Below are 57,671 nucleotides of genomic sequence, written 5' to 3'. Positions count from 1 at the left end.
GCTCAAATCGTTCAATAATTGTTTGGCAATTGGTTAGCGTGTCGTCTTGCATGCTTATCATAACAAAATCGTCCCCACCAATATGGCCAACAAAACAATGTTCATTTTGATAAGGCAGCAACAAGTTTGCTACTAACTGAATGACTTCATCCCCCCGCCAAAATCCATAAATATCGTTGTAAGGTTTAAAATGGCTTAAATCTAAATAGGCAAGATAGTAAGATTTTTTTTGTAGCCTTAAGCGTTTTAGCTCTTCTTGTATTGGCACATTTCCCGGCAAGTTGGTGAGAGGGTTTGCGTGTCGCGCCATTTTTATTCTATGTTCAGTAATACGTTGTAATAAATCTTTAGTATGGCCAATGCCAATCAACTGCTGATTTCGCAAAATAATGAACTGTTGCGCTACCGTGTTGACTGAATCTGAGGTAAGTAATTGACTGACATAGGTAAGCGGTTCGTTGGCGTCAATGTGTAACACGTTGGTGTCCATTGCCATTTTCGCAGGGCGGTTTTCGTGTAATGCACGGCCATAAGGTGTACTGAATAGCTCGAGTAATGTGCTGCGATTGACGATACCTAATGGCTTGTTATTTTCGGTTACCACAATGGCTTGTAATGCTGGTTGTTCAGCAAAAGTCTGACTGATTTTTTTAAGTTGTGTACCAGGAGATGCTTTTATGGCGTTGGTGCATAAACTTTCAGCTGTTTCACAATAACGAGAATTAGGTTGAGCCATGGGAGTGCTCAGTTCACTGCTAAATTGCTGGTTTGGATGGAGAGCTGGTCGTCCAAGAAAGTAGCCTTGGCAATAGGTTACCCCTAATTGTTTTAGAGTGGTGAGTTCCTCATTGGTTTCAATGCCTTCTGCGATCACTTTACAGGTTAAGTTTTGGCATAAATCGACAATAGAGCGGACAAACTCTTGTTTTACCGCGGTGGTATCTATTTGATGAATAAAATGGCGGTCGATTTTGACATAATCTGGTGCTAATTCAGACCACAAGCGTAATCCAGAATAACCGGCGCCTAAATCATCAATAGCGGTTAAAAACCCTTGATTGCGATAATGGTTTAAACAGGACTTTAGCAAGTCGATATCGTCGGCAGGATATTGTTCGGATAATTCAATAACCACATCCGACGGGTTGATCCCCAACTGTTTAATAAGCTGTAGTGTCATGCCTTTTGGATGATTGGGATCGAGCAATGCTTTTGGTGAAATATTAATAAATAGCTTGCCATTAAGCTGGCGTGAGTGAAATGCATTAATTGAAATGCTGCGACATAAGGTTTCAAGTTCGCTTAATAAGTTTTGTTTTTCGGCGGTAGTAAATAGAGCGAAAGGCGTGTGTAACGGGCTATTTTTAGGGCCACGACTGAGCGCTTCATAACCGTGCAATTGATTTGTTGAAACATTGAAAATCGGCTGGAATACAGCGTCGATAGATTGCTGTTCTATGATGTGATCAAGTTCGCTTACTAGCTGTAAAGCCGTCATCTTTGCGTCTCATTATATTAATTACCTAACGGCATTGCGTTTGGTATTGTTACCAATGAGAGACAAGTCTATTGCGAAAATATGACAAGATTATGTCATATGATGGAAAGCTCCTAATAAGAAAGTATTAGGGTCTGTTGATCTTTGTTAGTTAAATTTTGTTCGAGATAAAAATGTGTTAATCGAGGTGATTGGTGCCTAGCAATCTAAGCAACAATCTCTCAATAAGAGGCACTCAACAAAGAGTAAAACGTTTTTAGTCGAACCCTTCGGGCTGTGTTTGTTAGTCATTTCTACTGCGTTATCGGCTCTTTGTGTAGAATAACTACACGACAAAGCCTCTGCCTTGTTTAAATGACTAACAATTAGCTGCAAAAACAACTTTGAAAGATCAACAGACCCTACGAGCATACCGATTATTTGGCGAGTTTAAATACTTGTAGTGTTTGCAGTAAGGCCGCAAGCTTTTTGACAAAGGCTTCAAGTGTTTCTGGTGCAACATGAGTGCTGCTCTGCATCGCATCAAATTCAGCAACCAATTCTTGTACATAAGGTAAGAAACGATTACTACTAGTTGTAAAACCTTGCTCTTCGGTAAAAATCGCCACAAACTTGCCGTGGCCTTCTTTACGTAATTCATCTAGGCGAGCATCTGAATCAATGGCTTGTCTATAGGCTATTTGCAGGTTTTCTTTTATCTGTAGAAAAACATTGGTGTACGGCATAATTGCCTCATAGTGCATGTGCAAAGAATAAAGTTAATTATAAGGAGCTAGTATGCAGGCAACAAGAGAAAGTCGGCTTATTTTCAATATCAATTTGATTTATGGTCGCTTACAGCGAAATTGCTACGGTTTAGTCGCATTACTACTGTGTTTTACATCCACATCGGCAGCTGCGTTGGATTCTCCGGTATTCTACAAAATTGAGTATCAGCAACAGCAAGCGTATTTATTGGGCTCCATTCATGTTGGTCGTCAAGACTTCTACCCACTAGCACAGCATATAGAATCAGCATTTAAACAATCGGATGCACTGGTTGTTGAAGCAGATATTAGCCAAGGCGATACTGGAGCGTTATTACAACGGTATGGTGGTTTGTCGGCAGATATTGCCGCAGACGTTAATGCGACTCGGCAAGAGTATTGCCAAAGTCATCAAACCTTGTGCCAAGCACTGGCACCGTATGCACCTTGGTTGCAGTCTGCGCAAATTAGCATGGGCCGTTTTGGGCAATTAGGTTACAGCGCAGAGCAGGGTGTCGACGCTTATTTTATGGCAAATCGCAGTGGTAAAAATGTAGTTGAGCTGGAGAGTATTCAGTTTCAATTTGAATTAATTTCATCATTTTCAACCGCGACTCAACTGCAAATGCTTGATGATTCGATTAACGCTAGCGATGCTGAAATGCTTGATTTAATCTACGCTTGGCGCCAAGGTGATGGTAATGCTCTAGCAAAAATTATGGAATCGCAAGCGGGCGATGCAGATGAACTACTCGAAAAACTGTTGTGGCAACGTAATCACACGATGGCGCAAAAAATCATCCAGTTGTTACAAAGTAAAACCCACAAACAATTATTTATCGTGGTGGGCGCTGGCCATATTGTCGGACAGCAAGCCATTCCTGACCTACTAAAACAGCAAGGTGCAACGATTACTCGTTGTAGCTTTTTACAGTGCTAATGTCGATGTAGCGCGAGCTATTCAAAAGGCAAGCTATTGAAAGTAAAATGCTAAAACAATGGGTTTATTATGGAGTCGATCGGCCTACAAAGTGAATGTAGCGCCCAAGCGACAAATAAGGTTCTTGTTGCGAGTAGGCCAACTCCATTTCAATCAGCTGATGTTTGTCGAAGTTAGGTGGCAGATTATTTTTCAAGTAATCATTGATAACTCTTACCCCCGATTGACTCACCATCGACAGTTGCCATTGGCTAAACCAACTGCGGACATCTTCAATATGCAGCGGGTGAGTCGGCGTTAATCCGACCTTCTTTTTGACCTTAAAGTCACGGTTAACATAGTCAAAATTACCAGATATTAAGCTATGAAACCGTAAGGCTTCTTTATTAAAAAACATCAGAGAAAATAAACCATGAGGCTTTAACAAACTCAATAAACCTTGCAAGGTGCTACGGGCATCAATTAGCCATTCCGCAACAGCATGACAGAGAATGACATCAAATTGACCATACTCTTCAACGGTTAATGCTTGTATTGGGCTGTGGATTAACTGTATCGATAATGCGGTATTTGAGGCTTCAATCTGTTGCCGTGCTAGAGAAAGCATTTGTTCTGAAATATCACACAGCACAACATCATGACCTAAAGCCGCTAGTTTTTGACTCAAATAACCAAAACCGCCACCGGCATCTAAAATACGTAATCGTGGTTTGCCAAGGCTGGCTAGGGCAGGTGCTAAGTCGCGCCATAATACTGCAGCACGGATTTCACCTTTAGTGGTACCGTAAATATTTTGGGCAAACTTTTGGCTAAGTTTATCGAAGTTTTTATCTTGCACTGTATCGGCTACGTTAAGTCATTTAAGTCGGGTAATTGTCGCATTTTGGGTTTAAAAAGGTAAAGGTAAATTAGCTGTAGTAAGTGAGTTGTCACAACAATTGTGTCGAGTATTTTTTGTGTTGATGGCATCAATATATGTTGTCTCGACATGCTGTTTTAAACGCATTAAGTAATTAGCGGTTTAGCAACTGCAAGAGTCTAAGGTATAATCATCTATTAATCGTTTTGCAGCACAGCTTTTTTGCTGCCTACTTTAGGGTACAACATTGTGAGTCACGACTACGCTATCGAATTAAAAGCGATGCCTTCGCTTTTGTCTTTGTATCGCAAAATCCTGTTTGGACGTAAACCGGGATGGAACCAACAACCGCTTCCGAATATTTATGTACAAGCGTCGAATGTGGTGTTGTCCCAAGATAAAATTAGCCAATATGCTGCGGTATGCAGTTTTGAATATGACGGTATGACGTTACCGCCAACGTATCTGTATGTCTGGGCATTTCGTTTGCATGCGATGATTTTTACCCATAAAGCGGTGACATTTCCGTTACTTGGCATGCTTCATTTAAAAAATAGTATTAGTGTATTACGCCCAGTACGAGCGGATGAAACCCTAATAGTACAGTGTGAGTTAACCACAAGCCGTACTACCGATGCGGGGCTTGAGTTTGATTTGGTGTCTAAGGTGTTTGTCGGTGAAGAGTTAGTTTGGCAAGCGCTATCAACTTACTTATATCGTATCGAGTCTGCTGGGCGTCGTGCTCGTCCGCCTAAAGCGTCAGAAATGGTATGGAAAAACGTTCAGCAATGGCGCTTAACCGATGATCTCGGCCGTCGGTATGCTAAAGCTTCTGGCGATTATAACTTGATCCATTTACATCCATTGTTGTCAAAACGCTTTGGGTTTGAGCGAGTATTAGCGCATGGAATGTGGTCTAAAGCGCGGGTGATGTCTCAGTTAATGACGTTTGTTGGCGATCGACCATTTCAAGTTGATGTTGAATTTAAACTGCCAGTATTTATGCCGTCTGAAGTGACGTTTGCGTTTGAAAGTATTGAAAATGGTAAACGTTTTGAAATGCGTGATGTTAAAGGCCGCCGACCTCATTTACAGGGCAGCATCACTTATTTATAAGCCCTTTGGTTAGCTAACATTATCTATTAATAAAAAGGCTCAAGTCGATGACTTGAGCCTTTTTATTGCTAACTGCAAAGCTTATTTTTGATATATGTGTACATCGCGTTGCGGGAACGGAATACTAATGCCTTCCGCATCAAAGCGTATTTTCACTGCGCGAGTAATGTCCCAGTATACTTCCCAGTAATCATCGGGTTTAACCCAAGGCCTTACAATAAAGTCGACTGACGATTCGCCCAATGTGTGGAGTTTTACTATCGGTTCTGGATGCGCTTGCACCTTAGGATGTTGTTCTACAATACTTTTTAATATGGTTTCTGCATGTTCAACATTATCGCTGTAGCTAATGCCAAAGGTCATGTCTACCCGGCGCTGATGCTCTGCGGTGATGTTGTTAATGGTATCGCCCCAGATTTTATTGTTTGGCACAATAAGGCGTTGGTTATCTAGCGTTTTGATTGTTGTTGATACTAGGCTCATGTGGCTGACGCGACCGGTAACATTAGCTGCATTGATTAAGTCGCCGACATCAAATGGACGATAGATTAAGATCATCATGCCAGAAGCGAAGTTAGACAGGGTATCTTGCAGTGCAAAACCAATAATGACTCCCGCAATACCAAAACCAGCGAGTAACGGCCCAAGCTCAAACCCGAGCTGTGATAAGGCAATCAATAATCCTAGCGCAAACACTATTTTACTCGACAACGAGATAAAGAAGTCTTGCAACAGTTGGCTAAATTGTAATTTCGATGCACGTACTGTTTTAGAGATAATTTGTGTAACAATTTTGGCGACTAAACTTGCCGCAAATAATATGAATAGAAACACTAAAATCTTAAAGGTTAAACTGGGTCCATTATTAATCGTCTGATCTTTAATGACTTTACCCCAACCTTGTAGCAGATTAGACGCGACGCTAAAATTTAATACATCTTGGGTGATATCACCAGACACACTAAACAATGTTTGTTTAAATGGTGCCACGTTCTGGCCTAATGTTTCGAGTATGCCCGCTGAAACCGCTAAGCTAGAGCTGCTTTGCTCCAAGCGTTCTTTTAGTGCCACCACATCAGCTTTTTGTTCGGTGGTGATATCTGCACCTGCATCAGCGGCTTCTGCAACGGCTTTTTGTAATTCATCTTGTGTGTAATGCACTAAACTATCGAACTGATCCGCTCTAGTGAGCATAAACTCAGTCAATTTTTGCTTTTGGACACTCACATCTATATTCAGTGTTTCTGCCCACTGAAGAGTTGTTAATTGTGCCTTGAGGTAATGGTCGCGTTCAAATTCTCGTTGTGAAATGGCTAAGATGTTTTTACTGTCATCACCTTGGCTTACTCCAAGGCGCATGGCCATAACTTGGGCGTCTAAGTACGCACTGACATTCTCTAAAAAGGCCAATTGGCTTTGCACTAAGGTGACTAAATATTGTTGGTCTGCGTCCGGTGTGGCAATAAGTTGACCAATTTGGTCGCGTAATTCAGACGATTTGTTTTTAATTCGATATTCAGTAAATGTACGTAGTTCACCTTTTGCCTTAAATAGTAACTTGGTATCTTGCTCGATCGTTTGTTGTAAACGGCTGATTTGATTTTGAGTATCAGTTAGCTGACTAGTGGCAACAATCGGTATCACAGCATCTTGTTCTGCACGAAGAGATTGTGTCGTAAACACTGCCGATGTGAATAATAATAACGTTAGTAAAATCCGTAGCATGTAAAGTTGTCCTAGGGCTCTGAGTTGCGCCTATGATAATGGAAAAATCCTATAGGAGCCAAATACAGTAATTGGTAGGTTAATTTGTTACACTTGCCGCCATTATTGAACTGAGGAAATTATCATGTCGCTGCAATGTGCTCATTGCTATAAATCTTTTTCAATTGCGAAGGTGAATGACAGTCGCGGGAAAGGTTTGTCAGTAGAAGTTCAATGCCCCCATTGTGCTGCATGGCTTGGGCATAATAAATATTTGTCAGTTGTTAAAATAGTAGGTTTCTATGGTGGGGTTATTGCTGCCGCAGTAGGTTATTTTGTTGAGGGTGTAACCGTTATCACTACACCATTGATTATTTTGGCTGTTATTATGGTGGGTTTATCTCATATTATGGACCACTTGCAGCTGATTGAAGCGCCTGAAAATGATCCTAATGCAGAGACGCACGCGAAATAAGTTTGTTATTTAACTTCAATAACTTGGCTTTCTAGTGATTCTTCAACATAGTAAATCCCGCCTAGCACGACAACCCCAACAATGATCATGACTAAAATGATGCCAATATTTTCTTTAATAAATTGTACCATGGTGTTTGTCCTGTAATGATGATGTTTTACACATCCATTATGGTATGGGTAATAGCTTAAGCCTATCTTAAAAATAACGTTTTAGTTACCCATTAGTTGTTAAGGTTAATTGTTAATGCACGCGATTGTGAACGGGTTGTCATGAATTGTCACAATCTAAGTGTTGCTTTTCAGCTGCGGTCTTTTACACTAATGCTCACTTTTATTTACCTGGTGGAGTTGTTCTGGTGAGTTCCCGCATCAAAATAAGACAAACTATCGCAATCTGGCTAAGTGCCATTTTGATTGTGTTGTCTATTGCTGCGTCTGCACACTCAGTTAAACATCTCGATGACGGGGTACAAAATCATTGTACTTTGTGTTTTCACCAGCATCAGCTTAATAAAACGCTTCACTCTTCCAATTTAGTTTTTGCCGTTTCTAAGCAAACGTTCGAACGCCAACAATATACGCTGCCTTTTTTACTTAGCGTATTCCAAGCCTACTACCAAAGTCGTGCCCCACCTGTATCTCGTTAGTCCAACATTGTAATGATTTATTTTCCGTTATCTGCCGGTTTATTCTAAACCCAGGTAGGCGGCTACTTGTTGTATTTTGGAGATATTATGTCTGCGTTAAACACACGTGTTTCGTTATTGGCACTGGCTTGTGCTGTGAGTTCGTATTCTGCAATGGCAGAAGATTCTAGTTTAACTAATCCTAGTATTAGTGCTGTGCTCGATGGTTATTATCAAACGGGCGACCGACCATTAGCTGAGCGTGCTGAAGGTTTTGGTTTAGGCGAAACTGAGTTGGCATTAAGTGCCAATATTGATGAAATGTTTTACGGTAAAGTGACCGCAGTTGTTGAGTCTCATGACGGTGAAACAGAGCTTAATTTAGAAGAAGCCTTTATCCAAACGTTAGCGATGCCGTACGGTTTATCGGTTCGTGCGGGTCGATTTTTATCGGATATTGGTTATTTAAATAATCAACATTTACATACCGATGCATTTACGGATCGTCCAGCGGCCTATCGTGCATTTTTAGGTGGTCATTATTTTGATGATGGTATTCGTTTAAATTATGTGGCCCCAACAGATCTCTACTGGACCATGGGTGTTGAAGCATTTAAAGGCGAAAGCTTACGCGCTGCAGATGAGCACGGTGAGCGTGATTTTGATGATGTTGGTGTGTATACCGCATTAACCAAAATCGGTGGTGACATTGGTATCGAGAGTTCTTGGCAACTAGGATTGAGCTATTTGCGTAATCAGAATGGCCAAGCTTATGCCGAAGATGAGCACGAAGACGAAGCGGCTGATGAAGAAGGACATGCTGAGCATAGTCATAGTGCATCTTACACAGGCGAAAATACCTACATTGCTGACTTTGTTTATAAGTGGGCACCGAATGGTAATTACAAATATCAAAACTTAACCGTCAGTGGCGAATATTTTAGAGTCACTGACATTTTTGGTATGGAGCCTGGACATATTCTTGAGGCAGATCATGAGGACGTTAGTACCGATGACTATCATCAAGGTTGGTACGTGAGTAGTGTGTATCAATTTTCACCAAGTTGGTCTGCTGGGATTCGTTACGGTCAAATTGATACTGATGAAATCCATGAAGATCACCTCGACCCACAGAAATTAAAAGAGTCAGAAGTCAGTCTTGCTTGGCATAGCAGTCATTTTTCGACCGTGCGTTTGCAATACACTCATCAGACTGGAACTAATTTCGATGGTTTTGAAGATGATAATATCTTTACTTTACAATATGTCATGTCATTAGGAGCTCACGGTGCGCATCAATTCTAAATTGCTTTTAGCAGTGACTTCAATGTCGCTGCTGTTTACCGCGACAGCTAAAGCGGAACTGAACGTGTTTGCATGTGAACCTGAATATGCCGCATTAGCGCAAACTTTAGCGCCCGATGCTAGGGTGTATTCGGCCACCACAGCGATGCAAGATCCACATCAAGTACAAGCAAGACCAAGCTTGATTGCTAAAATGCGCCAAGCTGATTTGGTAGTGTGTGCCGGGGCCGATTTAGAAATTGGTTGGTTGCCAATGTTACAAATGAAGTCTGCTAATCCTAAGGTTCGATCAACGGATAAAGGCTTGTTTTTTGCCGCAGATCAAATTGATACCTTAGATAAGTTAACCCAAGTAGATCGTTCAATGGGCGATGTGCATGCAAAGGGAAATCCTCATTTGCATTTAGATCCCACGCGGATGTTGACCGTTGCGCAGACCTTGAGCGCTAAGCTTACTGAAGTTGATCCAGAAAATGCCAGTCGTTATGCCCAGTCGTTGAGCGACTTTAGCCAACGTTGGCAGGCTAAAATACCGCAGTGGCAAGAGCAAGCTAAAAACTTAGCCGGCAAAAAGGTCATCGCTTATCATTCGAGCTTCCGTTATTTATTTAATTGGACTGGAATAGAGCAAGTGGCAGATCTTGAGCCTAAACCTGGCTTAGCACCAACCAGCAGCCATCTAGCCTCATTACTTACTCGTGCTGAAAAAGGCGATGTAATGGCGGTAATAGTGGCTTCATACCAAGATGAACGAGGGGCTAAATGGTTAGGTGAACGCGCAAATCTGCCGGTATTGGTGTTACCGATGTCAGTAGGTGGTAACGATGAAAGTAAAGACTTGATCAGTCTATATGATAGTCTGCTGACATTATTAAATGGAGTGAAATAACACTATGTTTGATGTCGAGCTGCTGTCTATCTTGTTGCCTGCGTTAGTGGCAGGGCTATTAGTGTTATCAACTCATGTGTTGTTAGGTCAACAAGTGCTAAAGCGTGGCATTATCTTCATTGATTTGGCTATCGCTCAGGTTGCTGCATTGGGGGCAATCGTATCGCACATAGATCATCGAGTAGAAGAGTTACCGTTTGCTCATGTATGGATGCCTGCGTTATTTGCATTAGCTGGTGCGGGTGTGATCGCTTGGATGGCAAAACGGTTAGTCGGTGAACTCGAGGCATTTATTGGTTGTTTTTATGTGCTCAGTGCGGTGGCGGCAATGTTATTGTTAGCCAATGATCCTCATGGCGCTGAATTATTAAAGCAGTTAATGTCTGGTCAAATATTGTGGGTGAGTTGGTCTCAATTAGCATTACCTGCAGTGGTCTCTGCAGGTATTCTTGGGGTGATCATCGCTAAACCACGGATATTAGATGGTGCAGGTTTTTACTTTTTATTTGCATTAGTGATTACTTTGTCGGTGGAGTTAGTAGGCGTGTACTTAGTGTTTAGCACGCTTATTTTACCGGCATTGGCATTAAATAAGTATCAAGGTAAAACCAAGTTAGTGTGGGCTTATTGTGTCGGCATAGTGGGCTATATTGCTGGGCTACTGTTGTCTGCTAGCTACGACTTGCCCAGTGGTGCCGCTATTGTTGCAACGTTAGCATTAAGTGCATTGTTATTTAGAATGCTACTTAAGCTACGTTCACCAACATCAGCACATCAACCTGCTAAATAATTATCTGCCATCTAGCTGTCATATAAGCTAAGTTATTCTGCCCCAGATCACAGGGGCAGAGTATTTCAGCGTACATATGTAAACAAAACGTTGAGTCCCTAGACTAGCATCGTTATACTGACGCCAATTTTATTGCAGGAGTATGCTGTGCTGCTTATCGCTCGTTCAATCATTCTCGCCGTACTTTTATTTTTACTCTTTGTATTTTCGATTGTTTTTTGCCTTGTGCGGCCAATGCATCGTAATAATGTACATGTAATTGCCAGTATCTTTGGTTCTGTTGCACCAATATTAGGCATTAAGGTCATTAAACGTGTTCATCCTGTAAGTGCTACATCGGAACCTTGCATTTATCTTGCGAATCATCAAAATAATTTTGATTTGTTTACTCATACGTCAGTGGTACCAAAAGCGACGGTTAGCTTAGGTAAAAAGAGCCTGGCGTGGATGCCGCTATTTGGTCAAATTTATTGGTTATCAGGCAATATTCTTATTGATCGTAAAAATCGTCACAGTGCTTTTGATACTATGGCTAAAACCGTAGAAAGAATGAAGAATAAAGGACTGTCGGTATGGATATTTCCTGAAGGAACTCGTTCTCGCGGTCGTGGATTGTTACCGTTTAAAGTGGGAGCATTTCATACAGCAATAGCCGCTCAAGCGCCGATAGTACCAGTATTAGCTTCGTGTCAGAGCCACATTAACCTTAATCGTTGGAACAACGGTGTGGTGATTGTGGAGATGATGGAACCTATCCCAACGGCTGGCTTAGATAAAAATGATGTTAAAGCCTTAAACACTAAGGTACATCAATTGATGTCAGCGCGTTTGGTTGAGTTAAATAAAGAAGCTGAAGCGTTAACCTTGAAAGCTCGAACATAACCACTGATCACCAAACATCTCTAGCAAGCTCGCAACTTGTGTCAGTTTGGGTATAATTGATTAAATTTTTACGAGTCCTATTTACGGAGTAATCCATGTCTGTTGAGCGTCAGTTAAAAGAGCAATTTGCTGAGAATCTTGAAATTGTTGATGCCTTACTTGCTGATGGTTCAGAGCCTGATGCGGAATATACGATTGAACATCATTTTTCGGCGACTAATTTTGATCGTTTAGAAAAAGCCGCTGTTGATGCATTTAAGCTTGGTTTTGAAGTGAATGATGCAGAAGAAATGGAACTTGAAGATGGCTCGATTATTTTCTGTTTTGACGCCATTGCTAAGCATAAGCTAGAAGTGCCTTTACTGGATAAAGCATGTGAACAGTTGATTCTCGTGGCAGGCAAGCAAAAAGTAGACTATGACGGTTGGGGTACTTTTTTTGTCGGTGATGAAGTTGAAGGCGATGAAGAAGACGAAGACGAAGACTATGAAGATGAGTCTGATGGTGCATTCCACTAATAAGTCGGCAATCTAATTCCATAAAAAACGCTCATCGATGATGGGCGTTTTTTTATGGATAACAAAAAGATTTTATAGGCGCTTATTTATGGATAACGCTTTTGTTACGGCCTTCTTGCTTAGCGACATATAGGGCTTTATCTGCACCCGATAACCAGGTTGAGCTATTATCTATTTCGGAATCTAAATCGTTAATACCCAAGCTTACGGTGACTCTTATAAGGCGGTTTTCGAATGCGACTTCCGATGCTTCAATGCGTTTTCTTAACCGTTCGGTAAAGTTGAGAGCTTCTTCTGCAGAGGTTTTAGATAACACCACCCCAAATTCTTCTCCGCCATAACGGCCAGCACAGTCAGTGTCACGCAACGCTTGCTTTAACAAATAGGCAATATGTTGGATCACTTTATCACCGGCAGGGTGACCATATTCATCGTTAATACGCTTGAAATTATCAATATCAATCATCACCAATGATGCAGCATCGCCATAGCGAGAATAACGATCGAACTCTTTTTCCATGCAATTTTGCCAATGACGACGGTTATGCAAAAGGGTTAAACCATCGGTTTGACTAAGTTGTTCAAGTTGCTCATTAGCTGCTTTAAGTTGCAGTTTATTAACCGCAATATCAGTCACATCATAGACAATAATGCTGATGTGAGTTATTTGCCCGGTTAATGACGCTAATGGCAGTAAGGTAATGTTTTGATACATAAAATCGGCTCGGCCAGTCACCGGGCGATAGTTTTTAAACTGGAATACGTATGGGCGCTGTTCCCAACTAATAAAGGTGCGGTTTTTAAGTAAAAAAACCGACTCCATTTTATGTTTTAACCACGAGGCTGGTAAGTCGGGAAACTTTTCAAATAGATTACTACCTTTAATGGAATTGGGTGAGACACCACTGTGGTTTTCCATAAAACCGTTCCAAAGTTGGATATTATAGTCGCGATCGAGCACTACTAAACCAACCTCAATGGTTTGTACCATATCGATTAGCCAGTGGAGTTCGTTCATCGCACTTTGATCATTTGACATAAAAAGTATCCAACATTAGTCGAGTAAATAGCCAAGTTTGTAGTTCAGCGTAGGAATTGAGTCTTCAGTAAATAGCAGCAGAAGATCACATTCAATATTGTAATCTTCTATTCGATAGTTAATTTCCATCGCGAGAGTGCGCTGCCATTTGTCAGAGTTGTCGTGAATGAGCTCGTTGACACTGCAATGTCTGCCTAGTACCACCGGATGTGTCTGACTGAATTTCATGTCAAGTTGTTCTGAAATACCATTTAAAAATGCTCCAATGAGCACATTACCTGTGTCCATCATCACTTCTATTTCAGTACTAACGTCATTTGGGTTTTCTAATCCCATCAACTTCGCCATATCTTCAAAGCTAGAATCATGGAACAGTAATAACGCCTCACCCGCGATACCTGCACCAATAAATCCTTGGCAAAGCCCTGAGACTGTTGAATTTCGTTCGGTTGCTTTTAAGGCCATCGTTAATTCGCTGACTTCAAGCACATTAACGTTAGGGATAGGCAATAGTACAAATACATCCAGAAGCTTAGCGAGTAAGTCTGCGGCTCTGCCCATCGCGACGTTGGCTATTTCTTGACATGCATCGCGCATATCAACTTTCATCATTGGTGTTTCTTCAGCTTTATTACCCTGAGTAAGGGTCAAAATACCGTACTCTTGCAAAATATGGCTGATAGCCTCTGCACTAACGGGTTTTTGAATAAAGTCGAGGGCGCCTAATGCTTTGACTCGTTCATGAGCCTTAATTTGAATATCACCAGACACCACAATAATCAATGCGGGCAAATCTTGTTGTTGTACCGCTTGGAGTACTTCGTAACCATCCATGACAGGCATGTTGAGATCGAGAAACACAATCTCACCTTTACCCGCGCGAATGACATCAAGGCCCTCAGCGCCATTGGTGGCGTAACTAATTTCAACGTCCCAATCTTTGGGGAGAGTTCTTGCCATTTGCTTTCTGGCGAGTGCAGAATCGTCGCATATTAATATTGGAATGGTCATTGTTGCTGGTCTTCCTTATTTCGCCTTTAGGAAAAAAACACTCATTAATGCAACCGCGAGTGGAGCGAGGCGGATAGTTATTATTATAAGACTATTTACAGCGATTTTTTGTTCGTTAGCGCATTATACTTATTTGCTTACAATATTGATAACTTAGTTTTAACATTTCATTAAGTTGGTAACATTTGTCTAGCTGTTATCATATTGTCATCAATGTCATATCGATCTGGCATTACATTTAACACACAAGCATGAAGATTGGATGGTTATGCCTATATCGATAATATATTAGGCTAACACTCAATGAATTTTGTTCAAAATAAAATGTGGCAATATTTTGACCAACGCCGATTATTTGTCATGTTATTACTATTCGCCAGATAGTCCAGATATGTTAGCCTGTAAACTGGACTGACCAGCAGCAGGGTGTTTCATGGAAAGAGAGTTAATTAAGTTAACAGTAGATAATGGCATTGCCCATGTTTGCTTAAATAGACCCAGTAAAATTAATGCACTTAATGTTGAAATGTTTACTGCGATTGATAAGGTGATTAAACAACTCCGTGGTGATAAACGAATTAATGCGGTTATTTTATCTGGCGCAGAAGGTAACTTTTGTTCTGGCTTAGATGTGAAGAGTGTCGCGAGTTCACCCACAAGTGCATTAAAGCTTTTATTCAAGTGGTTGCCTGGCAATGCAAATTTAGCCCAACGTGTGTCTTTGGGATGGCAGCGTTTGCCTGTTCCTGTCATTGCGGTTTTAGAAGGTTGTTGCTATGGCGGTGGGACTCAAATTGCATTGGGTGCTGACATTCGTATTGCTACGCCAAGCTGTAAGCTGTCGATCATGGAAGCAAAGTGGGGGCTTGTGCCAGATATGGGTGGTTTGGTGGCATTAAGACAAATTATGCCGAAAGACAAAGCGTTGATGTTGACCTATACCGCGGATATTTTAACTGCCGAGCAAGCGCTTGAGCTAGGTTTGGTAACTCAAATAAGTGATAACGCTTATGAGTGCGCCACGGCACTAGCCCAAAAAATAATCCGCACTTCCCCGGATGCTAATGCAGCCATTAAACGCAGCATCAATCAAAGTTGGACCGCCTCAGTGCGCAGCCTATTAGCCCGAGAATCACTAAGCCAAATAAGATTGTTGCTGGGTAAAAACCGCGTGATTGCAGCAATTAGACAAACTAAAAATCCTGATAAAGCCTATCGTTCTCGTCAATCTTGGTGGTAATGATCTGTTTTCGCTAATGCTCTATTTTTAGTCATGGCTACGCTGAATATACTATCTTCCGATAACTGTTCTGGAAAAGCCTTCTATTTGATCGAGGGCTTCTTCCCAGCCACTAGGGCTGCTTAAGTCCAAGCTCATTTGGTATTGGCGATAATACTTAGCAGGTTTCACTTGATTGTAGTTGAGGCGGGTAGGTGCTTGTTCAATTGAATTCGGATGTGCATCAGCTGATTGAATATCTAGGATCGGGATCGACATGGTGACTAATTGCTCGGCGATCGATTTACGCTGACTTTGCGGATCAATTAAGTACTCAAACTCGCGATAAGCATTGACGATGACTAGCACATCAGGGGTAGGGATTTTTTTGTCATAAAGCAGATTCGTGACCATTCCGGCTGTGTCATCAATAACAATTAGAATCTTGCCCCCAGGAAATAAACTGGTGGTTGAGGTTAATTGGTTTAGGGCCTCATTGAGATTACTTTGCTGAAAGTTGCGTAGCTCAAGCAACTGAGATGACTCATACTTTGGAATGCTTTTATTGCTGGTTAATTGCAGTTGTTCGGTGCCTGCTTTAGTGACTTCTTCAGGTTTTGTTGCATAGTTAGGCCGATATAGCCCTTTTGCTGGCGTTAAGCTAATACTTGCCCAACCACGAGCATTAATATTGGTTCGTAAGTAACTGGCTAAGCCGGCAGCATCAGCATCGGTGTCAGAGGCTGCAATAATCATCGCCGAACCAAAGTGTTTTTTACTCTGCCAAGACCTTACAAGCACTTCAGTTTGTTTACCGTCAATAGTGATAAATTTGATTTCATCGGCAGGTAAGTGACCGTAGGGTTGCTGTGCCTTTGCGCTAGGCGCTGCCAGCAATATGCTTATCGTTACGATTAGTAACTGACTAAATTGTCCTAGTTGCACCATAACCTCGAGCGAATGAAACCATAATGCGGTTAGCTTAATGTATAACGGCGAATAAAAACAATGCCCTGATATACAGGGCATTGGTTACACGACATGATTACTACAATATTGTTTAATGCTTGTTAGCCGTTATACGTGGCTGACAAGTACCATACGTATTGCATCAAGCTGTAATTGACTATTATCCATGTAGCCCGTTATCTCGGTCATTTGATTACGAATATATTCTAGCTCGTCTTCACGAATGTTCGGATTTACTGCTTTTAAGGCTTCAAGTCGTTCCAATTCGCCTGTAAGTTGCTGAGTCATTTTAGCGCGGGCTTCCACGACTAGCTGCGTAAGCGACTCTTTTGCATACTCTTCACCTTTGGCCAATAGCGGGTGCAAAATAGGCTGTGAGGCATTGACGAGCTTGCTAGCGATGTGACGATTTACCGCACTTAGCTGTTTATCGAAACTGGCGTAGTCCACTTTGTCTGCCATGTTAAGACCATTTTTATCCAGTAACACACGGATAGGTGTCGGTGGTAAATAACGGTATAACTGAGTCGATTTTGGTGCTGAGGCATCGGCCATGTAAATCAATTCTAAAAACAGAGTACCTGCTGGAAGCGCTTTATTCTTTAGAATTGCCACACTGGTGGTGCCCGTTTCTGAGCCAGTGATTAAATCTAAACCGGTTTGTACCAAAGGATGTTCTTGGGTGATAAATGCAATGTCATCACGAGACAAAGCGGTTTCACGATCAAACGTCACTGTAATACCGTCTTCATTTAACCCAGGATAAGTAGGGAACATCATGTGTTCACTCGGGCGTAAGATGATTGAGTTTTCACCGCGATCTTCTTGATCGACACCAATAATATCCCACAAGCGAATGACCGAACCGATGAGATGAGTATCGTTATCGCTGTCTGATAAGCGCTTAATTAATGCATTAGCACGCTCGCCGCCATGAGAGTTGATCTCAAGTAGTTTATCGCGACCTTGCTCCATTGCCTGCTTAAGTTCTTTATAACGATGCTGGGTGTGATTCAGCAATTGAGTCATCAGATCTTCATCTTCGTTGCAAAGTACGTTAATCAGTTCATCGGCAAATTCGTTAAACAACACATGACCGCTTGGGCAGGTGAGTTCGAATGCATTGAGTCCTTGATGATACCAACGCATCAATCTTTCTTGAGCGGTATCGCGCAAGTAAGGCAAATGAATTTGGATATCGTTTTGTTGTCCAATACGATCTAAGCGGCCAATACGCTGCTCTAATAAATCAGGGTTGAGCGGTAAATCGAACAAAATTAAATGGCTAGCAAACTGGAAGTTACGTCCTTCAGAACCAATTTCAGAACAAATTAATGCTTGAGCGCCACCTTCTTCTTGAGCAAAGTAAGCGCCGGCTTTATCGCGTTCGATAATCGACATATCTTCATGGAATACCGTAGCTTGAATACCTTCGCGGGTTCGCAGGGCTTCTTCAAGGCTTAATGCGGTTTCTGCTTGGCTAGCAATAATCAGTACTTTTTTACTGCGATGCGATTTTAGAAACTCAATTAACCAGTCTACCCGTGGATCAAACTTCCACCAGCTGGCACTGTCGTTTTCAAATGCCTGGTAAAGCTTCTCAGGGCTTAATGCTTGTGCTGCTTTGGCCTGTGGCTGCTTGGCACTGCCCATCATGGCGTTAACGCGTTCAGCGGTAACGTACTGCGCAGGCATGTCATGTGGGTAAGCATTAAATAAACGCTTCGGAAAGCCTTTAACTGATGCGCGGCTGTTACGATACAGTACGCGGCCAGTGCCATGGCGGTCGAGTAATTCTTGGAGCAATTCTTGACGTGCCGCTTGCTGTGATTCTGCATCAACATCTTTTGACTGGATCAAACGAATGCTTGGCTCGATGTCTTTCTCGCTAAGCAACTCAGTTAAGCTATTAATTGCGCTGTCGGGTAATTTTTTATCCTGACTTAATGCTTCAGCCGCTTCTGCCACATCTTTGTAGCTTGCTTCTTCAGCTAAAAAAGCATCGTAATCATAAAAACGATCAGGATCGAGCAAACGTAAACGAGCAAAGTGGCTTTGATGACCGAGTTGATCAGGGGTCGCGGTAAGGAGCAATACGCCTGGGACCACTTCACTTAACGCTTCGACGATTTTATAGGCGCGACTTGGTGCGTCTTCTGACCATTCTAAATGGTGAGCTTCATCGACAACCATTAAGTCCCAATCAGCATCTACAGCTTGTTCAAGACGTTTTTTCTTACGCAGTAAATCAAGTGAGCAAATGATCAATTGTTCGGTGTAAAACGGGTTGTCATTGTCGGCATACGCTTCTACACAACGATCTTCATCAAACACTGAAAAGCGCAAATTAAAGCGGCGCAACATTTCAACTAACCATTGGTGACGTAGTGTGTCCGGCACAATGACTAAAATACGTTCAGCACGACCAGTAAGTAATTGCTGATGAATAATTAAGCCAGCTTCAATGGTTTTACCTAGACCGACTTCATCAGCCAGTAATACGCGTGGAGCGTAACGGCTACCCACTTCATGAGCGATCCACTGCTGATGTGCAATTAAGCCTACGCGTGGGCCTTGCTGGCCGAGTAAATCTGAGGTGGCTAATTTGTGGCGCAATAACTGACATTGATAACGCACCCCAAAACGTTCGAGGCGGTCAATTTGTCCGGCGAATAAACGATCTTGTGGTTTATTAAAGCGAATATTGTGGCTTAGCATGGTCTCACGAAGACTGACTTTTTCTTGCGTCTCGCTATGAATACCATGATAAATCACCAATTGGTTTTTTTCTTCAAGCTCTTCAATGGTGATACTCCAACCTTCACCGCTTTCGACAGTGTCACCTGGGTTAAAAATAACTCGGGTTAAGGGAGCTTCACTGCGAGAAAACATCCGGTTTTCTCCAGTGGCAGGGAATAGCAGCGTAACCATGCGGCCTTCAACTTGAACGACTGTTCCTAATCCGAGTTCTGACTCGGTATCACTTATCCAGCGTTGACCTAAGGCAAACGGCATCTTTTACTCTCATTTATTGCGTGAAACAAAAAAGGGGGCGTATGTTAAACCAAACCCATCCAGATTGAAATTCTAGCATTGATTTATCGTTTATATGTTCATTTTTACATCATCTTGACATGTTAGCGTCACATTGACGTCATAGTGTGAAACAAAGGCGATGATGATGACATTGAGTTCTAACCAGACAAATGGCATATTTTATTAAGGCAGCATTGCTCATTGCAATGGCCTGTTTTCAATAGAGACTTTAATTATCCCTTTAATGTTATACGTTTAGTTAAATGATACTGATATCTACTTATTGAGAGCACTCTGGAGGCACCATGCAACAAAACGACAAAAAGTTGTTTGTACTGGATACCAACGTGTTACTGCATGAACCTTTAGCGATATATTCGTTTAAGGAACATGATGTAATTATTCCCATGACAGTGTTAGAAGAGCTCGACAATATTAAGGACCGCAAGCGAGATGTGAGTCGTGATGCACGGGTTGCCATACGTGCATTAGAAGATATTCTTGGTGGTCCCACGACTCCCGAGCAGATATTAAAAGGCGTTGCATTGCCTACTCGCGAAGAACATTCTCAAGTTTCTGGTCACTTATCGATTTTCCCAGATCATCAAATAGAGTTTATTAGCGGCTCGTTGCCTAGTGACAATAACGACAACCGCATTATCAACACCGCCCTGCATTTACAAAAAATCCATTTTCCCCGCACCGTCGTGTTAGTCACCAAAGACATTAACATGCGCTTAAAAGCGAAAGGTGCAGGTATTGAGCGTGTAGAAGATTACCGCAGCGATCAGTTAATTGATGATGTGCGCTTTCTCGCGAAAGGCTTTTATCAATTTTCTGGGGATTTTTGGCAAAATGTCGATAAAGTCTCCACTGAACGTAGAGGGTTACATACGGTTCACCAAGTGCCATTGGAACATCTTGGTAGTGAAAACTTTTATCTTAACCAGTATTTAATCGATGACAGTTCAGATTTTTGTGGTCGAGTGGTCAGTAAAACCGATAAAAATTTAGAGATGATCGATCGCGGTCGAGATCGCTTATTACATCATGAAGCGTGGGGCATTAACCCAAAGAATATTTACCAAGGTATGGCACTTGATGCCTTGTTAGATCCTGATATTGAACTGATTATTTTGACGGGGCCAGCAGGTTGCGGCAAGACGCTATTGGCTATGGCCGCGGCATTAGAATTGGTAGTTGAACGTAAGTTATATGACAAAATTATCGTCACCCGTAATACCCCCGAAATTGCTGAATCGATAGGTTTTTTACCTGGCAGCGAAGAAGAGAAAATGACCCCTTGGCTTGCTGCAATTACCGATACGCTTGAAGTGCTCCATAAAAATGATGTAAACCCAGCTGGTAGCGTTAATTACATAATGGAAAAAGCCAACATTCAGTTTAAATCGATTAACTTTATGCGCGGCCGCTCTATTCAAAACTCGGTGGTTATTTTAGATGAATGTCAAAACCTAACTGCGTCACAAATTAAAACCATGATCACTCGTATGGGTGAGGGGACTAAGCTGATTTGTAGTGGTAATTTAGCCCAAATAGACTCAACGTATTTAACTGCGGTTACATCAGGGTTAACTTATATGGTTGAACGTTTTAAAGACTTTGAAGGCAGCGCCAATATTTATCTTAATGGCGTCGTACGGTCTCGTTTAGCGGAGTTTGCTGAAGAACATTTGTAACGGCTTAACTTAATAAGAATTTTACGTTAGTCATCATAAAAATATTCTCTCTATATACATAAGGTTACACAAGATAACCTTATGTATTTTCAATCGCCGACAATATGCCTTAATATTTGCAGTCTGCATTACTCGCAGGTTGGACAAGTACCTCACAGGCCATTAATACATGTGCTTGAGCTTATCTTCCTGATATCATAATCATTACTGTTATAACTGCCGTTTTTTGGTGTTATTCGTTCGACAGCGGGTCTTTTTTTTACGCTGTATCAAGGGTGGTTAATGAAACCGACTGAGCCAGATTTACAACTAAAATCTCCTATTCAACGTAATTATAACCGAGCGGTGTTCTACACCTATATCGGGGTAATTGTGATGGCTTTGCTGACCGCTGGCATTATGTTTGAACGTCAAAAAGAGCAGCAAATTCAACAACGAGAAGAACAAGTTGCTCGTCATGTTATGCAAATCGACTTATTGCTTGAGTCGAGCATTCGTGCGGTGAAAAGCTTGCGGGATGTGGCGGTGGATCATTTACGCTTGGGTGAGTTTGTGCGTAAAGAGCGCTTACCGGAGTATGAAAAATTTAATGAAGATGGCCAGTACTTCACACTAGAACCCAATTATGCCAACAGCGGTGTGCCGTTTACCAATATGGGGCGCATTACTGGCGCTGGCTCATTAAATGATCGTAGCGAGAGCTTTTATCAAGAGCTTGAAATGCTATTTGAATTGTCATTATCCTTCCCTGTCGCCAAAGAAGCGGCCCCTAAAGCCTCGTCGATTTATTATATTTCTAACCGTCGGATGATGTCATTTTATCCATGGGAAAATAATGATTTACGCTTTAGAGATGAGCTGCTCAATAAGAAACAATTTCAATTATCAACGCCTGCAATGAATCCACAACGTAGTGTTTTTTGGAGTGAGGCGTACATCGATTCGGCGCATCAAGGCCTTATTACTACGCTTGGTTTACCGGTATATCTAGAAGATGAGTTTATCGGTTCGATTAACCTCGACATGACGTTATCATCGCTGGATAAACAAATTCGTACCTATTTTAAAATGCCCGGTACGGTGATCTTGCTTGACCAGCAAAATAATATTTTATCTCACAGTGATTTTGACTCCAGTGAAATGAATAAGGTTTACCACATTAGCCAGCGAATTCCGGCAGAGTTACATTCGTTATCGGAGTCTGAGCTATTTGACGCCCATGAAGGCATTTTGCGAAATGGATATTACATTCATAGTGTGGCATTGCATAACGCGCCTTGGCGGTTACTGTATTTACAAGATGAAGATGATTTATTCAAAGATTCGTGGGACAAGCTACAACTGAGTTTTCTATTAGTGGTATTGGCCTTGTCACTGCTGGTTACCATTGTGCATTGGCAAACTCGCCGAGCATTCGTTAGCCCTGCTTCACGCTTATTAACCCATCTAGAAACATGTTCACAAACGCCTATCCGTCCGCCAGAGAAAATTACCCGTGGTTGGGAACCGTGGTTTGCGCTAGTGAGTCGTATTTTTGAAGAAAACCGCCAGTATACTCATCATCTCGCCGAACAAAATAAACGTCTTGATAACTTAGTTGCTAGGCGTACTCAGCGTTTACGTGAAACAACTGAGCGCCGTGAGCGCGAGTTTGCATTGCTACGATCATTGATCGATTCGATCCCTGAAGCGATCGTGTTTAAAGACAAAGAAGGCAAATACTTAGGCTGTAATAAGTCAGCTGAAAGAATGCTGGGCTATACCGAAAATGAAATTATTGGCTTAACGTCATCAGAAGTGGTGAGCCCAGAGCAAGGCTTGCGCATTGGGGAAGAAGACAACAAAGTTCTGACCCAGCAGCATTCATTACGTTACCAAGAACGAGTCAATATTGAAGGTAAACCGGTATTGCTCGATACCTTTAAATTGCCGTTTTACAATCGCCGTGGCGATCTATTAGGTTTGATTTCTGTTTGGCGTGATATTACCCGTGAATACGAAGCCGCTGAGCAATTACGCATGTCTGAGCAACGTTACCATCTTGCTATGGATGCGGTAGAAGATGGTTTGTGGGATTGGTACATTGATTCTGAACAGATTATTTGTAATCCGGCTTTCTATTCAATGTTGGGTTATCAAGCTAATGAGTTTCCACCGTTACTCGAGTCAATAGATGAGTTATATCATCCTGACGATCGTGAACGAGTACAAGAGTACCGCGCTCAATATGTGCGCGATCCGGTTGGCACTTATGAAATCGAATTTAGAATGCGCGGTAAAAATGGCCTGTATTTCTGGGTGTTATCTCGTGGGCGAGCGGTTGAGTTTTCTGAGGATGGTTGTAGTAAGCGAATGCTCGGTACACATAAAGACATTACCCGCCAGAAGAGTAACGAAGTCGCCTTGCTTGAAGCAAAACAAGACGCCGAGTTAGCCAACATGTACAAAAGTGAATTTTTGGCCAACATGAGTCATGAAATTCGGACACCCATGAATGCGATTATTGGGATGTTGCAGTTAGCACAACGCACTAGCTTGACTGTGCAACAGCAAGATTATCTTAATAAAGCCGGTTTTTCTGCCCAATCGTTACTGCGAATTATTAATGACATTCTAGATTTTTCTAAAATTGAAGCAGGCAAATTAGAGTTAGAAAGAGTCGCGTTCCCGCTGGATAAAGTACTTGATCATGTTATTGATATTAATGCCATTAAAGCGCAAGAAAAAGGCGTTGAATTACTGCTGTATGCGCCAGTCACCGCAGGGCTTATTTTGTATGGCGATCCACTGCGTTTAGGCCAAGTCATCGTTAATTTATTGTCTAATGCGGTCAAATTTACCCAAACTGGTGAAGTTGAGCTGGGGTGCGAAGATGTGGGTGAGCGTGACGACCGTATCACCATGAAATTCTGGGTACGTGATACCGGTATCGGGATCAGTAAAGACCAACAAGCAATGCTGTTTGATGCATTTTCACAAGCTGATGGTTCAACTACACGTAAATATGGCGGCACGGGTTTAGGTTTATCTATCAGTAAACATTTAGTGTCGATGATGGGTGGAACCATGCAAGTTGAGTCCGAACTGGGCTCCGGCAGCATTTTCAGTTTTACCATTAGCTTTGAAATTGCCGAAGAACAAGTGATCGCGCCGCTGGTGGTGCCAGAACAATTAAATAACCTAACAACGCTGGTGGTTGACGACAACCCAAGTGCATTACAAATTTATTCGACATTGATGACCGATTTTAGCTTTGGTGTGAACACGGCAGACAGTGGTCAAAAAGCACTGGATATATTGCGTAAAAAGCCAGTCGACTTATTGTTGTTAGATTGGATGATGCCAGAAATGAACGGCTGTGATGTTATTAAGGCGATAGATGAAATGGTCGCTGATGGTAGCATAGCAAAGCGTCCTATTATTATCTTAATGACCGCTTATGCTGCTGAGCCGTTAGACCATGAGCTGCAAAAAAATTCTGTTTATGCAGTATTACAAAAGCCGTTTAAGGCCTCGGCGTTATTTGATGAAATTATTAATGCCTTTGCCAAAGAACCTAAGCTGAATGCAATGCCGGTTATTATTGAAGCCGAACCCGCCAAAGCATCTGGTTTAGTATTGTTGGTTGAAGATAACTTTATTAACCAACAAGTAGCGTCTGAATTACTGAAAAGTGCCGGTTATGAAGTAGTGATAGCCGACAACGGTCAAGTTGCATTAGATGTGATTGATTCTAAACCATTTGATGCAGTGTTAATGGACATTCAAATGCCGGTAATGGATGGATTAACTGCTACCGCCGAATTACGCAAACGTTATAGCAAACAACAAATGCCTATTATCGCCATGACTGCGCACGCAATGTCGGGTGATAAAGAAAAAAGTTTAGCTGCAGGCATGAATGCACATATCACTAAGCCAATTGTGCTTACTGAATTATTTGAAACCTTATCTCATTGGATTGCATATAAACATAATCATAAAGACGATTAGTTTTTTGAAGATAGGATATTAACGACAGGGAGATTATTTATGATCCGCCGTAGTATTTCATTGGCATTGTTGCTGGCCGTCACACCAGCAACATTACTTTCTAACGCTGCAATAGCTGCCAGCGACTCAGCCCAAAAAACAATCAAAAATGCTGAAGCGGCAAAAGGCTTTATTAATCTATTTTACGATGCCAAATCTGCCCAGCTTTATTTGCAAGCGGATAAGCTCAATCAACCCTTTCTATTGCTGACCAGTTTACCTCATGGCGTTGGTTCGAATGATATCGGTTTAGACCGTGGCCAGTTAGGTCAAACTCGAATGGTACAATTTGAACAGCATGGTCCTTATGTTGTGCTCAAGCAGCTTAATACCTATTTTCGAGCCTCCAGTGATAATGTCGCCGAACGTCAAGCGGTAACGCAAGCTTTTGCTGAGTCGATTTTATGGCGCGGTAAATTAGTCGAGGGCAAAACGGCTCTAGTTGCGATTAATGACTTAGTGATTAATGATTTGCATGGTGTGTCTGATGTATTAACGGCAACTAAGCAAGGTCTGTATAGCTTAGACAGTAGCCGCTCAATGATATTGCCGCAAAAGATTAAATCGTTCGAACGTAATGCTGATATTGATGTGAATTTAACCTTTAAAGCCAGCAAAGCGGGCAAGCAAGTTGAGCAAGTTACTCCAGACGGTAAATTGTTGTCTGTTCGCGTGCGATACTCATTTATACAACTCCCAGATGTGGGTTATCAACCTCGTCGTTATCATCCTATGAGCGGTTATTTATCGGATGAGTATGCCGATTATTCTACCGCAGTTGATCAACCGCTGACTCAACGCCATTTGCTGCGCCACAGATTAGAAAAAGTCACTCCCGGTGACGCTCCAAGTAAAGTGGTTAAGCCTATTGTGTATTATCTTGATCCTGGTGCACCGGAGCCAATTCGTAGTGCTTTACTGGAAGGTGCACGTTGGTGGGAGAGCGCATTTACTGATGCAGGTTTTATTGACGGCTTTAAAGTTGAATTGTTACCAGAAGGTGCTGACCCTCAAGACGTGCGCTATAACATGATCCAATGGGTGCATCGCGCCACAAGAGGTTGGTCATATGGCGCAGCAGTAACCGACCCTCGTACCGGTGAAATCATTAAAGGTAATGTCACGCTTGGTAGTCTAAGAATACGCCAAGACCATCTCATTGCTCGAGGGCTCACTGCTGGTTGGCCAGATCGTAAAGCCGCTGCTAATGCCGCCATGGAATTGTCGCTTGCCCGTATTCGTCAGTTAGCTGCCCATGAAGTGGGCCATACCCTGGGGCTTGACCATAACTTTGCAGCATCAACAAACGATAATGCTTCAGTAATGGATTACCCACATCCGTACGTGAGTATTCAAGGTGATAACATTGATATTGCTACGCCTTACACCGAAGGAATGGGTGAGTGGGACAAATACACCATAGCCTATGGTTATGGAGGCCTTACGCAGACCGAGTCTTTGTTAACGTCGACCTTAACTAAAGGTTTCCGTTATATTGGGGAAGCAGACTCTCGTAGTGCCAGTGCCAGTAATGCGTATGCCAGTTTATGGGACCGTGGTAACGATGCAGTAGCGGAATTAGTACGTTTAGAAACAGTGCGCCGTAAAGCGATTGAGGACTTTAATTCAGATGCTTTATTGGCCGATGAACCTCATGGCGAATTAGCCGATGTGTTTGTGCCTATATATTTGCTCACGCGTTATCAAATAGAAGCCGCTGCAAAGTGGATTGGCGGGACTGATTATAGTTATCAACAAGTAGGTTCAGGCGTACGTTGGAATTATATTCGTCCTAAAATGCAACTTGCTGCACTCGATGCATTATTGGCGAGTTTGCAAACAGATAGCTTATTAGTACCAAATAATGTGCTGCAAGCGTTAGTGCCAAAAGCCGGTAATTATCGAAAAACTCGTGAAAGCTTTGGATCAAACTTAGGTGTGATAACCGATCCAGTGGCGATGGCTGAAGTGTTGAGCCGTCATATAGTGACGCAGTTATTAACCCCCGAACGTTTAAACCGTGTCAGTCAGGCTTATATGGAAGACAGTCAGCAACTGTCGGTGGTTCAATTAATCGATAAGCTTGCAGGAGCCAGTTTGTATCAAGATTTACCGAGCGGCCAGGGTCTAGCGATGCAAATGCGAGTCAATACTGTGGTGATTGATAGTCTATTAGCAACGTACCATAGCCCTAAAACAGCACCTGAAGTTAAAGCGCAGTTAGCCGCAAGAGTGGACTATATTATTAAGCAGCTTAAGCGCCGCAGTAACCGTGGCAGCGATTATCAATCGGCGCATTACGATTGGCTGTTTCAAGGTGTAACGAAAGGCATGACCGATCCTACTTATCGATTAATCACCAAGCCGATGGATTTGCCTCCTGGCTCGCCAATTTAAGTGTTGGCTGATAGTGTTTGGTGAGAGTGTTGAGTGATGTATAGCTGATAATACGCGACCTCTATTGGGGTCGCGTATTGCTTTGTATCAGTGCAATAACCTGATGATAGCGTTTAGAATATGACTATTTTGTTTGCGGTAAAGTGGGTTCTGCAACGATGACTTTAGGGTTTCTAGGATAGAAATCATCTGCTTTACGATCGATATGACTAAATTGACGGGTGTTTTTATAGGGCAGTTTCATAAAACCTGAAATACCATGACCTTGAATTTTATTTGCGTGAGTCATAATTCTATCCAAACAGGCTCGAAATGCTGCTTGTTTTCGTGGATTTAATAAACGTAAATAACTGTGGATTTTTAAATGGTTTGGTAACGCTTCAAAGATAATACAGCCAGTATGATGGATTTGATTTAACCACCCAAGTTCAGTCATGATTTCTGCTGGCAGTTCCAAGTTTTCTTCCGGATCTTTACCGTCTTCAAAGTATGAGTGCAGCCGAGATTTATCTTCCAAGGTGGGCACATCACCGACTTCAAACGGCATTTGCAGTTCACCGGTTATTTTATATTGGTGCTCGGTACTTTTTCGCTCAAGGTGTAAGGTGTCTTTGGCATTAAAAAAGCAAGCTTTGAACACCCCAATCCGCTTAATTCCTCGCGCCATGGTGACCATATTATTTACCGCTAACACGAGCGGCGCTTTACTGTCTGGATCGTAGATGGCTAAATTGGAGTCGATAAACACGCCAGACTCTTGCCAATGGATCACCAAACCGCCGACGATAGGATACTGTGCTAAACGGCCTACTGCGGCAATAAAGCCTTTTTCGGTATCGGCCATACCCACCATAAAATTGCGATAATATTTCTCTAATTGCACATCATCCATTTTGGCAATGGGATCTTGAGTATTGTGCTCTTTCAAAAACGATTTACGCGAGCTGTAACTCACCGTTTCGACGGCTTTCGAACGCGGTTGAGCCCATACCGGAATGTCGGGGGCGAGGGGGGGAGTGGATAGTATCGGCAAATGCATTCGATGACTGTGGCGTAGACTTTTGAGAAAGTAATCACCCGCAAGATTGCGCCGTTCAACATCATCACTGAGCATTGCATCAAGTATTTTTGCCAGTTCGATAGGTAACCCTATGCTGGTTGCAGGAATGATTTTTGTGCCGAAACGACTAATTTGTCCTGACGCGAGTGCATATAAGGTTGCAGCAGCGCCTTGTTCGTCAAATCGAGGCGTAGATAACGCACCGCTCAATTGTTCGTCACCAATAAAATACACATCGCCCATACGCGCGTTAGTGTGCTGTTGGTCGCTTGATAGTAAGGACATGACATTGTCATCAACCGCGCGGCCGTGTTCATCTCGCTGAGCAAATACAGCAGAGCCCCAATCAATTAACGACAATTTGTCGGTTTCAATATCATAAACCAAGTTAGATGGCTTAATATCGCCATGCACTAAAGGCTTACCTTTACGAAGATAATATAAAATATTGGCTAATTGTCTCGCGATACTGACGACCATTACTGGTGGCAAAGCGCCTAATCGTTGGCAAATCTTGTCGAGGTCTTCGCCTTGAGCCCGCTCCATTACTAAAATGCCTTGCTTACCAACCCGTTCAAATTTTATCGCCCCTGGTATGTTTGGGTGTTTTACTTGGCTAAGCATATAGGCTTCTTCTTCAAGCCTATCTTGGACGCTTTGAGGTAAATTTACCCTTGAGAATTTAAACACATGTGATTGGCTAAATTCATTGATACCCGCAAACACAAAGCCATAGGCTCCCTTACCAATAAATTCAATTTGCTGATATCCCAATTTACTCAGCTGTTGCTTACACAGGCGAATCCAGGCCTTATGCTTACGTGCATCATTGGCGCTGAGCAGATAGATGGACTGCTCTTCATTGATATAAAAGTGTTGCAGTTGCGGTGTTTGCAAAGGTAAGCCTCCTTTTTAAGCCCATTAAACCTTGATTAACCTTACTGCGGCAAGTGCTTCTTATATAAAACAACAGATTCCATCCACACATCAGCGCAGTCTATTTAAACATGGCTGTTCTTTTACTAAAAACCGCCCAGTATTGTTTTGTGAGCAAGCTTTTTGATTTGTAAATGGTCGCTTCCTATCTAAAAAATTACGATAAGTAAACCTTGACCTATATCAAATCAAAATCAATCAACACTAGGTACTATGGCTGTAATAGTTAATTAACGATTTTATGAGAGGTTATATGCATAATATAAATAAAACTGATTTAATTCAGTTGTTTAATTTTCCTCGGCAGCGAATTTTACAATCAATGGAAGTTACCCATTGTCCCCATGCAGTGTTTTTTAATCAAAGTGATGAGCAATGCATAACCTGTCATCAGGGAGAGGAGTGTTTGTGGATTAATCATAACGATGAAATGGTTGCGCTTGAAATGAAGTCGGTTGACCAATTAAAGCAACAATTATTAATCGCGGTCGATTACATTGACTCAAATTTAAGCCCGCATCATATGTCGCGTAGAAAGTGCCAATGTGAAAACTGTCGTTGGTTAAGGCAAGTACAAATGACTCTAGACGGTAAAGCCTAGTAAGTTGAATGCCAAATCATCAAGGGAGGTTGCATCCATTTTTTTTAGTCTTTAAAGTAGCCTGCATCTCATTAGCAACTTGACTGAAGAATAGCATCATGGAACCCAGCTTTTGGCATGAAAAATGGCAGTTACAACAAATTGGTTTTCACCAAAACCAAGTGAACCCTTTTTTAGTAAAATATTGGTCGCATATTGGTTTGAATGAAAACACTGAGGTATTCGTTCCTCTATGTGGTAAATCGTTGGATATGTTTTATTTGGCCGAGCAGCGTCATGCTGTGCTTGGATGTGAACTCAATACCCTCGCGGTTGAACAATTTTTTACCGACAATGGTCTGACTTATCAAGTCAATCATACCGACGAACATGTGGTCTTTTCTACCGATCAAGTGACCTTATATCAAGGTGATATTTTTACTCTCCCTAAAAGTGCAACAGCGTCGATTAGTGGTTTTTACGATCGTGCTGCCCTGATTGCTTGGCCAGAAGAAATGCGCCAACAATATGTTAAAGCACTCGCTGCGCTTATACCGGCGAATGTAAGTGGCTTATTAATCACCCTAGATTACTTACAAGAGACTCTAAAAGGGCCACCATTTGCAGTCAGTCCACGTTGGGTTGAAAGCTATTTAACGCCATATTTTGATGTTGAATTGTTGGAGTGTGTTGATGTACTGGCTGACAATCCGAGGTTTATGAATAAACACGTGCCTTGGCTTAATGAAGCCGTTTATAAGTTAACTCGAAAATCATAAAGAGACGCTAAAACCTACCATAACATCGGTAGGTTTTTTTATAACGCGAAATCATTTTTAAAGGCGTTAGTGAGATTCTCTAAGGGTAATTAAGGGCCTTAAATCGACTTCACCGTCGGCGTAAATGGCTGCGATATCATCTTGCTGACTAATGACAGCGACTGGCCCTTTAAGCATATGACGAACGAACAATAATCGATAACCATAACGATGTAAGTCATACAGTGCGAGTTTTTGGTCTGCTGTGGTTAAATTCCAATGCTCATCGTGATGAATTACATCCTTGTCACGTCGATCATTTATTTGGTATGCAACTTGAGTCATAATCCTTTCACCTAAGTCTTTTGAATGGCTTATTTATTGTTTACAACATTACTATAACAATAATACTTTTGAATGATAGTTTTTTGAACGCATTTTGTATGAAAAATCCCAAATTTCATTAGCTAACTCACATTTTCATCAATTTGGACACTCTGATGCTTAATTACATTGAACCAGTATTTCGTCCTCCTTCAGAGGGAAAGTCATTAATTTTACAGGTTTCCAATGGTTGTAGCTGGAATCAGTGCAGTTTTTGCGACATGTATACCCAGCCACAAAAACAGTTTAGAGCACAGAAACTCGATAAAATTGAAGATGATATTATTACTGCTGCCGCATCTGGTTATCCATTTAACCGTGTTTTTTTAGCCGATGGTGATGCGATGACGTTACCGTTTAATCGTTTAAAAGCGATTTGTGAATTGATTAATACTCATCTGCCTCATGTCACTCGGATTAGCAGTTATTGTCTCCCGCGTAACCTAAGCAATAAAACGGTTGAGCAATTAGCACAATTACGACAAATGGGTTTATCTATTTTGTATATTGGCTGTGAAAGCGGTGATGATGAAGTGCTTGGACGCATTAAAAAAGGCGAAACGTTTGCCTCATCTTTAGCTGCGTTACAGAAGATTAGCCAAGCAGGCATAAAATCATCAGTGATGATTCTCATGGGATTAGGTGGTGTGCAGTTATCTCGTCAACATGCGATAGCCTCTGCTGAATTAATGAATGCGGCTCAGCCCGATTATTTATCCACACTGGTGGTAACATTACCGCTGGGAACTGAGCGCATGGATAATGTTTTTGATGGTAAGTTTGTATTGCCAGATCAAAGCGGTTTATTGACAGAAATGCACACGCTATTGAGCCATCTGAAGTTGGATAAAACCATTTTTCGTTCAGATCATGCTTCGAACTATTTAGTGCTTAAAGGTATTTTAGGCAAAGATAAGTCTGCATTAATCACTCAAATTGAGCAGGCATTACACGGAATGATCCCGTTGCGAAAAGAATGGCAACGGGGTTTGTAGCGGCATTTACAATGATACTAACCAGTTTATTGAATGGGTTAATTAACTAGCCTGTATTTTCTGCTTAGTGACAGCCTTAGCTTTATTGCTCGTCTTCAAAGATACTTTCAATCGGTAACTTGAATAAACGTGCCGCTTTAAAGGCCAATGGCAAACTCGGATCAAACTTACCGGTTTCGATCGCGTTGACTGTTTGCCGGGACACATCAAGTAAGTCTGCTAGTTGTGCTTGGGTCAAGTCTTGTTCTGCCCTGAGCACTTTTAGGCGATTTTTCATTGATACTTCCTATGGCCTAGAATAATACCGACTAAATAGGTTAGCCCCATAATGATCACCAAATGAGAAATTTCCGCGTGACTTGCTATTAAGTTTGTCGTGTCTAAATTTGAGTAGCTCAAGCCAACAATTAGCCCCACCCCCAGACTGAGGCCCATCGCATTTAATTGAATCTTTTGCTGCAATTCATCTAAGCCAAGTAGTTGGCGTCTATTGGCTAAAATCATCCCAATACCCATCATGAAATTAGTGCCTATGGCCATTATGGTGATTAAATCTTGCTGCCAAATAAATTGTGGACCAAAGTTAGCGACGGCCATACTTATCACCCACGCTAGGGTCCATTTAGCTAAACGAGTTGTATTATGTTTGTTGGTATTTTTCCAGTCTTGATTTTGTGTTAATGGTGACATTATCAACATCCCTTTGGTCGTGCTTAGTTGTCATTATGTCAACTAAGCTTGACTTTAAGTTATTGCAATCTATTAGTGGTTGTCAAGTAAGCTTTACTTTTTGATGTATTGTAAATTAACCTCAACTCGGATTAAGAGGTTACATTAATGACTGAGGCAAAATGATTGGACTAGTGCATTGCAGCTAAAAACTAACTTATTGAGCCAGATTAGGTTAATGAATGTATTGACGGCAAAACTAAGCTGTAGAGTGGATTTACTCATCTACGCCTGAAATGAATATCTGTAGGTGTTTAATAAAGTGATGTTATCGCTGATGCATTTGTCATAGTTAGTTGCACACGTGTAAGTGAACCATTATGTTCATTTACAGATAAAAGTTTGACGAGTAATCACACTTCTTTGTGCACTATTTTTGTATAGTGCCAAGGGCTTTAATGACTCTCAAGATCCTGTAACAGTTCGTTTGTCGCAGTCGTTAATCATCTTCGAATATCTTGTTGGTATGCATTGAAAGGCCTGTGAATCTCATAGCAGGATATTCAGTAAAACCTTATAGTGTATCGATTTACTTAATAAAAGTAGGACAGTGATCCCCATGAAAACTAAAATAATATTAGACACAGATCCCGGTATTGATGATGTATTTGCTATTCTGTTTGCCGAAGCACACCCCGATATTGAACTTAAGGCTATTACTACTATTTATGGCAATGTAACCATTGAAAATGCGACCCGTAACGCGCTTTATCTTAAACAAAAATTTCAGTTGCAAGCCGATATTGTCACTGGCGCGAGTAAGCCTATCGTTCGACCTCCAGTTGGCCCAACTGTCGTTGTACACGGAGAAGGTGGCTTTGGTGATGTGAATGTCCCAGCCGAAGTAGAAGGTCAAGCTGATCCGCGGCCTGCGTATCAATACATCATTGACGCTGTAAAGGCGGAGCCTGGTGAGATTACTTTAGTGGCCATCGGTCCGTTAACTAACCTTGCGCTAGCGCTTCAGGCTGACCCAAGCATTGTCGACTTAGTTAACAAGGTGGTCATTATGGGTGGCGCTTTTGGTGAGAACGGTCATCGTGGCAATGTGACCCCTTTTGCCGAAGCTAATGTACACGATGATCCTCATGCTGCTGATATGGTGTTGACGGCCTCATGGCCTGTGGTTGTGATTGGTTTAGACGTGACTGAACAAAGCTTTTTTACTCGTGATTATCTTGACCAATTACGTGACAATGCAGGCGACGTTGGCCAATTTATTTGGGATGTTAGCCGGTTCTATTTGAGGTTTTATAGTGAAAAAGTGGGCTTAGAAGCTTGCCATGTGCACGACCCATCCGCCATTGCCTATGTGATTAATCCAGAGTTGTTCACGCTTAGAGAAGGGCCAATACGAGTCGTTGTCGATGGTGTTGCCGAAGGAATGACCATTCAGAAGATTGATGACCGTGTTTACCCGCATGATGAATGGATGAACCAAGCACCACAACAGGTTGCTGTTACGGTGAAAGATGCCGAACTGTTGGAATTATATCGCCACAGTATTATCAATTATGCCGTAAGATTGAAATAGCACTGTCGGCATCTGGCGGGCTAATACCGCTTACAAATGAGCGCAGTAATCACTGCGCTTTTTCATGGGCGTTCGACTCTAGTGTTTTACATTAGCGCTTTACATTAGAAATCAGCACTCGCTATTAAGCATTAAGTCTAGCTGCCACAAGTGAGCCATCTGGCATGTTTGCTGCGCCTAGGCGCTCAACAGCGAGTGACGCATAAGCGTTGGCATATTTAGCGGCCTGATGCAGTGTACTGCCTCTAGCAAGCTCGGCGACCAAAGCGCCATTAAAAGCATCGCCTGCACCAGTGGTATCAACAACCGCGCTTTTTAACACCTCGATTAGGGTAAATTGATCGTTTTCATAAAATAATACCCCATCAGATCCGCGAGTAATCACCACCGACGTTACGCCTAAGGCATGTATTGCAATAGCGGCCTGCTTAGCACTGTCTAGATCGGTTACTGAGATCCCAGTCATTAACGAAGCTTCTGTTTCATTAGGAGTGATCATATCAACTAAAGGTAATAACTCGAGAGTTCTTTGATGATATGGCGCCGGATTGAGGATCACTTTAGCACCGTTGTCTTTGGCAATGCTCATCGCGAGCTTGATAGCATCAAAGTTGGTTTCAAGTTGGGTTAAAAACAGTTGTGCATTAATAATATGCTGTTTGGCTGAGTGTATTTCATCATCGGTCAGCGTCATGTTTGCGCCTTCGTTGACCGCAATCATATTCTCGCCAGCTTGTTCACTAACATAAATCAGCGCGGTACCAGTCGGGCTAGTTGAGGACTCGAGGATAATCGTATTGTCTATGCCGGTACTGCTGAGATGTTGGCGCGCAAATTGGCTAAATTGATCAGTACCAATTTTAGTCATGAAGCTAACATTGGCACCATTTTTAGCCGCAGCATAAGCTTGGTTTGCCCCTTTTCCGCCAGCGCCAATACTGCTGCTACTTGAATGCAAGGTCTCACCTGGTTGGGGGAAACGTGCTAGATTCGCAACAATATCGACATTGAATGAGCCAAGTACAAATATATTATGTTTCATTTTGATTAATCTACCTTGGTTTGAGTCGAGTGCCATGCTGTCGTTCAGTATGCTGCGGTCGAGTAATTCTGCCAACATGGCATCCAAGCTATACTTTTTGATATCCACCCCTTCAGACTGACAGACTCCGCCATGAACTCGTTTTACCAGGCCGTCTTTTTCCAGTTGAACGAGATCACAACGAACCGTTTTAGCTGTTACCGCCAGTAATGTGGATATTTTTTGGTTAGACAGTTCTTTATGCATGTTAAGCAACTTGAGAATAACAGCCAGTCTTTCATTTCGACTTAGTTTTTTCATAATGAAATATAGTGCTTTTGCAGAAAATAAGTTGTGATAAAGACAAGAGCTTAACATGCAAAGTGAACGAGTTGGTTCGTTTACTATCCATTATTGCCAATTTGGGTTCGTGAATGATTCGACAGCATTAATTTCAATGAACTTAGCTGCATAGCTTCATTTAATGTACATAATAAAGAAGAGGTTGGGTTACTTCACACACTATAATATTCATACTGTTCGCAGTAGCTTTGGATAATAAATGTATGGAAAGTAAGCGTATGGTGAGTAAGTGTTCTTACAGAGGTACTTGTTGATTATTCTGGCTTATTGCATCGGCATTATCATTCTCAATACATTCTTTTGCTGAGCTTCCCACTACAGCGCGATGAATAGCTTAATTCAATAGAGCCTCGGGTGAATATCCATTGGCGGCAATAGTTTGTTGGCCCAGTTCAGATTGTTAGGGCCAGTGAGATTGAATGGATTAAAAACTGCAACGGCTGCTTTATTGGCGTTTTATTTGCTGCACTTACAATCGTAATGCTTTACACGATGAAGAGTACCGGCAGCAGAGTGAATACTCTAGTTATTAAACTAGTGCTACTAAAACTAGTGCTGTAAATGTATTTCCTTTACCGGGCAAGGTATCTTAATTTTGGCTTGATTGAGTGCTTTGATTATGGCGAGGTTAGTGTGGTACTTCTCTTCGAAATAGCGTGTTGTCGGAACCCAGTAACGTACGCCAATCTCTATACCCACAGTATTAAATCCATTGATGCCGACTAATGGTTTTTTGTCTTGATAAATTGCCGGAGCAGCGGCAAGTACGTCATTAATTAATTGGATAACATGATCGGCATCAGCGTGGTAATCAATATTTATTTTGTTTTCAACCAATTTATAAGCGAATGAGTTATGTAAAATTTCGCCGACAATGTGCTTATTGGGAATACTAATTTGTTCGCCTTCTTCATTAGTTAATATGGTTTGGCCCAGTTTAATTATTTCAACCACACCGTTGACACCTTTAATTTCAATGGTATTTCCAACCACAAAAGGGCGGGTGACAATAATGGTAATGCCGGCTGCGTAATTAGATAACATTCCTTGTAATGCCAAGCCAGCTCCAAGTGAAGCGGCACCAATAGCAGCCACCATTGGTGTTACGCTAATGCCTAATTTTCCTAAACAGATAACGGCAACCATCACAATAATGATGATTTTAACTAAGTTGGAAGCAAAGTTACTGAGGGTGATATCAATGTTATGTTTTTTCAGTTGAGCAGCGACAACATTGGCCGCTTTGTTTGCCACCCAAAGCCCCAATAAGAAAATAATAATCGCACCAGCAATTTGAAAGCTGTACTCAACAACAAACTCAGTGATGACGCTATAGACATTTTGCAGTTGTTGGAGCTCTTGATCTAAACTGGGTTCGTTCATTCTATGTTCCTTATTGAAGCACGTTAAGATGTTATCAAATTGGATGATAACAACTTTTTACTCTAAGGTGTAAATCTGTGATGGGTGTTAAGTGCCATCACGGTGAAAATATTTTTAACGACTTAATGGGCATTTTTCTCGCAAATGTCTATACTTTCTAGGCGCAGAAACCAATCAATAACGCAGTGAATTTTGCGAGTAATACGTTGCGTGTTATTGATATTTCTCGAAGAATAAAAAATTATACTTTTTGCATAAAAATTCGTTGCGTATTGATTGAAAATATCGTTTACTGCGCATGTTTTTACAGATTCGTAATGACACTTTTATCGCCCTACTTACAGGAGGCACTGGCCTAATGAGCCAATTTCAATCGATTGATGTTGCAGATTATTATGACAAGGACACGTTTGACCGCATTGAGGCATTTGCTAAAGATAAGCCAACGCCATTTGTAGTTATTGACACCCAAATCGTTGCGAAACAATACGATGATATGGTTAACAATTTTCCTTTCGCAAATATTTATTATGCGGTTAAGGCAAATCCGGCCAAAGAAATTTTAACCTTGTTGCGAGATAAAGGTTCAAACTTTGACATCGCATCCATTTACGAACTTGAAATGGTAACGTCGATAGGTGTTTCTGCAGACCGTATTAGCTACGGTAACACCATTAAGAAGCGTGTCGATGTACGATCATTCTTTGAACAAGGCGTACGTATGTTTGCTTCAGACTCTGAAGCCGATTTACGCATGATTGCTGAAGAAGCTCCTGGTTCAAAAGTGTACTTGCGTATTTTAACTGAAGGTACACACACAGCTGACTGGCCTTTATCACGTAAGTTTGGTTGCCAAAATGAAATGGCGTACGACTTATTAGTATTGGCAAAAGAGTTAGGCTTGCAACCGCATGGCATTTCTTTCCACGTGGGTTCGCAACAACGTGATATCGGTGCGTGGGATTCTGCTATCGGTAAAGTGAAAAGTATTTACGACCGTTTAAAAGAAGAACACGGCATCGTACTAAAGATGATCAATTTAGGGGGTGGTTTTCCTGCCAACTATATGGACAAAACGAACGAGCTAGGTGTTTATGCTCAGCAGATTAAGCATTTCCTAGAAGAAGACTTTGGTGATGAATTACCAGAGATTATTCTAGAGCCTGGTCGTTCTTTGCTTTCAAATGCTGGTGTATTAGTATCTGAAGTGGTATTGATTTCTCGTAAGTCGAACACTGCATTAGAGCGCTGGGTATTTACAGATGTGGGTAAGTTCTCTGGTTTAATTGAAACCATGGACGAAGCGATTAAATTCCCAATCTATACTGAGCGTAAAGGCGAGTTAGACAAGTGTGTCATTGCCGGTCCAACCTGTGACAGTGCAGATATTATGTATGAGCACTATAGCTATGGTTTACCGGTTGATTTAGCCATTGGTGACCGCATGTACTGGTTAACCGCTGGTGCTTACACCACGACCTATTCAGCAGTATGTTTTAACGGCTTCCCACCACTTAAAGATTATTACCTTTAATTGATGGTGTAGTTTGACAACATCATAAAGGACGCACTAGCGTCCTTTATTTTTATGCGCGTCTAAACCTCTTGCTGATGGCTTTTTAAAATATCCAATATTTGTTCTTTAAGATGTAATCTCGTGCTTTTCATTAGTTTTAATTCAGTTGTCGCATCACTGCTACTGGTCTTTTCTAGTGCGGTAATTTGCTCATCGAGTTGATTGTGGTCGTTAAATTTTTTGATAAAGTGCTTATCGGTTACTTTAAGTTTAGTTATCAAATCTCGGTACTCTGGAAACATAAGTTACTCCTTGTAAGTTGTGTCAGTAGATTTAGGGCTCATTTCACTTTGCATTAACAAGATGTTATTCCAATAACAATGATGCTTACTTCAGCACCAAATACAGCTTGAAAAATGAGATGTGTTGAATCTAATACTGATTAACTTTATGCTCATTGGTTACGCTTACCTTCAGCCTAAAACCATTTTTGCGAGGTTAACTTGATGTAAATCACGTTAATGATTGTTAGGCGAGATAAGATATTTGTTGTTTTATCGACCTTTAACTATGCTGAAATCAGTGTATTTGGTGGGTTTTGGACATATGTTAGTAATAATTTAACGAAAGAATATTAACTATTATGAATTTATATGTGATCAAGTTAACCTTATCCGCCTAAAGACTAGGTTAAAGTCTGGGTTATAAGAATTTAATATTCAAAACTGAAAGGGGTTTTCACAATGTCCGATGTATTTCACTTAGGATTAACTAAAAAAATGTTAGATGGCGCTACCTTAGCAATCGTTCCTGGTGATCCAGAGCGTGTTAAGCGTATTGCTGAGCTAATGGACAACGCAACGTTCTTAGCGAGCCATCGTGAATACACAAGCTACTTAGCTTATATCGATGGCAAAGCCGTGGTTGTTTGTTCAACCGGTATCGGTGGACCATCAACTTCTATTGCGGTTGAAGAATTAGCACAATTAGGTGTGAGAACTTTCTTACGCGTAGGTACAACTGGCGCAATCCAACCGCACGTAAACGTGGGTGATGTGATTGTGACTCAAGCTTCTGTGCGTTTAGATGGCGCAAGCTTACACTTTGCACCGCTTGAGTTCCCAGCAGCAGCAGACTTTGAATGTACCACTGCTATGGTTGCAGCATGTCGTGACGCTGGTTTAGAGCCGCACATTGGTATTACTGCTTCTTCTGACACTTTCTATCCAGGTCAAGAGCGTTACGATACTGTTTCTGGTCGCATTACTCAGCGTTATGTTGGCTCTATGAAAGAGTGGCAGTCAATGGGTGTGCTGAACTATGAAATGGAATCAGCTACGCTATTTACAATGTGTGCAACTCAAGGTTGGCGTGCAGCATGTGTTGCCGGTGTTATTGTAAACCGCACACAGCAAGAGATCCCTGATGAAGCGACAATGAAGAAGACTGAAGTAAGTGCAGTGTCTATTGTTGTAGCAGCAGCGAAAAAATTGTTAGCTTAAGCTAACGTTTTAACCATCACGTCAAAACAATATATTGTGTAAAAACAGATTGTGTTAAGGCTGATGGTGTTAAAACTGATTGCGCAAAACAAATTGTCTCAAAACAATTAGTGTTGAAATGTAATCATTAAAAAAGGTGCCTAGGCACCTTTTTTGTTATCTAACTTATATCAATAGCGGCATAAATTAGAAATGATACTGCGCAATAATTGAATAGGTATTTTGGTCGATACCCGCAACACCGTATTTACTTTGCCAGTAATCATATTCAAAACCCACTAACAGTTTGTTTTGTTTGTGATCACCAAACAATGTTTTACCTAAGTCATACTTTATTTGTGGATTGATGTGCAGGTTTTCGTCGTAGCCGTTGTTGTCGGCAGAGAATACCCAATCAATAAAACCATCAAAAATAATATTGGCATTGCCCACTGGCATGTCGATTCTAAATACTGGCGTAAACTGCCAACCATCACTGATATTACCACTGCTTATTGCATCACGACGGTAAGTGTTCAGTTGTAAGTAGCTAAAAAATGGCACGTCAAGGTCCACACCAATACCATAAAGCATGCTGTTAACTGGGCCTTCGCCTTCTTCGTAAGTTAACGCTAAAGAGACATCTTTTATCGCACCAAAGCTCACTTGTTGGCCCAATATTTTGCTAGCACTAAAGCGGGGAGATATTTCGCCATAAGTCGTGCTATCAACACCGTTATTATTACCATTGAAATTAATAAAATCCTGGAATGCAAACCAATCACCATACTTCCAACCACCGGCTGTTTCTAAGGTGATGGTAGTTTGTCTTTCTGATGGTGCTAAGTCATAGTTTTCGCCATGCAAGACAGTTGCGCTAACATCCCACCATTGGACTATATCGTCAGCAAAAACATTTTGTGAGAGTACAAGTGTGGCTAAAAGGCAGATTTTTTTCATTTTTCTTCCGGTTAGTAAAATGATCAGATACGTCAATTTTGACAGTTTAAAGGTAAGTTTTATAGCGATCGAGGCTAAATCTGTGACCTATTATTCCCAATCGTGCACAATGGGGCGCAATATATTCAATATTTTGAAAGAGCACAATTAAAACCGACTAGAATGTACAGATTTCATTGTTTTCATCATCAATATAATCTTATGGCAGGTATTAACACTGCTAGTGTGATGCAACGCATAAAGTGTTTGATTGGCGCTGTTATCTCATTTTAACGAATATCACTATGGTGATAAATAAGACGTCACTTTGCAGCAATATAGGTTTTGATAGGAATACTCATTATTAGCGATACACATTCTTGCGGTAATGGTAAGTTGATGAATTGTTTGTCCCGTTTACTGTTCGTAACAACGCTTTGACATAATATGTCGCAATAATAAATAAAGCTGTTATAGTGAATTTACGGACATTCTCATTTATGGGGGAGAATATGGAGCTTTCAAATCCGATTGCAGTCTGGCTAGTGCTTGGGCTGTTATTGATGATCTCGGAGATTATCATTCCGGGTGGTATCGTTATTTTATTAGGTGCGGCTTGCGTTATTGTCGCATCAGCACAAGCTGTTGGCATTATTGATGGCTTGGTACAAAGTCTGACATTATGGTTTATGGCTTCAATGGTGTTATTACTGAGTTTTCGTCATGTGACCCAGCGTTTAGTGGGCGGCGATTCTCATGTCGATAATACTGATGAAGAGGCGGATCTCTATAATCAAGTCGCTATCGTTAAACAAGCCATTGGCCCTGGTCAAAAAACCGGTCGAATTAGCTGTTTGGGTACTGATTGGACTGCTTTAGGTGATGGTACTGTGATAAAAAAAGGCACCAAAGTCAGGATCATTTGTCGGGATAATATAGCTTTTGTTGTTGAACCGATTATTGATTCTGTATAGCGATTTAGTTGATAAGCTTTTGTGGCCGTGAGTTGTTACTGCGAGTTGAGGTTATCGAGTACTTAAATGTAATAAATTCAGATTATTATGATATGAATATTGTGTCGTAATTGTAGTTTCGCAATTATTGTTTTGTAAATATTGTGTCGAAGTCGTCGTGTTGCGATTGTCGTTAAGTGTTATCTAGGAAAGTCAGATTAAAAGGGAGTAGATATGTTTGTGTTAACAATCGTTTTTTTATTTGTAATGTTTATTTTGTTCAAACTCATGTTAATTGTGCCAATGCGTGAAGTGCATGTTATTGAGCGTTTGGGTAAGTTTCGTACCGTGCTCCAGCCTGGGTTTCATTTTCTTGTCCCTTTTGTCGATCGGGTTGCTTATCGCCACGACACTCGTGAAGAAGTATTAGATGTGCCACCGCAAAGCTGTATTTCAAAAGATAACACCCAATTGGAAGTTGACGGTTTAGTTTACCTTAAGGTGATGGACGGCAAGCTTGCCAGCTATGGTATTGAAAATTATCGCCGTGCAGCGGTTAACTTAGCGCAAACAACCATGCGTTCTGAAATTGGTAAGCTAACTTTGTCGCAAACGTTTTCTGAGCGTGACAGTTTGAATGAATCCATTGTGCGTGAAATTGATAAAGCCTCAGATCCTTGGGGGATCAAAGTATTACGTTATGAGATTAAAAATATCTCGCCTTCAATGAAGGTTATTCACACCCTTGAAAAACAAATGGAAGCAGAACGCCGTAAGCGTGCTGAAATCACGTTAGCTAATGCTGAAAAAGCTGCAATGATCAATATGTCGCAAGGTGAACGTCAAGAAGCGATTAATTTATCTGAAGGTCAAAAACAAAAGCGTATTAACGAGGCTTTAGGTACAGGGCAAGAAATTTCCATTATTGCTAACGCGAAAGCTGAAGGCATGGAAATGATCTGCAAAGCATTAACAGTGAATGGCGGCAATGACGCTATGAACATGTTACTTAAAGAACAATTTATTGGCCAAGTGGGCAAAATTTTATCTGAAGCTCAAGTTTCTGTTGTGCCAGCGGAAATGGCCAAGCTAGAAGGCTTTTTTGAAGGTATGGAGCAAGTGACTCATGCCGTATCAAACTCATCAGCAAAAGGAGCACGCTAATGTTGATTAACGGAATTGATACTGATTTGATTGTGATGGCTATCTGGGGCGTTATTTTTGCCATTTTTGTACTGAAATTATTCCAGTCTATTTGTCTTGTACCGACCAAGTCGGCTTACATTGTTGAGCGTTTAGGTAAGTATCACAGCACCTTAGATGCAGGCTTCCATGCACTGATCCCCTTCCTTGATAAAGTGGCTTATATCCACGACTTAAAAGAAGAAACTATTGATGTACCGCCACAAGAATGTTTCTCCAGTGATGAAGTTAATGTTGAAGTGGATGGGGTTATTTATATTTCGGTTACCGATCCCGTTAAAGCCAGTTATGGTATTACTGACTATCGTTATGCCGCTATTCAACTTGCTCAAACTACTACACGTTCTGTGATTGGTACCTTAGATTTAGATCGTACTTTTGAAGAACGTGATGTGATATCAGCCAAAGTGGTTGAAGTTCTCGACGAAGCTGGCTCTATGTGGGGCATTCGAGTGCATCGTTACGAGATTAAAAATATTACCCCACCAGAAACAGTTAAAAATGCCATGGAAATGCAGGTGAACGCTGAGCGCGAACGTCGGGCATTATTAGCCAAAAGTGAAGGTGATAAGCAGAGTAAAATTAATCGTTCAGAAGGTGTGATGGCAGAAACCATTAACCGCTCTGAAGGTGAAATGCAGCGCCGCATTAATGAGGCCGAAGGTAAAGCGCAAGAAATTCTCACTTTAGCGAAAGCAACTGCAGAGTCGATAGAACGATTAGCGGTGGTTATTTCATCTGAAGGCGGACAAAGTGCATTACGTATGCAACTTGGTGAACAATATATGAAGCAGTTAGATGGTTTAAGCAAACCTGATAGCCGTATTGTGTTACCGGGTAATCTAGTTAATTTTGAATACTGGATGCAAAGTATTGGCTTAAAAGACGATAAGAAATAATCGTTAACACTGCTATGTTCGCCACCACGTGACGAACATTACAATAAAAAAGGTTAGCGATTTCGCTAACCTTTTTTATTGTTTTTAACGCCACCGTCTATTTAAATTATACCTTTACTGCGGCAGTCTGTTTTAACTATGCTTTTACCGCTTTTATCGTTTTAACAGGGAACCATCTCCCGAAGTAAGTGTTCGCAAAAGGCCTTTGCTACAGGCGATTGAGGACTTTTGGTAGAATAGGCCAAGCTGATGTCGGCAAAGCCAATGCTGTGTTGCGGCAGAACATTGATTAATCGTCCCTGATTTACCGCCTCGTGAGCAATAACATGAGGTAATAAAGCGATACCCGCCCCAGCTAAACATAAGTGATATAACGAGTTAAAGTCGCTGCAGATAACTTTATAATGTGTTGGTACGTTTGCGTGCTGAAAATGCCAGGTCTGCTCTAGTTGCCCATGTGCATCTCTAAAACCTAGTAATGAATGATATTGTAAGTCATCGGTATTTTCGATCAGTGATGACTTTTCTAGGTAACTGGGGCTAGCATAAATTTTACGCTCAAAAGTCGTCAGCTTGTGTACTACAATGTTGGCACCGTTAACTTCACCTACATCAATAATCAAGTCGAGCCCTAAACGATTGAGCTCTTTACTGCCACCAGACACAATTAACACCTCTAATTGGACTTGCGGATACGCATGAATGAAGTGAGCGATATATTCATCCATCAACTTGTCGACGAAAGGCAATAAACCAATGCGTAAATTACCTTGTACTTCATCATGGCGATGTTTAAACACATATCCGGCATGATTTAATTGATTCACCAGTGGTTCGATTTGAGCAAGATATTGTCGACCGGCAGAGGTTAAGGCCATGACTCTAGTTGTGCGAGTAAATAATGGTGCCCCGAGCTGTTTTTCTATTTCTCCAATACGGCGACTGACTAATGCTCTGCGAGTATCAAAAGATTTTGCAGCTTTCGAAAAACTGCCTAACTTTGCTACAGCAATGAATAGCTCTAAATCTTTGATATTCAATATGGCAACCTATACAGCAAAAACTGTGGGTAATAAATCCATTTTAATGGGCTTTTTAGTATTAATGGCATTGAACATATCGACCATAAACCGACATATTAACCTAACAGACTCACCACAAAAATAACAAACGTAAACTTGTTTCTTTAGTCATGAATTTGAGTGTTTAATTGACTATTAGGCCAATTACTTAACGCTAACATTAATTAATTGTTTATTTTATATAGTAATTTTCGCTTACAGCTCTGTCAATTTAGGTGTGTTTTCGCGGTTAGAGCATCACAAGTAAGTGATTTTAGTGACTTTGATATTAATGTCGTCAATGGACTCACTCTGTTACCTAAGGTGATAGCTGGCATAAAATAGCTGAAGTATTGCACGCCATTATCTCGCTATTTAAGATATAATGCCTCGCAGATTTCTGGGAGGAAAAATGGACGTATCATCATTATTAGACGGCCTAAACGATAAACAGCGTGAGGCAGTCGGCGCGCCACTTTCAAATATGTTGGTGTTAGCGGGTGCCGGCAGTGGTAAAACCCGTGTATTAACCCATCGTATTGCGTGGTTAATGCAAGTTGAACAACAAAGTCCATATTCTATTTTGGCAGTCACCTTTACCAACAAAGCCGCGGCAGAAATGCGTGAACGGGTGGAAAAGGTTGTGGGCACTAACATGGGTAGGATGTGGATCGGTACCTTCCATGGTTTAGCGCATCGGTTATTGCGAACCCATTATCAAGACGCCAATTTACCGCAAAGTTTCCAGATTATCGATTCTGACGATCAGTTACGCTTACTTAAACGTATTCTAAAAAGCCTTAATTTAGACGAGAAGCAATATCCTCCTCGTCAGGCCCAAGGTTATATTAATGGCAAAAAAGACCAAGGATTACGTCCAAAGCATATCGATGCGGGCGGCTTTCCGATTGAACAGAATTTACTGAATATTTATAAGGTTTACCAAGAGTCTTGCGATCGTGCAGGTTTGGTCGACTTTGCCGAAATCTTATTACGAGCTCATGAATTATGGCTCAATAAGCCGCATTTACTGGCACATTATCAAGAACGCTTCCGTCATATTTTAGTCGATGAGTTTCAAGATACTAACGCGATTCAATATGCATGGATCCGTGTGTTAGCCGGTAATACCGCCAATGTGATGATTGTCGGTGATGACGATCAATCTATTTACGGTTGGCGTGGCGCACAAATTGAAAACTTACATCGTTTCTTAAAAGATTTTTCAGGCGCAACCACCATTCGTTTAGAACAAAATTATCGTTCAACAGCGAATATTTTGAATGCGTCTAACGCTGTGATTGCCAATAACCCAGATCGTTTGGGCAAAGAGTTATGGACCGAAGATAAAGATGGTGAACCCATTTCGGTTTATTGCGCCTTTAATGAAATGGATGAAGCCAAATTCATTGTTGGACGCATTAGCGACTGGCATGAAAAGGGCGGTAGTTTGAGCGAATGTGCCATTTTATATCGTTCAAATGCGCAATCGCGAGTATTAGAAGAAGCCTTTTTACACAAAGGGTTAGCGTATCGTATTTACGGTGGTCTGCGCTTCTTCGAACGACAAGAAATTAAAGATGCTATGGGCTATATGCGTCTGATTAATAACCAAAATGATGATGCAGCATTCGAGCGTGTGGTGAATACACCAGCTCGTGGTATCGGCGATCGTACTTTGGATATTATACGCTCAACCGCCAGACAGCATGAACTGACTCTGTGGCAAGCTTGCGTGAGTTTAATCGAAGAAAAAGTCCTTGCTGGTCGTGCCGCTAATGCCATCAATGGCTTTATGGAACTGATTATTGCGATGCGAACTGATACGGCAGATATGTTGCTGTACCGGATGGCTGATGATGTGATTGATCGTTCAGGCTTGCGTACCATGTACGAGGCCGAAAAAGGCGAGAAAGCCCAAGCGCGAATTGAAAACTTAAACGAGTTGGTTACAGCTGCACGCAGTTTTGAAATGCCTGAAGAGCTTGAAGACATGGGCGAACTTAATGCCTTTTTGTCTCATGCAGCATTAGAAGCTGGCGAAGGTCAGGCTGATGCCTTTACCGATGCCGTGCAGTTAATGACATTGCATTCAGCCAAAGGGCTTGAGTTCCCAATGGTGTTTATGGCTGGCGTTGAAGAAGGATTATTCCCGAGTAAAATGGCTCTGGATGAAGGCGATCGTTTAGATGAAGAGCGCCGTTTGTGTTATGTCGGTATGACCCGTGCTATGCAAAAACTGTACATCAGTTATGCTGAGTCTCGTCGTATTTATGGCCGTGAAGATTATGCTAGCCCATCACGGTTTATTAACGAAATTCCCGAAAAGTTTGTTGAACAAATTCGTATACGTGCTCAGGTTAAGCCGTCAGTTAGTCAGCGTTTTCCTGCGAAGGCTACGGTTGCCACTAAAAAACCTCATGGTTTTAACGACACCGGCCATAAAGTGGGCTCTAAAGTGAAGCACTTTAAGTTTGGTGAAGGTGTTGTCACTAGCTTTGAAGGTTCTGGTGAAAAAGGACGTGTGCAGGTCGAGTTTGTTGATTTCGGCAGTAAATGGCTTTTGGTGTCGTTAGCCAAATTAGAGCGTTGTTAATGTGTTTCGCTTGCTAAATCATGGAGAGATGACACCAATGTCATTGCAAGATAAGCTTCGTGCTTATGCACGATTAATGCGGATTGATAGGCCTATTGGCACCTTGCTTCTGCTATGGCCGTGTTTAATGGCACTGGTGTTAGCGGCTCAAGGGCTGCCAGATATTAAGGTGCTGTTAATCTTTATTGTTGGCGTGGTGATTATGCGCGCCAATGGCTGCATTATTAATGACTTTGCCGATCGTAAACTAGATGCTCATGTAGAGCGTACGAGTATGCGACCGTTGGTGTCGGGTGAGGTGTCTGTTAAAGAGGCGCTGACTCTATTTACTCTCTTAGGTTTGGCTGCGTTTTGCTTAGTATTATGGCTTAATCCACTGGTAGTGCAGTTATCTGTGGTGGGGATTATTTTAACGGTGATGTACCCGTTTATGAAACGGGTGACCAACATGCCACAAATGTTTTTGGGCATTGTGTGGAGTTGGTCAATTCCAATGGCTTATGCCGCTCAACTTGGTGAAGTGCCCGTTGAAGCGTGGTGGTTATTTATGGCTAATTGGTGTTGGACGGTTGCGTACGACACCATGTATGCCATCGTCGACCGTGACGATGACTTAAAAGTCGGCATTAAATCAACGGCTATTTTATTCGGTCGTTTTGATCGACAAATTATCGGCTTATTTCAACTTGCTGCACTAGGGTGTTTTGTAATGGCTGGGCTGGTGGCCGATCGTGGGGTTATTTATGGCTTGGGCATTATCAGCTTTATTGGTTTTGCCGTGTATCAGCAACGATTAATTTTTGGTCGTGAACGTGCACCATGTTTTAAAGCCTTTTTAAATAATAACTGGGCCGGAATGGTATTGTTTATCGCACTTGCGTTGGATTATATGATTTAACGTTTGTGGTTTATTACCATAGGGCAGGGATGCATGAAAACAATTTATAGGTTAATCGGCACGATAATGTGTTGTGGGCTATCTCTAGCCAGTGCGTCAGCTAACAATGATGCTGTACTGGCTGACTTAACAAGCAACGCTGTCGATGAGCATTCCACCGCTGCAGTAGTCAATATTCCTCGTACCCGCCAATTTGTGCTTAAAGATGGCGATCGCCACTATCAAGTGATGATCAAACTGCCTAAAGATTACCGCCACAATAGTAACCATCATTACCCTGTAATCTATATGACTGACTCCATGTATAGCTTGCAAGTGGTGTCTGGTGCGACGCGATTCCCAATGAACAGTAACATGATGCAGCAAGCTATTTTAGTCGCCATAGGCTATCAGAGGCCTAGCAAAGGTTCGGCGAGTCGGATCCGCGACTATACCCCAAGTCACGATGCGAGTTGGAAACTACCCACTGGCGAGGCCAAGCGACACGTTGCTTATATCAGTCAGGTTGTTATGCCCTTCGTTGAAAAAAACTATCGGGTCGATAGCCAACAAAACACCTTTGTGGGCAATTCGCTAGGCGGGTTATTGGGTGCTTATATTTTATTAGAACAGCCAAGGCTATTTGCGTATTACGTATTAGGCAGTCCATCTCTGTGGTTTGACAATAAACAATTGTTGCAGCAGTTTGTGCAGCGTTTTAGTCAAACACCAGCCATATCTGCCAAGGTGTTTATTGGCATTGGCGAATTAGAAAAACCACCCTATACCGATAATCATCATATGGTGGCTGATGCGCAGGCTTTTTTTAAACTGCTCCAATCCCATCCATCGGCGCAATCTGGTGACTTAGCACTCAAGCTGCTGCTCATTCCTGAGGCCGATCATTCTATGGCTTTTCCTACCACCGCTATTCATGGTTTAACTTGGCTGTTTAAGCGCAACTTATCTTGATACCCATTTACGGCAATTTTTAGTAACAATTTTTGCGTCAATCAATAGCAATGAAACTAATGTTTGCTGATATGTTAACAACTTGTATCTTCACGTTTATATTCACAATAATATGCGTGGGTTAATAACATATACAGGGATAAGTATTCAATGAGAGCCACGGTAAAGTATCGGTTAGTCTTTTTAGCCTTAATGGTGTTGAGCTTTGTGATAGGCGTTCAGTGGACACCAGAGTCGTTAACAAGCGACGCTGACAAGTGGTCGTTATACCTTATTTGTGGATTGTATTTTGTGTTACTGCCACTGAGCTACTGGTATTGCATTATTAAAATGGGTGGTCAGAAACTGTGGAAATTGATAGTTATTTTCAGTTTAAGCAGCTTAGTTGCTCGGTTAAGTTTTCCTGCCGAAGTCGCGCACTATTTTGAGTTTATTGCTTGGTTACGCTATCCGATTATTGCGGTGTTGCTGGTCATTGAATTGTATTTGGTAGTGAGTGTTGTTCGTGGCTTGATTAAGGTGCGAAAGCTTAAGGGCGATCCTAGAGTCGGGGCGGTAGAAACGTATCGAGATGGCGATGAAAAAAGCTTAACTATCGCACTTATCATGGCCAGTGAGGCGACTAACTGGTTTTATTCAATCCCTTGGTTTTCACGTCATCATCCGGCGGCCATCGCCAATATTAACCTCATTAGTGCAACGCGCTGGCATGTGTGGCTTATGCTAATGGGTTGCATTGCTGCATCTTGTGGCAGTTATTTATTACTGGTTTCATGGAGCGAGTGGGTGGCGATTATTGTCTCGAGCATTATTGCCTATACCTTAATGTCTATCGTGGCTAACCATCGGCTATCACGTTATTACTCTTTGTATTTAATCAGAGATAACTTAGTGATCAATAATTCATTATGGGGATTTATGGTAGTGAACATTGCCGATATTGCCAGTGTCGCTGATCAACAATCAACTGAATTAAATAAAGATGAGCCAGAAACCATTATTATTGGCCGTGGGCAGAGTAATGTCACTATTACCTTAAACCGTCCGGTCATTTATCATGGTGGTATGGGTCAATTGCCCGAACCGATGAAAACAGTGCATTTGAGTGTAAATGATCCGCAGCGATTAATTCAGGCGCTGAACAAAAGCAAAGTTTCGGTGGCTGCATAACTGAAAAATCCCATAAAAAAAATGCGCTGATAAAAGCGCATTTTTTATGGGTAAATTAGCACTACCAAGTGCACTTCAGTCGCTAATTTGTCGATTAATCTCGAACTAACTTAATCTCGTACTAACTTAGTTAAGTCTGCAGGGCGATAATAAACTGATTTTAATACTTTGCCTTGGCGAACCACTTTACCCGCCATAGCGACATCTTTAGCGCACTTAGCAATAATAAACTCGCCTTTAGTGCTACCGACAATCTCAACACCTTGTTTGGCGTAAAAGGCGATGGTTTCATCCAATTCTTGCTGGTTACGGCACACTTTGCTCATGTTGCTTGAGTGCACTTCATCCCAGCATTGGATAAAGTCTATTTCGCGGTTTTTAGCCACGTTAAGCAATAAATCGATAATATAGCTGATCTCTAGACGATCGCTTACCTGAGACGCACCTATGTGCACTAAACGGCCCATTAAAACGTAAACTGAGTCAACAATCGCATCAGCTTGTTCCATGCGAGAGTCTGCTTCTGCAAGCTCGGTCATTTCTTCAATAATTAATGAGGTGTGTAAGGTATCAGCTTTGTCGTCTAGGCTAGCACTGTCGTTAACCGGTAAATCAAAAGTACTGCGAAACTCAAAAATATCGCGATATAAATGGTCATAGATAGGCTGGGTGAGTTGACTGAGTTTCATTGGAGTACCTTACGTAATAAATGTGTGCTAATTTTAAAGAAATGATCAACATAATACAAAAAATTGCCTACTGTTTCTGGGCAGTAGGCAACGATTTTTTCTAAACACCAAAGGTATGACGTAATTCTTTAGCTTTGTCTGCGTGAGTTTTGATATTTAATGCCGCTATTTCAATAATATTTAAGCTAGCAAGGTTACTACGGCTTAATTCTGTGATGGTATGGATACTATGAGTCATTTCTGCTGTGACCAATTTTTGTTGTTCTGCCGCAACAGTATTTTGTTGGGTAAATTGGTTTATTTCATTAATACTTTGGTAGATATCTTCGAATTTTGTCGAGGAAAATCCTATATCTTTGGCGCATGCTTCAGCCTGAAGCTTACTGGCTTGCATTTGTTCGGTCCACTTACTGAGCATTGTATGCATGGATTGAACGCTTGTAGATATTAATTCTGTTGAGAGTTGTGTTCTACTTGATAGGTTTCTCACTTCATCCGCTACTACGGCAAATCCACGACCTTGTTCACCAGCCCGAGCCGCCTCAATGGCTGCATTTAATGCGAGTAAATTTGTTTGCTCTGCAATGCTTTGAATTTCTTGCATAGCATTAGACACATTTTCTGCTTCTTTATTTAACAAGTGTACATTGGCTGCTGCAGCTGAAACTGATGTGGCTAAATGCTCAATGCTATGGCGATTAGCTTGCATTTCAGTTCTGCTTTCAAGACATACATGTTGTGCTTGGTTAACATGATTTGATGTAGATGTAGCATGTTGGGCTATCTCTGCAACCGTGGTATTCATCGCTTCAATTGCTGTAGCGATTTCATCTATTTGATTTTTTTGTTGTTCAATGCTGTGATTAGCTTCTTGCGCAGAGTAAACGAGTTCATTTGCGATATGGTGTAAGTTGTTACCTTGATCTTGTGATCGACCCAGAACGCCTTGCATCTTTGCTTGATTTAGAATTTGTTGAAACTCGAGTACTGAAATATTGTCATTACCACAATAGACCAATCGACTGACTGAATCATACTGCTGTTGGTATTGATTAATTTTATTCGGCAATGAAAAGAGTTCTTTGGTGAATAATATAGTGTTAATTAGCGCTAAAAACACGATAACTGCCGCCATAGTCCAGTTAAAAAACAGACCACACCCAATGCTAGCGACCATCGTTATGATTGTGCCTAACCATCGTTTATGTTGGCTAGTAATTACATATCCAGCTGTTTTTCCTTGCTTTATTTGGCTGTAGAGTTTTTGTGCATTATTAATATATTCTGGTTTTGCCTTAATACGTACCGATTGGTATCCAGTAATTTGGCCTTTTTCATATAATGGAGAAACAAAAGCATCGACCCAATAGTAGCTACCATCTTTACAGCGATTTTTGACAATCCCACGCCATGATTCACCAGCTTTGAGCTTATCCCATAATTCTTTAAAGGCCTCTGAAGGCATGTCGGGATGTCGAACAATATTGTGATTATGAGTGATGAGTTCTTGTTCACTGAAGCCTGATATTTTAATGAATGACTCATTGGCATAAGTAATAATGCCACGTTTATCTGTAATCGATACTAGCTCGTCATTGATATTAAGACTGACTTCCCTATCTATTACATCCTTGTGTCTCATATTTATCTTCCATTAATGTTAATTTTTAAAGAGGACGTTATTTTGTTAGTTTCCTCACAATTATAAAGGTTATTAAGGTGTAGGTCATACTAATAAATAGGTATTGTCATATCTCGATACAAATTAACTGTTTAATATAATAATAAAAAACCGACAATCATGTCGGTTTTTTTATGTAGCGATTAATTCAAGTTTGCATAAATACTCACATTGAAATGTATGCTATTTGATAAATGCGAAGGCATCACCATATAAATGGGCTTCTTCAATTCCAAGCTCACGGAACAATTCTCGTGCAGTGCCAACCATATCAAAGCGGCCAGCAATGTAGATATCGTAGCCATTCAAACTGACAAAATCCTGCTTAATCTGCTCGAGTAGATTAGCTTTTTTACCTTCCCAATTACCGTCAGCAAGTTCTACTACTGGAATAAACTCTAACCAAGAATGATCGGCATGCCATTGACGAGCGATGTCTTGATAGTACATGGCTTCTTCGTTACGGCAACCCCAATACAATTTAGTATTAATGGTTTCGCCGTTAGCAATCTGTGCTTCAACGATACTTTTTATGTATGAGAAACCCGTGCCGCCCGCAATTAAAATACGTGGTCTGTGGCTATCGCTGCGTAAAAATGCGTCGCCAGCGGGTGCTTCAATATCAATATGGGTCGCTGTTTGTAGGCGTTCAACAACTTGCATTGGATAACTTTCGCTAACCGCGGCACCAATATGCAATTCAATTAACGCTGCATTAGGCGCGGAAGCGATAGAAAAAGGACGTTTGTCTTTTTCACCCATGACCACAGTTAGGTATTGACCAGCCTTAAAATCAAAGGCTGCTTCGGGTTTAAGGAACACTTGGTATACAGCGTCATTAAACGGGGTGACTTTTTCAATCTGACAACGAATGGTTTTCATCTAACGTCCTTTAAACCCTTTTATAATTTTTTATCAACGAGTTAATTATAGCTATTTACGTCCTGTTCGGATCACTGTAGTTACAATGTTGGCATATCCTGTATGCCGAGATCATCCCAAATTTGGTCAATTCTCTGTTTTGTCTTTTCATCCATCACGATAGGGGTTCCCCATTCTCGCGTGGTTTCACCAGGCCATTTGTTAGTGGCATCTAAACCCATCTTAGATCCTAAACCGGCAACGGGTGAGGCAAAATCAAGATAATCAATCGGAGTATTATCTACCATCATGGTATCGCGAATAGGATCCATTCGTGTAGTAATGGCCCAAATAACATCTTGCCAATCACGGCAATTGACATCGTCATCAACGACAACGATAAATTTGGTATACATAAACTGGCGCAAGAACGACCAGGCACCCATCATGACACGCTTAGCATGGCCGGGATATTGCTTACGGATTGAAATCACAGCCATGCGGTATGAACAACCTTCAGGCGGCAGGTAAAAATCAATAATTTCTGGATACTGCTTACGTAAAATAGGTACAAATACTTCGTTCAATGCCACGCCTAACATGGCCGGTTCATCAGGTGGACGACCAGTATAGGTACTATGGTAAATGGCGTCTTTACGATGAGTAATGTGAGTCACGGTAAATACTGGGAATGAGTCGGTTTCGTTATAGTAGCCAGTATGATCGCCGTATGGACCTTCTACTGCTGTCTCATCAGGGTCAATATAACCTTCAAGAATAATCTCGCTGGTGGCTGGCACTTCAAGATCGCAGCTAATGGCTTTACAGACTTCAGTACGTTCGCCGCGCAGTAAACCTGCAAAGGCATATTCACTCATGGAGTCTGGCACGGGAGTGACAGCTCCTAAAATGGTCACTGGATCGCTACCTAATGCCACTACGACAGGATAACGCTCTCCAGGATGGAGCTGTTTAAAGTCTTTAAAATCTAAAGCGCCGCCACGATGATCAAGCCAGCGCATAATCAGCTTGTTTTTACTTAATAACTGTTGACGATAAATACCTAAATTTTGTCTTTTCTGACGCGGGCCTTTGGTGATGGTGAGTCCCCAAGTCACTAATGGGGCGACATCTCCAGGCCAGCAATGTTGGATTGGCAACGAGGTTAAGTCGACTTCATCACCAGTTTTTACCACTTGCTGACAAGGCGGATTACGCACTGTTTTAGGCGGCATATTTAATGCTTGCTTATACATGGGGATTTTGGCGATGGCATCTTTAAAGCCTGTAGGTGGCTCGGGTTCTTTTAAAAATGCTAATAATTCACCGACTTCTCGCAAAGCCAAAGGATCGTCTTTACCCAATGCCATAGCAACACGTTTAGGCGTACCAAATAAGTTAACCAGTACTGGCATTGTATGATTGGTCGGATTTTCAAATAACAGTGCGGGGCCTCCAGATCGTAAAACACGATCGGCGATCTCTGTCATTTCTAAATGAGGGTCAACAGGGTAGCTAATGCGCTTTAACTCGCCATTTTTTTCCAAATGATCGATGAAGCTGCGTAAATCTTTAAAACTCATGTTTACCGCCTGTAAATCAAATCCAAACCAATATGGCGCGCACTATAGCATTTTTCTAATATAGGGTTAATACCAATCCATATAAATTGGTGTTGTCAGCGGCTTTCAATACTGGTTAGGTTGCGTAATAGTTCTTTGCATTTGAGAGTAACTATCTGAATGTCATTTAATAATTTCATCAGGTAGCTACCTACCTAAGGCTATTGTGTCACGCCATTAACTGCCACTGATTATTAACGAATGATTTTGAAAGGCTGTAAGCGTTAATACCAATATAATAATCACATCAATTCAGGAGGCATCAATTGATAATTTATCGAGTGAATGAAATTATTTAAGTTGTTTGATTATTGGAGTGAATGATGGTTCTTGGTGTGAATAATAATTGAGTGGGCCTATCATTTCAGAGTCATAACGGATATCGACTTTAACTAGACTTAGCGTAAACTGATGGATGTCGATAATGTGCTGGAGGTGATGTATGCCGATTAATAGATTCCCTGTGTTGCTATGCTCTTTTGGGAGTGGCGTTTGTTTATTATGCAGCTTGACGGTTTCTGTACAGGCGAAAGTGCCATTGGATATTGCTCTAGGCGATAGAGTGTCGCATTCGGTAGGTTATCAACATGAAGGTCGACGTCATTCTTCGCATTACCGTGACCCATGGCGCTGGGGATTGGGTTGGAATAGCGTATGGGGACCGAATATCGGGCTTAGTCGATATAATGGTTATGGCAGTCGATATGACAATCGCTGGGGTATAGATGAGTATCGTCGCAGTAACGATAATTTTTATCCTTATCGAACAATTAATGTTGCACCAATTCAAAGCTATCAAGTCGTTGAACCTATAGTGATATCTGCGCCGCAGCGAACTACCACCCAAGTTCAATATGCTTCTGGGTTAAGTCGTTTACCTGAAAATGCCAAAGTGATTCAGCGCGCAAACGGTACCGTTTATGAATGGCAAGGAGTTGAATATTATTTTGACTGGAACACTCAAACCTATGAGGTTGCCAAAGTAGAGACTCCATAGCTGCCTGCATAGAAACAATACTCAATGCTATGGTCTGCTTTCGCCTGGTACATAGCTGTATCGGCTGCCGTGATGAGTTCTCGGCTATTTAAACCATGTTCTGGCAGTACACTAATTCCGATACTGGCGCCAACTTCTAAAGTATGCTTCCCAATAATGATCGGTTGCTTAATATTGGTTAATAGCTGGTTTATTTTATGTTCTATATCGATTGGCTCAGGGAGCATATCAAGCCAAACGATAAATTCATCGCCGCCGAGTCTGCCCACTATATCGGTAGCGCGTAGACTGTTAACCAAACGTTTTGCAATGGTCATGATCACTTCATCACCAATGCAATGGCCAAGAGTGTCGTTAATATTTTTAAATTTATTAAGGTCAATAAATAATAGTGCTGCTTGATTCTCTCCACGTAAATCCCTTGCTATAGCAGTATCAATTTGTTTTATAAATGCGCGACGGTTATAAATACCAGTTAATTCATCATGTTCAGCTAAGAAAATGAGTCGGTCTTGTTGTTCAATTAATTTACGGGTTTGGCTGTCTACTTCTTGCTTTAATTCATCCTTTTTAACGGTAATTTGAGCAAGTGATAGTTTCATTCTATTGAAGTTTTGGGCGAGCGCAGATAGCTCATCGGTATCACTGAAATTAATTT

General features: G+C 41.5%; 50 protein-coding genes (2 of these 50 cut by a window edge). 27 read left to right on the top strand and 23 right to left on the bottom strand.

Annotation, left to right across the window (positions count from 1 at the left end; all coding sequences use genetic code 11):
- Together EGC86_RS03595 and EGC86_RS03590 are read right to left on the bottom strand one after the other, a co-directional pair.
- Nucleotides 1-1,498: the 5' portion of a GGDEF domain-containing protein gene (locus EGC86_RS03595; RefSeq protein WP_123776632.1), read on the bottom strand. 248 nt of this gene lie to the left of the window's left edge; only the first 1,498 of its 1,746 coding nucleotides appear in the window; the start codon lies at nucleotides 1,496-1,498; the stop codon falls past the left edge of the window.
- A gap of 416 nt (nucleotides 1,499-1,914) precedes the next feature.
- Nucleotides 1,915-2,223 carry a prephenate dehydrogenase gene (locus EGC86_RS03590; RefSeq protein WP_102037830.1) on the bottom strand — a complete coding sequence of 103 codons (309 nt, stop codon included), beginning with the start codon at nucleotides 2,221-2,223 and terminating at the stop codon, nucleotides 1,915-1,917.
- A 52-nt stretch (nucleotides 2,224-2,275) separates the two neighbouring features.
- On the opposite strand from EGC86_RS03590, the gene EGC86_RS03585 reads away from it, so the two are divergent.
- Complete coding sequence (locus EGC86_RS03585; RefSeq protein ID WP_123776631.1) at nucleotides 2,276-3,184, top strand: TraB/GumN family protein; 909 nt, start codon at nucleotides 2,276-2,278, stop codon at nucleotides 3,182-3,184.
- Between the two features lie 67 nt (nucleotides 3,185-3,251).
- Here EGC86_RS03585 and EGC86_RS03580 read toward each other — a convergent pair whose 3' ends face one another.
- Nucleotides 3,252-4,022 (bottom strand): methyltransferase domain-containing protein, encoded by a 771-nt coding sequence (locus EGC86_RS03580; protein WP_123776630.1) that lies wholly within the window; start codon nucleotides 4,020-4,022, stop codon nucleotides 3,252-3,254.
- Between the two features lie 303 nt (nucleotides 4,023-4,325).
- Between EGC86_RS03580 and EGC86_RS03575 the strand changes: the two genes are divergently transcribed.
- Nucleotides 4,326-5,159, top strand: a complete 834-nt coding sequence (locus EGC86_RS03575; protein WP_207893033.1) for a MaoC family dehydratase — start codon at nucleotides 4,326-4,328, stop codon at nucleotides 5,157-5,159.
- An 81-nt stretch (nucleotides 5,160-5,240) separates the two neighbouring features.
- On the opposite strand, the gene EGC86_RS03570 is transcribed toward EGC86_RS03575, so the two are convergent.
- The gene (locus EGC86_RS03570) at nucleotides 5,241-6,884 is read right to left on the bottom strand and encodes a mechanosensitive ion channel family protein (RefSeq protein ID WP_123776628.1); all 1,644 of its coding nucleotides are present in this window, start codon (nucleotides 6,882-6,884) and stop codon (nucleotides 5,241-5,243) included.
- Nucleotides 6,885-7,008: 124 nt separating this feature from the next.
- On the opposite strand from EGC86_RS03570, the gene EGC86_RS03565 reads away from it, so the two are divergent.
- Nucleotides 7,009-7,338, top strand: a complete 330-nt coding sequence (locus EGC86_RS03565; RefSeq protein ID WP_102035808.1) for a hypothetical protein — start codon at nucleotides 7,009-7,011, stop codon at nucleotides 7,336-7,338.
- A gap of 5 nt (nucleotides 7,339-7,343) precedes the next feature.
- Here the strand turns inward: EGC86_RS03565 and EGC86_RS21125 are convergent, their stop codons facing one another.
- Nucleotides 7,344-7,469, bottom strand: a complete 126-nt coding sequence (locus EGC86_RS21125) for a hypothetical protein (RefSeq protein ID WP_281047807.1) — start codon at nucleotides 7,467-7,469, stop codon at nucleotides 7,344-7,346.
- 227 nt (nucleotides 7,470-7,696) lie between these two features.
- On the opposite strand from EGC86_RS21125, the gene EGC86_RS03560 reads away from it, so the two are divergent.
- The 6 genes from EGC86_RS03560 to rraB all read left to right on the top strand — a co-directional run bounded on the left by EGC86_RS03560 (nucleotide 7,697) and on the right by rraB (nucleotide 12,350).
- Nucleotides 7,697-7,987, top strand: a complete 291-nt coding sequence (locus tag EGC86_RS03560) for an ABC-type zinc uptake system zinc chaperone (RefSeq protein ID WP_102035807.1) — start codon at nucleotides 7,697-7,699, stop codon at nucleotides 7,985-7,987.
- A gap of 87 nt (nucleotides 7,988-8,074) precedes the next feature.
- Entirely contained in the window at nucleotides 8,075-9,271 is a 1,197-nt protein-coding gene (locus EGC86_RS03555) for a hypothetical protein (RefSeq protein ID WP_123776627.1), read from the top strand.
- The gene (locus EGC86_RS03550) at nucleotides 9,255-10,160 is read left to right on the top strand and encodes a metal ABC transporter solute-binding protein, Zn/Mn family (protein WP_165872328.1); all 906 of its coding nucleotides are present in this window, start codon (nucleotides 9,255-9,257) and stop codon (nucleotides 10,158-10,160) included. Before EGC86_RS03555 ends, EGC86_RS03550 begins: the two co-directional genes overlap by 17 nt.
- A gap of 4 nt (nucleotides 10,161-10,164) precedes the next feature.
- Nucleotides 10,165-10,950: a metal ABC transporter permease gene (locus tag EGC86_RS03545; RefSeq protein ID WP_102035805.1), complete on the top strand. Its 786-nt coding sequence runs from the start codon at nucleotides 10,165-10,167 to the stop codon at nucleotides 10,948-10,950.
- A gap of 147 nt (nucleotides 10,951-11,097) precedes the next feature.
- Complete coding sequence (locus EGC86_RS03540) at nucleotides 11,098-11,832, top strand: 1-acylglycerol-3-phosphate O-acyltransferase (protein ID WP_102035804.1); 735 nt, start codon at nucleotides 11,098-11,100, stop codon at nucleotides 11,830-11,832.
- 95 nt (nucleotides 11,833-11,927) lie between these two features.
- Complete coding sequence (gene rraB / locus EGC86_RS03535; RefSeq protein WP_123776626.1) at nucleotides 11,928-12,350, top strand: ribonuclease E inhibitor RraB; 423 nt, start codon at nucleotides 11,928-11,930, stop codon at nucleotides 12,348-12,350.
- 82 nt (nucleotides 12,351-12,432) lie between these two features.
- On the opposite strand, the gene EGC86_RS03530 is transcribed toward rraB, so the two are convergent.
- Together EGC86_RS03530 and EGC86_RS03525 are read right to left on the bottom strand one after the other, a co-directional pair.
- Nucleotides 12,433-13,389, bottom strand: coding sequence for a GGDEF domain-containing protein (locus EGC86_RS03530; protein WP_123776625.1), 957 nt, complete (start codon nucleotides 13,387-13,389; stop codon nucleotides 12,433-12,435).
- A gap of 15 nt (nucleotides 13,390-13,404) precedes the next feature.
- Entirely contained in the window at nucleotides 13,405-14,400 is a 996-nt protein-coding gene (locus tag EGC86_RS03525) for a response regulator (protein WP_123776624.1), read from the bottom strand.
- A gap of 433 nt (nucleotides 14,401-14,833) precedes the next feature.
- Between EGC86_RS03525 and EGC86_RS03520 the strand changes: the two genes are divergently transcribed.
- Complete coding sequence (locus tag EGC86_RS03520; protein ID WP_123776623.1) at nucleotides 14,834-15,640, top strand: crotonase/enoyl-CoA hydratase family protein; 807 nt, start codon at nucleotides 14,834-14,836, stop codon at nucleotides 15,638-15,640.
- A 51-nt stretch (nucleotides 15,641-15,691) separates the two neighbouring features.
- Here the strand turns inward: EGC86_RS03520 and EGC86_RS03515 are convergent, their stop codons facing one another.
- Both EGC86_RS03515 and rapA read right to left on the bottom strand, forming a co-directional pair.
- Nucleotides 15,692-16,648: an alpha/beta hydrolase family protein gene (locus EGC86_RS03515; RefSeq protein ID WP_123776622.1), complete on the bottom strand. Its 957-nt coding sequence runs from the start codon at nucleotides 16,646-16,648 to the stop codon at nucleotides 15,692-15,694.
- Nucleotides 16,649-16,696: 48 nt separating this feature from the next.
- Nucleotides 16,697-19,603 carry an RNA polymerase-associated protein RapA gene (gene rapA / locus EGC86_RS03510; protein ID WP_123776621.1) on the bottom strand — a complete coding sequence of 969 codons (2,907 nt, stop codon included), beginning with the start codon at nucleotides 19,601-19,603 and terminating at the stop codon, nucleotides 16,697-16,699.
- Nucleotides 19,604-19,929: 326 nt separating this feature from the next.
- On the opposite strand from rapA, the gene EGC86_RS03505 reads away from it, so the two are divergent.
- The 3 genes from EGC86_RS03505 to EGC86_RS03495 all read left to right on the top strand — a co-directional run bounded on the left by EGC86_RS03505 (nucleotide 19,930) and on the right by EGC86_RS03495 (nucleotide 27,753).
- Complete coding sequence (locus EGC86_RS03505) at nucleotides 19,930-21,324, top strand: PhoH family protein (protein ID WP_123776620.1); 1,395 nt, start codon at nucleotides 19,930-19,932, stop codon at nucleotides 21,322-21,324.
- Between the two features lie 282 nt (nucleotides 21,325-21,606).
- On the top strand, nucleotides 21,607-25,317 hold the full coding sequence (locus EGC86_RS03500; RefSeq protein ID WP_123776619.1) for a response regulator: 3,711 nt from the start codon (nucleotides 21,607-21,609) through the stop codon (nucleotides 25,315-25,317).
- Between the two features lie 39 nt (nucleotides 25,318-25,356).
- On the top strand, nucleotides 25,357-27,753 hold the full coding sequence (locus EGC86_RS03495) for a zinc-dependent metalloprotease (protein WP_123776618.1): 2,397 nt from the start codon (nucleotides 25,357-25,359) through the stop codon (nucleotides 27,751-27,753).
- 124 nt (nucleotides 27,754-27,877) lie between these two features.
- Here the strand turns inward: EGC86_RS03495 and EGC86_RS03490 are convergent, their stop codons facing one another.
- Nucleotides 27,878-29,710, bottom strand: coding sequence for a protein kinase domain-containing protein (locus tag EGC86_RS03490; protein WP_059745681.1), 1,833 nt, complete (start codon nucleotides 29,708-29,710; stop codon nucleotides 27,878-27,880).
- Nucleotides 29,711-30,002: 292 nt separating this feature from the next.
- Here EGC86_RS03490 and EGC86_RS03485 point away from each other — a divergent pair, with 292 nt between their 5' ends.
- Entirely contained in the window at nucleotides 30,003-30,350 is a 348-nt protein-coding gene (locus tag EGC86_RS03485) for a hypothetical protein (protein WP_041413224.1), read from the top strand.
- Nucleotides 30,351-30,448: 98 nt separating this feature from the next.
- On the top strand, nucleotides 30,449-31,108 hold the full coding sequence (locus EGC86_RS03480) for a thiopurine S-methyltransferase (protein WP_123776617.1): 660 nt from the start codon (nucleotides 30,449-30,451) through the stop codon (nucleotides 31,106-31,108).
- 66 nt (nucleotides 31,109-31,174) lie between these two features.
- Here EGC86_RS03480 and EGC86_RS03475 read toward each other — a convergent pair whose 3' ends face one another.
- Nucleotides 31,175-31,432 (bottom strand): hypothetical protein, encoded by a 258-nt coding sequence (locus EGC86_RS03475; RefSeq protein WP_011638916.1) that lies wholly within the window; start codon nucleotides 31,430-31,432, stop codon nucleotides 31,175-31,177.
- Between the two features lie 152 nt (nucleotides 31,433-31,584).
- Between EGC86_RS03475 and EGC86_RS03470 the strand changes: the two genes are divergently transcribed.
- Entirely contained in the window at nucleotides 31,585-32,466 is an 882-nt protein-coding gene (locus EGC86_RS03470) for a radical SAM protein (protein ID WP_123776836.1), read from the top strand.
- 82 nt (nucleotides 32,467-32,548) lie between these two features.
- Here EGC86_RS03470 and EGC86_RS03465 read toward each other — a convergent pair whose 3' ends face one another.
- Both EGC86_RS03465 and EGC86_RS03460 read right to left on the bottom strand, forming a co-directional pair.
- A complete protein-coding gene (locus tag EGC86_RS03465) occupies nucleotides 32,549-32,743 on the bottom strand; it encodes a helix-turn-helix transcriptional regulator (RefSeq protein ID WP_011638847.1) in 195 nt (64 codons plus the stop codon).
- Nucleotides 32,740-33,156 carry a hypothetical protein gene (locus EGC86_RS03460; RefSeq protein WP_123776616.1) on the bottom strand — a complete coding sequence of 139 codons (417 nt, stop codon included), beginning with the start codon at nucleotides 33,154-33,156 and terminating at the stop codon, nucleotides 32,740-32,742. The genes EGC86_RS03465 and EGC86_RS03460 overlap by 4 nt, the downstream gene beginning before the upstream one ends.
- A gap of 598 nt (nucleotides 33,157-33,754) precedes the next feature.
- On the opposite strand from EGC86_RS03460, the gene EGC86_RS03455 reads away from it, so the two are divergent.
- Complete coding sequence (locus EGC86_RS03455; RefSeq protein WP_123776615.1) at nucleotides 33,755-34,729, top strand: nucleoside hydrolase; 975 nt, start codon at nucleotides 33,755-33,757, stop codon at nucleotides 34,727-34,729.
- A 124-nt stretch (nucleotides 34,730-34,853) separates the two neighbouring features.
- On the opposite strand, the gene rbsK is transcribed toward EGC86_RS03455, so the two are convergent.
- Together rbsK and EGC86_RS03445 are read right to left on the bottom strand one after the other, a co-directional pair.
- Entirely contained in the window at nucleotides 34,854-36,071 is a 1,218-nt protein-coding gene (gene rbsK / locus EGC86_RS03450) for a ribokinase (protein ID WP_165872327.1), read from the bottom strand.
- Between the two features lie 591 nt (nucleotides 36,072-36,662).
- Nucleotides 36,663-37,496 carry a mechanosensitive ion channel family protein gene (locus tag EGC86_RS03445; protein WP_123776613.1) on the bottom strand — a complete coding sequence of 278 codons (834 nt, stop codon included), beginning with the start codon at nucleotides 37,494-37,496 and terminating at the stop codon, nucleotides 36,663-36,665.
- A 358-nt stretch (nucleotides 37,497-37,854) separates the two neighbouring features.
- On the opposite strand from EGC86_RS03445, the gene EGC86_RS03440 reads away from it, so the two are divergent.
- On the top strand, nucleotides 37,855-39,030 hold the full coding sequence (locus EGC86_RS03440) for a type III PLP-dependent enzyme (protein ID WP_011638842.1): 1,176 nt from the start codon (nucleotides 37,855-37,857) through the stop codon (nucleotides 39,028-39,030).
- Between the two features lie 62 nt (nucleotides 39,031-39,092).
- On the opposite strand, the gene EGC86_RS03435 is transcribed toward EGC86_RS03440, so the two are convergent.
- Nucleotides 39,093-39,314, bottom strand: a complete 222-nt coding sequence (locus EGC86_RS03435) for an HP1242/YdcH family protein (protein ID WP_011638841.1) — start codon at nucleotides 39,312-39,314, stop codon at nucleotides 39,093-39,095.
- Between the two features lie 441 nt (nucleotides 39,315-39,755).
- On the opposite strand from EGC86_RS03435, the gene udp reads away from it, so the two are divergent.
- Nucleotides 39,756-40,514, top strand: a complete 759-nt coding sequence (gene udp / locus EGC86_RS03430) for a uridine phosphorylase (protein WP_011638840.1) — start codon at nucleotides 39,756-39,758, stop codon at nucleotides 40,512-40,514.
- 186 nt (nucleotides 40,515-40,700) lie between these two features.
- On the opposite strand, the gene EGC86_RS03425 is transcribed toward udp, so the two are convergent.
- Nucleotides 40,701-41,453, bottom strand: a complete 753-nt coding sequence (locus tag EGC86_RS03425) for an outer membrane protein OmpK (protein ID WP_011638839.1) — start codon at nucleotides 41,451-41,453, stop codon at nucleotides 40,701-40,703.
- A gap of 491 nt (nucleotides 41,454-41,944) precedes the next feature.
- On the opposite strand from EGC86_RS03425, the gene EGC86_RS03420 reads away from it, so the two are divergent.
- From EGC86_RS03420 to EGC86_RS03410, 3 genes are all read left to right on the top strand, one after another.
- Nucleotides 41,945-42,406 carry an NfeD family protein gene (locus EGC86_RS03420; RefSeq protein ID WP_011638838.1) on the top strand — a complete coding sequence of 154 codons (462 nt, stop codon included), beginning with the start codon at nucleotides 41,945-41,947 and terminating at the stop codon, nucleotides 42,404-42,406.
- 213 nt (nucleotides 42,407-42,619) lie between these two features.
- Nucleotides 42,620-43,549 (top strand): SPFH domain-containing protein, encoded by a 930-nt coding sequence (locus EGC86_RS03415; protein WP_102036612.1) that lies wholly within the window; start codon nucleotides 42,620-42,622, stop codon nucleotides 43,547-43,549.
- Nucleotides 43,549-44,487, top strand: a complete 939-nt coding sequence (locus EGC86_RS03410; RefSeq protein ID WP_011638836.1) for an SPFH domain-containing protein — start codon at nucleotides 43,549-43,551, stop codon at nucleotides 44,485-44,487. The genes EGC86_RS03415 and EGC86_RS03410 overlap by 1 nt, the downstream gene beginning before the upstream one ends.
- A 161-nt stretch (nucleotides 44,488-44,648) precedes the next feature.
- Here EGC86_RS03410 and EGC86_RS03405 read toward each other — a convergent pair whose 3' ends face one another.
- Nucleotides 44,649-45,527 (bottom strand): LysR family transcriptional regulator, encoded by an 879-nt coding sequence (locus tag EGC86_RS03405; protein WP_123776612.1) that lies wholly within the window; start codon nucleotides 45,525-45,527, stop codon nucleotides 44,649-44,651.
- Between the two features lie 433 nt (nucleotides 45,528-45,960).
- Between EGC86_RS03405 and uvrD the strand changes: the two genes are divergently transcribed.
- The 4 genes from uvrD (at nucleotide 45,961) to EGC86_RS03385 (ending at nucleotide 51,163) form a co-directional block, all read left to right on the top strand.
- Complete coding sequence (gene uvrD, locus EGC86_RS03400) at nucleotides 45,961-48,144, top strand: DNA helicase II (protein WP_011638834.1); 2,184 nt, start codon at nucleotides 45,961-45,963, stop codon at nucleotides 48,142-48,144.
- Between the two features lie 37 nt (nucleotides 48,145-48,181).
- Nucleotides 48,182-49,042, top strand: a complete 861-nt coding sequence (gene ubiA, locus EGC86_RS03395) for a 4-hydroxybenzoate octaprenyltransferase (protein ID WP_102036633.1) — start codon at nucleotides 48,182-48,184, stop codon at nucleotides 49,040-49,042.
- A gap of 33 nt (nucleotides 49,043-49,075) precedes the next feature.
- Nucleotides 49,076-49,993, top strand: coding sequence for an alpha/beta hydrolase (locus EGC86_RS03390; protein WP_123776611.1), 918 nt, complete (start codon nucleotides 49,076-49,078; stop codon nucleotides 49,991-49,993).
- A 150-nt stretch (nucleotides 49,994-50,143) separates the two neighbouring features.
- On the top strand, nucleotides 50,144-51,163 hold the full coding sequence (locus EGC86_RS03385) for a hypothetical protein (RefSeq protein WP_123776610.1): 1,020 nt from the start codon (nucleotides 50,144-50,146) through the stop codon (nucleotides 51,161-51,163).
- A gap of 110 nt (nucleotides 51,164-51,273) precedes the next feature.
- On the opposite strand, the gene EGC86_RS03380 is transcribed toward EGC86_RS03385, so the two are convergent.
- From EGC86_RS03380 to ubiD, 4 genes are all read right to left on the bottom strand, one after another.
- A complete protein-coding gene (locus tag EGC86_RS03380) occupies nucleotides 51,274-51,852 on the bottom strand; it encodes a nucleoside triphosphate pyrophosphohydrolase family protein (RefSeq protein WP_123776609.1) in 579 nt (192 codons plus the stop codon).
- 100 nt (nucleotides 51,853-51,952) lie between these two features.
- A complete protein-coding gene (locus tag EGC86_RS03375; RefSeq protein ID WP_123776608.1) occupies nucleotides 51,953-53,494 on the bottom strand; it encodes a methyl-accepting chemotaxis protein in 1,542 nt (513 codons plus the stop codon).
- 222 nt (nucleotides 53,495-53,716) lie between these two features.
- Entirely contained in the window at nucleotides 53,717-54,415 is a 699-nt protein-coding gene (gene fre, locus EGC86_RS03370) for an NAD(P)H-flavin reductase (RefSeq protein ID WP_102037240.1), read from the bottom strand.
- A gap of 80 nt (nucleotides 54,416-54,495) precedes the next feature.
- Complete coding sequence (gene ubiD, locus EGC86_RS03365; RefSeq protein WP_123776607.1) at nucleotides 54,496-55,977, bottom strand: 4-hydroxy-3-polyprenylbenzoate decarboxylase; 1,482 nt, start codon at nucleotides 55,975-55,977, stop codon at nucleotides 54,496-54,498.
- Nucleotides 55,978-56,458: 481 nt separating this feature from the next.
- Here ubiD and EGC86_RS20970 point away from each other — a divergent pair, with 481 nt between their 5' ends.
- Entirely contained in the window at nucleotides 56,459-57,013 is a 555-nt protein-coding gene (locus EGC86_RS20970) for a hypothetical protein (RefSeq protein ID WP_207893028.1), read from the top strand.
- Here the strand turns inward: EGC86_RS20970 and EGC86_RS03355 are convergent.
- On the bottom strand, nucleotides 56,983-57,671 hold the 3' portion of the coding sequence (locus tag EGC86_RS03355; RefSeq protein ID WP_123776606.1) for a diguanylate cyclase domain-containing protein. It continues 640 nt past the right edge of the window; the window shows 689 of its 1,329 coding nt (coding positions 641-1,329); its start codon lies beyond the right edge, outside the window — the gene reads right to left on this strand; the stop codon is at nucleotides 56,983-56,985. The genes EGC86_RS20970 and EGC86_RS03355 overlap by 31 nt on opposite strands.

The sequence above is a fragment of the Shewanella frigidimarina genome (genome assembly GCF_003797125.1).
Taxonomy (GTDB): Bacteria; Pseudomonadota; Gammaproteobacteria; order Enterobacterales; family Shewanellaceae; genus Shewanella; species Shewanella frigidimarina.
Note: the sequence above shows the minus strand (reverse complement) of the source record. Positions and strands in the feature narration are given on the sequence as shown.

What these genes read in the sequence shown, in the direction of transcription:
- EGC86_RS03590 (WP_102037830.1), bottom strand. Translation starts at nt 2,223, where the DNA reads ATGCCGTACACCAATGTTTTTCTACAGATAAAAGAAAACCTGCAAATA.
- EGC86_RS03585 (WP_123776631.1), top strand. Translation starts at nt 2,276, where the DNA reads ATGCAGGCAACAAGAGAAAGTCGGCTTATTTTCAATATCAATTTGATT.
- EGC86_RS03575 (WP_207893033.1), top strand. Translation starts at nt 4,326, where the DNA reads ATGCCTTCGCTTTTGTCTTTGTATCGCAAAATCCTGTTTGGACGTAAA.
- EGC86_RS03570 (WP_123776628.1), bottom strand. Translation starts at nt 6,884, where the DNA reads ATGCTACGGATTTTACTAACGTTATTATTATTCACATCGGCAGTGTTT.
- EGC86_RS03565 (WP_102035808.1), top strand. Translation starts at nt 7,009, where the DNA reads ATGTCGCTGCAATGTGCTCATTGCTATAAATCTTTTTCAATTGCGAAG.
- EGC86_RS21125 (WP_281047807.1), bottom strand. Translation starts at nt 7,469, where the DNA reads ATGGTACAATTTATTAAAGAAAATATTGGCATCATTTTAGTCATGATC.
- EGC86_RS03555 (WP_123776627.1), top strand. Translation starts at nt 8,075, where the DNA reads ATGTCTGCGTTAAACACACGTGTTTCGTTATTGGCACTGGCTTGTGCT.
- EGC86_RS03545 (WP_102035805.1), top strand. Translation starts at nt 10,165, where the DNA reads ATGTTTGATGTCGAGCTGCTGTCTATCTTGTTGCCTGCGTTAGTGGCA.
- rraB (WP_123776626.1), top strand. Translation starts at nt 11,928, where the DNA reads ATGTCTGTTGAGCGTCAGTTAAAAGAGCAATTTGCTGAGAATCTTGAA.
- EGC86_RS03530 (WP_123776625.1), bottom strand. Translation starts at nt 13,389, where the DNA reads ATGTCAAATGATCAAAGTGCGATGAACGAACTCCACTGGCTAATCGAT.
- EGC86_RS03525 (WP_123776624.1), bottom strand. Translation starts at nt 14,400, where the DNA reads ATGACCATTCCAATATTAATATGCGACGATTCTGCACTCGCCAGAAAG.
- EGC86_RS03520 (WP_123776623.1), top strand. Translation starts at nt 14,834, where the DNA reads ATGGAAAGAGAGTTAATTAAGTTAACAGTAGATAATGGCATTGCCCAT.
- EGC86_RS03515 (WP_123776622.1), bottom strand. Translation starts at nt 16,648, where the DNA reads ATGCCCTGTATATCAGGGCATTGTTTTTATTCGCCGTTATACATTAAG.
- rapA (WP_123776621.1), bottom strand. Translation starts at nt 19,603, where the DNA reads ATGCCGTTTGCCTTAGGTCAACGCTGGATAAGTGATACCGAGTCAGAA.
- EGC86_RS03505 (WP_123776620.1), top strand. Translation starts at nt 19,930, where the DNA reads ATGCAACAAAACGACAAAAAGTTGTTTGTACTGGATACCAACGTGTTA.
- EGC86_RS03500 (WP_123776619.1), top strand. Translation starts at nt 21,607, where the DNA reads ATGAAACCGACTGAGCCAGATTTACAACTAAAATCTCCTATTCAACGT.
- EGC86_RS03495 (WP_123776618.1), top strand. Translation starts at nt 25,357, where the DNA reads ATGATCCGCCGTAGTATTTCATTGGCATTGTTGCTGGCCGTCACACCA.
- EGC86_RS03485 (WP_041413224.1), top strand. Translation starts at nt 30,003, where the DNA reads ATGCATAATATAAATAAAACTGATTTAATTCAGTTGTTTAATTTTCCT.
- EGC86_RS03480 (WP_123776617.1), top strand. Translation starts at nt 30,449, where the DNA reads ATGGAACCCAGCTTTTGGCATGAAAAATGGCAGTTACAACAAATTGGT.
- EGC86_RS03475 (WP_011638916.1), bottom strand. Translation starts at nt 31,432, where the DNA reads ATGACTCAAGTTGCATACCAAATAAATGATCGACGTGACAAGGATGTA.
- EGC86_RS03465 (WP_011638847.1), bottom strand. Translation starts at nt 32,743, where the DNA reads ATGAAAAATCGCCTAAAAGTGCTCAGGGCAGAACAAGACTTGACCCAA.
- EGC86_RS03460 (WP_123776616.1), bottom strand. Translation starts at nt 33,156, where the DNA reads ATGTCACCATTAACACAAAATCAAGACTGGAAAAATACCAACAAACAT.
- EGC86_RS03455 (WP_123776615.1), top strand. Translation starts at nt 33,755, where the DNA reads ATGAAAACTAAAATAATATTAGACACAGATCCCGGTATTGATGATGTA.
- rbsK (WP_165872327.1), bottom strand. Translation starts at nt 36,071, where the DNA reads ATGAAAAAACTAAGTCGAAATGAAAGACTGGCTGTTATTCTCAAGTTG.
- EGC86_RS03445 (WP_123776613.1), bottom strand. Translation starts at nt 37,496, where the DNA reads ATGAACGAACCCAGTTTAGATCAAGAGCTCCAACAACTGCAAAATGTC.
- EGC86_RS03440 (WP_011638842.1), top strand. Translation starts at nt 37,855, where the DNA reads ATGAGCCAATTTCAATCGATTGATGTTGCAGATTATTATGACAAGGAC.
- EGC86_RS03435 (WP_011638841.1), bottom strand. Translation starts at nt 39,314, where the DNA reads ATGTTTCCAGAGTACCGAGATTTGATAACTAAACTTAAAGTAACCGAT.
- udp (WP_011638840.1), top strand. Translation starts at nt 39,756, where the DNA reads ATGTCCGATGTATTTCACTTAGGATTAACTAAAAAAATGTTAGATGGC.
- EGC86_RS03425 (WP_011638839.1), bottom strand. Translation starts at nt 41,453, where the DNA reads ATGAAAAAAATCTGCCTTTTAGCCACACTTGTACTCTCACAAAATGTT.
- EGC86_RS03420 (WP_011638838.1), top strand. Translation starts at nt 41,945, where the DNA reads ATGGAGCTTTCAAATCCGATTGCAGTCTGGCTAGTGCTTGGGCTGTTA.
- EGC86_RS03415 (WP_102036612.1), top strand. Translation starts at nt 42,620, where the DNA reads ATGTTTGTGTTAACAATCGTTTTTTTATTTGTAATGTTTATTTTGTTC.
- EGC86_RS03410 (WP_011638836.1), top strand. Translation starts at nt 43,549, where the DNA reads ATGTTGATTAACGGAATTGATACTGATTTGATTGTGATGGCTATCTGG.
- uvrD (WP_011638834.1), top strand. Translation starts at nt 45,961, where the DNA reads ATGGACGTATCATCATTATTAGACGGCCTAAACGATAAACAGCGTGAG.
- ubiA (WP_102036633.1), top strand. Translation starts at nt 48,182, where the DNA reads ATGTCATTGCAAGATAAGCTTCGTGCTTATGCACGATTAATGCGGATT.
- EGC86_RS03390 (WP_123776611.1), top strand. Translation starts at nt 49,076, where the DNA reads ATGAAAACAATTTATAGGTTAATCGGCACGATAATGTGTTGTGGGCTA.
- EGC86_RS03385 (WP_123776610.1), top strand. Translation starts at nt 50,144, where the DNA reads ATGAGAGCCACGGTAAAGTATCGGTTAGTCTTTTTAGCCTTAATGGTG.
- EGC86_RS03380 (WP_123776609.1), bottom strand. Translation starts at nt 51,852, where the DNA reads ATGAAACTCAGTCAACTCACCCAGCCTATCTATGACCATTTATATCGC.
- EGC86_RS03375 (WP_123776608.1), bottom strand. Translation starts at nt 53,494, where the DNA reads ATGAGACACAAGGATGTAATAGATAGGGAAGTCAGTCTTAATATCAAT.
- fre (WP_102037240.1), bottom strand. Translation starts at nt 54,415, where the DNA reads ATGAAAACCATTCGTTGTCAGATTGAAAAAGTCACCCCGTTTAATGAC.
- ubiD (WP_123776607.1), bottom strand. Translation starts at nt 55,977, where the DNA reads ATGAGTTTTAAAGATTTACGCAGCTTCATCGATCATTTGGAAAAAAAT.
- EGC86_RS20970 (WP_207893028.1), top strand. Translation starts at nt 56,459, where the DNA reads ATGCCGATTAATAGATTCCCTGTGTTGCTATGCTCTTTTGGGAGTGGC.